This is a genomic window from Methylotenera oryzisoli, assembly GCF_004661485.1.
Lineage (GTDB): Bacteria > Pseudomonadota > Gammaproteobacteria > Burkholderiales > Methylophilaceae > Methylotenera > Methylotenera oryzisoli.
Genome location: NZ_PQVH01000012.1, coordinates 57,672 through 115,342, shown reverse-complemented (window position 1 = coordinate 115,342; position 57,671 = coordinate 57,672). Strand labels below are relative to the sequence as shown.

52 protein-coding genes (2 of these 52 cut by a window edge) are annotated in these 57,671 nt (G+C 45.1%); 29 read left to right on the top strand and 23 right to left on the bottom strand.

Annotation, left to right across the window (positions count from 1 at the left end):
- Both C3Y98_RS09730 and recN read left to right on the top strand, forming a co-directional pair.
- On the top strand, positions 1-409 hold the final stretch of the coding sequence (locus tag C3Y98_RS09730; RefSeq protein ID WP_135278404.1) for an NAD(+) kinase. It extends 461 nt beyond the left edge of the window; only the last 409 of its 870 coding nucleotides appear in the window; its start codon lies beyond the left edge, outside the window; it ends in the stop codon at positions 407-409.
- A gap of 192 nt (positions 410-601) precedes the next feature.
- The gene (recN, locus tag C3Y98_RS09725) at positions 602-2,254 is read left to right on the top strand and encodes a DNA repair protein RecN (protein ID WP_135278403.1); all 1,653 of its coding nucleotides are present in this window, start codon (positions 602-604) and stop codon (positions 2,252-2,254) included.
- A 37-nt stretch (positions 2,255-2,291) separates the two neighbouring features.
- Here recN and fur read toward each other — a convergent pair whose 3' ends face one another.
- Positions 2,292-2,717: a ferric iron uptake transcriptional regulator gene (gene fur, locus C3Y98_RS09720; RefSeq protein WP_135278402.1), complete on the bottom strand. Its 426-nt coding sequence runs from the start codon at positions 2,715-2,717 to the stop codon at positions 2,292-2,294.
- Positions 2,718-2,807: 90 nt separating this feature from the next.
- On the opposite strand from fur, the gene C3Y98_RS09715 reads away from it, so the two are divergent.
- The 7 genes from C3Y98_RS09715 to C3Y98_RS09685 all read left to right on the top strand — a co-directional run bounded on the left by C3Y98_RS09715 (position 2,808) and on the right by C3Y98_RS09685 (position 10,908).
- Positions 2,808-3,791 carry an outer membrane protein assembly factor BamE gene (locus C3Y98_RS09715; protein WP_135278401.1) on the top strand — a complete coding sequence of 328 codons (984 nt, stop codon included), beginning with the start codon at positions 2,808-2,810 and terminating at the stop codon, positions 3,789-3,791.
- A gap of 40 nt (positions 3,792-3,831) precedes the next feature.
- Complete coding sequence (gene dapB, locus C3Y98_RS09710; protein ID WP_135278400.1) at positions 3,832-4,641, top strand: 4-hydroxy-tetrahydrodipicolinate reductase; 810 nt, start codon at positions 3,832-3,834, stop codon at positions 4,639-4,641.
- A 9-nt stretch (positions 4,642-4,650) separates the two neighbouring features.
- Positions 4,651-5,268, top strand: coding sequence for a DUF2238 domain-containing protein (locus C3Y98_RS09705; RefSeq protein ID WP_135278399.1), 618 nt, complete (start codon positions 4,651-4,653; stop codon positions 5,266-5,268).
- Positions 5,269-5,432: 164 nt separating this feature from the next.
- On the top strand, positions 5,433-6,572 hold the full coding sequence (gene carA / locus C3Y98_RS09700) for a glutamine-hydrolyzing carbamoyl-phosphate synthase small subunit (RefSeq protein ID WP_135278398.1): 1,140 nt from the start codon (positions 5,433-5,435) through the stop codon (positions 6,570-6,572).
- A gap of 107 nt (positions 6,573-6,679) precedes the next feature.
- Positions 6,680-9,883 carry a carbamoyl-phosphate synthase large subunit gene (gene carB, locus C3Y98_RS09695; RefSeq protein WP_135278397.1) on the top strand — a complete coding sequence of 1,068 codons (3,204 nt, stop codon included), beginning with the start codon at positions 6,680-6,682 and terminating at the stop codon, positions 9,881-9,883.
- 90 nt (positions 9,884-9,973) lie between these two features.
- Entirely contained in the window at positions 9,974-10,456 is a 483-nt protein-coding gene (gene greA / locus C3Y98_RS09690) for a transcription elongation factor GreA (protein ID WP_135278396.1), read from the top strand.
- A 14-nt stretch (positions 10,457-10,470) separates the two neighbouring features.
- Entirely contained in the window at positions 10,471-10,908 is a 438-nt protein-coding gene (locus tag C3Y98_RS09685; protein WP_135278395.1) for a DUF4149 domain-containing protein, read from the top strand.
- A 63-nt stretch (positions 10,909-10,971) separates the two neighbouring features.
- Here the strand turns inward: C3Y98_RS09685 and yhbY are convergent, their stop codons facing one another.
- Positions 10,972-11,280, bottom strand: coding sequence for a ribosome assembly RNA-binding protein YhbY (gene yhbY / locus C3Y98_RS09680; RefSeq protein WP_135278394.1), 309 nt, complete (start codon positions 11,278-11,280; stop codon positions 10,972-10,974).
- Between the two features lie 72 nt (positions 11,281-11,352).
- On the opposite strand from yhbY, the gene rlmE reads away from it, so the two are divergent.
- From rlmE to C3Y98_RS09655, 5 genes are all read left to right on the top strand, one after another.
- Complete coding sequence (rlmE, locus tag C3Y98_RS09675) at positions 11,353-11,973, top strand: 23S rRNA (uridine(2552)-2'-O)-methyltransferase RlmE (protein WP_135278393.1); 621 nt, start codon at positions 11,353-11,355, stop codon at positions 11,971-11,973.
- Positions 11,974-12,055: 82 nt separating this feature from the next.
- Entirely contained in the window at positions 12,056-13,954 is a 1,899-nt protein-coding gene (ftsH, locus tag C3Y98_RS09670) for an ATP-dependent zinc metalloprotease FtsH (protein ID WP_135278392.1), read from the top strand.
- A gap of 162 nt (positions 13,955-14,116) precedes the next feature.
- Positions 14,117-14,953, top strand: a complete 837-nt coding sequence (gene folP, locus C3Y98_RS09665; protein ID WP_135278391.1) for a dihydropteroate synthase — start codon at positions 14,117-14,119, stop codon at positions 14,951-14,953.
- Positions 14,954-15,016: 63 nt separating this feature from the next.
- Positions 15,017-16,372 (top strand): phosphoglucosamine mutase, encoded by a 1,356-nt coding sequence (gene glmM / locus C3Y98_RS09660; protein WP_135278390.1) that lies wholly within the window; start codon positions 15,017-15,019, stop codon positions 16,370-16,372.
- Positions 16,373-16,590: 218 nt separating this feature from the next.
- Positions 16,591-17,127 (top strand): phosphatase PAP2 family protein, encoded by a 537-nt coding sequence (locus tag C3Y98_RS09655; protein ID WP_135278493.1) that lies wholly within the window; start codon positions 16,591-16,593, stop codon positions 17,125-17,127.
- A gap of 70 nt (positions 17,128-17,197) precedes the next feature.
- On the opposite strand, the gene C3Y98_RS09650 is transcribed toward C3Y98_RS09655, so the two are convergent.
- On the bottom strand, positions 17,198-17,959 hold the full coding sequence (locus C3Y98_RS09650) for a zinc dependent phospholipase C family protein (protein ID WP_245234357.1): 762 nt from the start codon (positions 17,957-17,959) through the stop codon (positions 17,198-17,200).
- Between the two features lie 284 nt (positions 17,960-18,243).
- Here C3Y98_RS09650 and C3Y98_RS09645 point away from each other — a divergent pair, with 284 nt between their 5' ends.
- Both C3Y98_RS09645 and pepN read left to right on the top strand, forming a co-directional pair.
- Positions 18,244-19,434, top strand: coding sequence for a glycosyltransferase (locus tag C3Y98_RS09645; RefSeq protein ID WP_135278388.1), 1,191 nt, complete (start codon positions 18,244-18,246; stop codon positions 19,432-19,434).
- A 149-nt stretch (positions 19,435-19,583) separates the two neighbouring features.
- Entirely contained in the window at positions 19,584-22,190 is a 2,607-nt protein-coding gene (pepN, locus tag C3Y98_RS09640) for an aminopeptidase N (protein WP_135278387.1), read from the top strand.
- A gap of 208 nt (positions 22,191-22,398) precedes the next feature.
- Here the strand turns inward: pepN and pstB are convergent, their stop codons facing one another.
- The 6 genes from pstB to C3Y98_RS09610 form a co-directional block, all read right to left on the bottom strand.
- Positions 22,399-23,178: a phosphate ABC transporter ATP-binding protein PstB gene (gene pstB, locus C3Y98_RS09635; protein WP_135278386.1), complete on the bottom strand. Its 780-nt coding sequence runs from the start codon at positions 23,176-23,178 to the stop codon at positions 22,399-22,401.
- A gap of 46 nt (positions 23,179-23,224) precedes the next feature.
- Complete coding sequence (pstA, locus tag C3Y98_RS09630; RefSeq protein WP_135278385.1) at positions 23,225-24,172, bottom strand: phosphate ABC transporter permease PstA; 948 nt, start codon at positions 24,170-24,172, stop codon at positions 23,225-23,227.
- Between the two features lies 1 nt (position 24,173).
- Positions 24,174-25,121: a phosphate ABC transporter permease subunit PstC gene (gene pstC / locus C3Y98_RS09625; protein WP_135278384.1), complete on the bottom strand. Its 948-nt coding sequence runs from the start codon at positions 25,119-25,121 to the stop codon at positions 24,174-24,176.
- Between the two features lie 94 nt (positions 25,122-25,215).
- Positions 25,216-26,217 (bottom strand): PstS family phosphate ABC transporter substrate-binding protein, encoded by a 1,002-nt coding sequence (locus tag C3Y98_RS09620; protein WP_135278383.1) that lies wholly within the window; start codon positions 26,215-26,217, stop codon positions 25,216-25,218.
- A 144-nt stretch (positions 26,218-26,361) separates the two neighbouring features.
- The gene (locus tag C3Y98_RS09615) at positions 26,362-27,363 is read right to left on the bottom strand and encodes an inorganic phosphate transporter (protein WP_135278382.1); all 1,002 of its coding nucleotides are present in this window, start codon (positions 27,361-27,363) and stop codon (positions 26,362-26,364) included.
- Between the two features lie 10 nt (positions 27,364-27,373).
- Entirely contained in the window at positions 27,374-28,030 is a 657-nt protein-coding gene (locus C3Y98_RS09610) for a DUF47 domain-containing protein (RefSeq protein ID WP_135278381.1), read from the bottom strand.
- A 387-nt stretch (positions 28,031-28,417) separates the two neighbouring features.
- Here C3Y98_RS09610 and prfB point away from each other — a divergent pair.
- The 3 genes from prfB (at position 28,418) to C3Y98_RS09595 (ending at position 32,791) form a co-directional block, all read left to right on the top strand.
- Positions 28,418-29,522 (top strand): peptide chain release factor 2 gene (prfB, locus tag C3Y98_RS09605; RefSeq protein WP_135278380.1). Its coding sequence is split into 2 segments (ribosomal slippage): positions 28,418-28,498 and positions 28,500-29,522, totalling 1,104 coding nucleotides; the frame shifts between segments, so codons are not numbered across the junction.
- A 1-nt stretch (position 29,523) separates the two neighbouring features.
- The gene (gene lysS / locus C3Y98_RS09600) at positions 29,524-31,074 is read left to right on the top strand and encodes a lysine--tRNA ligase (protein WP_209308782.1); all 1,551 of its coding nucleotides are present in this window, start codon (positions 29,524-29,526) and stop codon (positions 31,072-31,074) included.
- Positions 31,075-31,273: 199 nt separating this feature from the next.
- A complete protein-coding gene (locus C3Y98_RS09595; protein WP_135278379.1) occupies positions 31,274-32,791 on the top strand; it encodes an OprO/OprP family phosphate-selective porin in 1,518 nt (505 codons plus the stop codon).
- 78 nt (positions 32,792-32,869) lie between these two features.
- Here the strand turns inward: C3Y98_RS09595 and C3Y98_RS09590 are convergent, their stop codons facing one another.
- From C3Y98_RS09590 to C3Y98_RS09580, 3 genes are read right to left on the bottom strand one after another with little or no spacing between them, the layout of a single operon-like run.
- Positions 32,870-33,328: a response regulator gene (locus tag C3Y98_RS09590; RefSeq protein ID WP_135278378.1), complete on the bottom strand. Its 459-nt coding sequence runs from the start codon at positions 33,326-33,328 to the stop codon at positions 32,870-32,872.
- Entirely contained in the window at positions 33,325-35,298 is a 1,974-nt protein-coding gene (locus C3Y98_RS09585) for a hybrid sensor histidine kinase/response regulator (RefSeq protein WP_135278377.1), read from the bottom strand. The genes C3Y98_RS09590 and C3Y98_RS09585 overlap by 4 nt, the downstream gene beginning before the upstream one ends.
- A gap of 13 nt (positions 35,299-35,311) precedes the next feature.
- Entirely contained in the window at positions 35,312-36,043 is a 732-nt protein-coding gene (locus C3Y98_RS09580; protein WP_135278376.1) for a response regulator transcription factor, read from the bottom strand.
- Between the two features lie 165 nt (positions 36,044-36,208).
- Here C3Y98_RS09580 and C3Y98_RS09575 point away from each other — a divergent pair, with 165 nt between their 5' ends.
- The 3 genes from C3Y98_RS09575 to C3Y98_RS09565 all read left to right on the top strand — a co-directional run bounded on the left by C3Y98_RS09575 (position 36,209) and on the right by C3Y98_RS09565 (position 38,746).
- On the top strand, positions 36,209-36,415 hold the full coding sequence (locus C3Y98_RS09575; protein ID WP_135278375.1) for a hypothetical protein: 207 nt from the start codon (positions 36,209-36,211) through the stop codon (positions 36,413-36,415).
- 84 nt (positions 36,416-36,499) lie between these two features.
- Positions 36,500-38,053 carry a SulP family inorganic anion transporter gene (locus C3Y98_RS09570; RefSeq protein WP_135278374.1) on the top strand — a complete coding sequence of 518 codons (1,554 nt, stop codon included), beginning with the start codon at positions 36,500-36,502 and terminating at the stop codon, positions 38,051-38,053.
- Between the two features lie 48 nt (positions 38,054-38,101).
- The gene (locus tag C3Y98_RS09565) at positions 38,102-38,746 is read left to right on the top strand and encodes a carbonic anhydrase (RefSeq protein ID WP_135278373.1); all 645 of its coding nucleotides are present in this window, start codon (positions 38,102-38,104) and stop codon (positions 38,744-38,746) included.
- A 100-nt stretch (positions 38,747-38,846) separates the two neighbouring features.
- Here C3Y98_RS09565 and fdx read toward each other — a convergent pair whose 3' ends face one another.
- The 11 genes from fdx to C3Y98_RS09510 all read right to left on the bottom strand — a co-directional run bounded on the left by fdx (position 38,847) and on the right by C3Y98_RS09510 (position 48,832).
- On the bottom strand, positions 38,847-39,188 hold the full coding sequence (gene fdx, locus C3Y98_RS09560; RefSeq protein ID WP_135278372.1) for an ISC system 2Fe-2S type ferredoxin: 342 nt from the start codon (positions 39,186-39,188) through the stop codon (positions 38,847-38,849).
- 125 nt (positions 39,189-39,313) lie between these two features.
- Positions 39,314-41,209 carry a Fe-S protein assembly chaperone HscA gene (gene hscA / locus C3Y98_RS09555; RefSeq protein WP_135278371.1) on the bottom strand — a complete coding sequence of 632 codons (1,896 nt, stop codon included), beginning with the start codon at positions 41,207-41,209 and terminating at the stop codon, positions 39,314-39,316.
- Positions 41,210-41,243: 34 nt separating this feature from the next.
- Positions 41,244-41,774, bottom strand: a complete 531-nt coding sequence (hscB, locus tag C3Y98_RS09550) for a Fe-S protein assembly co-chaperone HscB (RefSeq protein ID WP_135278370.1) — start codon at positions 41,772-41,774, stop codon at positions 41,244-41,246.
- An 11-nt stretch (positions 41,775-41,785) separates the two neighbouring features.
- Entirely contained in the window at positions 41,786-42,109 is a 324-nt protein-coding gene (gene iscA, locus C3Y98_RS09545) for an iron-sulfur cluster assembly protein IscA (protein WP_135278369.1), read from the bottom strand.
- 173 nt (positions 42,110-42,282) lie between these two features.
- The gene (gene iscU, locus C3Y98_RS09540; protein ID WP_019897763.1) at positions 42,283-42,678 is read right to left on the bottom strand and encodes a Fe-S cluster assembly scaffold IscU; all 396 of its coding nucleotides are present in this window, start codon (positions 42,676-42,678) and stop codon (positions 42,283-42,285) included.
- Between the two features lie 190 nt (positions 42,679-42,868).
- Positions 42,869-44,122 carry an IscS subfamily cysteine desulfurase gene (locus C3Y98_RS09535; protein ID WP_135278368.1) on the bottom strand — a complete coding sequence of 418 codons (1,254 nt, stop codon included), beginning with the start codon at positions 44,120-44,122 and terminating at the stop codon, positions 42,869-42,871.
- A gap of 55 nt (positions 44,123-44,177) precedes the next feature.
- Positions 44,178-45,323, bottom strand: a complete 1,146-nt coding sequence (locus C3Y98_RS09530; RefSeq protein WP_135278367.1) for a cysteine desulfurase family protein — start codon at positions 45,321-45,323, stop codon at positions 44,178-44,180.
- 22 nt (positions 45,324-45,345) lie between these two features.
- Entirely contained in the window at positions 45,346-45,852 is a 507-nt protein-coding gene (locus C3Y98_RS09525) for an Rrf2 family transcriptional regulator (protein ID WP_135278366.1), read from the bottom strand.
- 150 nt (positions 45,853-46,002) lie between these two features.
- Complete coding sequence (gene cysE / locus C3Y98_RS09520; protein ID WP_135278365.1) at positions 46,003-46,752, bottom strand: serine O-acetyltransferase; 750 nt, start codon at positions 46,750-46,752, stop codon at positions 46,003-46,005.
- Between the two features lie 157 nt (positions 46,753-46,909).
- Positions 46,910-47,962, bottom strand: coding sequence for a trypsin-like peptidase domain-containing protein (locus C3Y98_RS09515; protein WP_135278364.1), 1,053 nt, complete (start codon positions 47,960-47,962; stop codon positions 46,910-46,912).
- Positions 47,963-48,088: 126 nt separating this feature from the next.
- On the bottom strand, positions 48,089-48,832 hold the full coding sequence (locus tag C3Y98_RS09510; RefSeq protein WP_135278363.1) for an RNA methyltransferase: 744 nt from the start codon (positions 48,830-48,832) through the stop codon (positions 48,089-48,091).
- 132 nt (positions 48,833-48,964) lie between these two features.
- Between C3Y98_RS09510 and C3Y98_RS09505 the strand changes: the two genes are divergently transcribed.
- From C3Y98_RS09505 to C3Y98_RS09475, 7 genes are all read left to right on the top strand, one after another.
- On the top strand, positions 48,965-49,777 hold the full coding sequence (locus C3Y98_RS09505) for an inositol monophosphatase family protein (RefSeq protein WP_135278362.1): 813 nt from the start codon (positions 48,965-48,967) through the stop codon (positions 49,775-49,777).
- Between the two features lie 365 nt (positions 49,778-50,142).
- Complete coding sequence (locus C3Y98_RS09500; protein ID WP_209308781.1) at positions 50,143-52,176, top strand: site-specific recombinase; 2,034 nt, start codon at positions 50,143-50,145, stop codon at positions 52,174-52,176.
- 299 nt (positions 52,177-52,475) lie between these two features.
- Positions 52,476-52,979, top strand: a complete 504-nt coding sequence (locus tag C3Y98_RS09495) for a MarR family winged helix-turn-helix transcriptional regulator (protein ID WP_135278361.1) — start codon at positions 52,476-52,478, stop codon at positions 52,977-52,979.
- Positions 52,980-53,064: 85 nt separating this feature from the next.
- Positions 53,065-54,585, top strand: a complete 1,521-nt coding sequence (locus tag C3Y98_RS09490; RefSeq protein WP_135278360.1) for an efflux transporter outer membrane subunit — start codon at positions 53,065-53,067, stop codon at positions 54,583-54,585.
- Between the two features lie 2 nt (positions 54,586-54,587).
- Positions 54,588-56,762 (top strand): FUSC family protein, encoded by a 2,175-nt coding sequence (locus C3Y98_RS09485; RefSeq protein WP_135278359.1) that lies wholly within the window; start codon positions 54,588-54,590, stop codon positions 56,760-56,762.
- Between the two features lie 2 nt (positions 56,763-56,764).
- Positions 56,765-56,980, top strand: coding sequence for a DUF1656 domain-containing protein (locus tag C3Y98_RS09480; RefSeq protein ID WP_245234356.1), 216 nt, complete (start codon positions 56,765-56,767; stop codon positions 56,978-56,980).
- Between the two features lie 11 nt (positions 56,981-56,991).
- A protein-coding gene (locus C3Y98_RS09475; protein WP_135278358.1) for an efflux RND transporter periplasmic adaptor subunit crosses the window boundary here: on the top strand, positions 56,992-57,671 show its 5' portion. The gene runs 199 nt beyond the window's last position; only the first 680 of its 879 coding nucleotides appear in the window; the start codon lies at positions 56,992-56,994; its stop codon lies off the right edge, out of view.

The following is a 57,671-nucleotide window of genomic DNA, read 5'->3' as shown; positions in this document are numbered from 1 at the left end:
GATTAAAAGTGGCTTGCGCTTGATTGAGCTGGAAATCGAAATCGATGGCAAGTTTGTTTACAAGCAGCGCAGTGATGGCCTGATTGTCAGCACACCAACTGGCGCCACCGCTTATGCCTTGTCTGCAGGCGGCCCGATTTTACACCCTAATTTAGAAGCAATCTCACTGGTGCCAATCTGTCCGCATACGCTGAGTAACCGCCCAATCGCGGTGAATAGTGCAAGCAATATCGTGGTTACCGTGGTGCATTTTGATGAGGCGCAATTAAGCTTTGATGGTCAGTTCCAACTAGGTTTGGAAGTGGGCGATAAAATTGTAGTACGCCGTGCAGAGAAAACAATCTCACTGTTACATCCTGTAGAGTACTGCTACTTTGATATGCTCAGAAATAAACTCAACTGGGGTTGATGACTACTTAGTTTCCATAGACTTGCTGGTGTCATGTCTCTCAGACAAATGTCATGCAATAGCGGTGTGCGATGGACTACAGCAACAGTTGAATGATCTTGTTGTATTCGTGATATATGCGCTGTTCTCAATCTACTGCACTGCTCTAAGCCTTGTCATTTTGATATGGCAATAAAATGGACTAATTGAATTATGCTACAAACACTTTCAATTCGCGATTTCGTCATTGTTGATCAGCTTGACTTGGATTTTCAGTCTGGGTTTACGGTGTTGACGGGCGAAACTGGCGCAGGTAAATCTATTCTGATTGACGCATTGTCTCTGGCCCTGGGCGCGCGTGGCGAAGGCGGTATTACGCGTGCCGGCTGCGATAAAGCCGAGATTAGTGCATGTTTTTCATTGGCCAATAATGTTGAGGCGCTAAGCTGGCTGGCTGAGCAGGAAATTGCACAGGATGAGCCTGAACTGCTGCTGCGTCGTGTTATCTACGCAGATGGTCGCTCACGCGCCTTTATTAATGGCAGCCCAGCAACCATGCAGCAGCTTAAAGATCTGGGCGAGTTTTTGGTAGATATTTATAGTCAGAATGCACATCACTCATTGCTTAAGTCAGCTACACAGCGTCAAGTTTTAGATGAATTTGGCGGCTTATTAGAAGTGGCAAAAAATGTGTCCGAACATTACAAGCGCTGGTATCACTTGCATGGCTTGCGCTTGGAGTTGGAAAAAAATGCTGAAGCCTATGCCGATGAGTTGGCAATATTGCGAGATAACGTACGTGAGCTCTCGGCACTAGCGTTTGATTCGCAAGAGTGGGAAGCGCTACAGCATGAGCATTTGCTGCTGTCAAATGGAGCCAGTTTAATTACCAGCGGAGAAACTTGCTTGGATCTGCTGAGCGAGGGGGAGTTATCTGCGCTGAATTTATTAGCACAAGTGCAGCATCACCTGCAAAACATGCAGACATACGATGCCAGTTTAGCCGAAGTTTCTGAGTCGCTTGATTCTGGCGTAATTCAACTGCAAGAAGCGAGCCGCTCTTTAAATCGCTACATTCAGCGTATGGAGCTGGATCCCGCACGTTTGAGTGAGGTGGATGCAAGAATACAGTCTATACATGCTGCTGCTCGTAAGTACAGGTCGCGGGTAGAGGATTTACCCGCATTGCTTCAGGGTTGGCAGTCGAGAATGGCTGAGCTGTCTAATTTTGCGGACGATGGTGCGCTTGCTGAGCAAGAGCGTTTGGCATTTAGTGAATATACAAAGTTAGCTGAAAGTTTAAGTGCAGGCAGGACTGCCGCTGCTGCGATATTGCATCAAAAGATCACTGCTGAAATGCAGCGCTTATCTTTAAGTGGCGGTCAGTTCTCTGTAGCGTTAACGCCTGTTGCGCCGAGTGTTAACGGGTTGGAGCAAGTTGAGTTTTTGGTGGCCGGACACGCTGGCGTTGCACCACGCGCTTTAAGTAAGGTGGCTTCTGGCGGTGAGTTGTCTCGCATCAGTTTGGCGATTCGCGTCGTTACCGCACAGCAGGGCAGTATTCCAACTATGATTTTTGATGAAGTTGATGTTGGTATTGGTGGTGGCGTAGCGGAAGTCGTGGGTAACTTGCTGAAGCAGCTGGGTGAGCAGCGACAAGTGTTAGTAATTACACACTTGCCGCAGGTGGCTGCACTTGGTAAGCATCATTTGCGGGTAAGTAAGTCGCAAGTGAATGGCCAAACCTTAAGTACTATTGCAGCATTAAGTGCTACCAGTCGTATTGAGGAGGTTGCGCGCATGTTGGGCGGTATAGAACTTACCGAAACGACAAGGCAACATGCGAAAGAAATGTTGTTAGGGTAAGTTTAACTTGCAGGTTGGCTGTAATAAAGGCGTCTTTTTAGTCTTTGCTCTCACAGGGTTGTTTAGTGCAAACGCCGTAAATGGTCAGTGAGTGGTCTTGCATGGTAAAGCCTAATTTTGCCGCAGCGCTTTCTTGCCTTTTTTCGATTTCCGGATCATAAAACTCCTCAACGCGACCACATTTAATACAGACAATGTGATCGTGGTGTCCGCCGCTGTTAAGCTCAAATACTGCTTTGCCACTTTCAAAGTGGTGTCTGATCAATAGTCCGGCTTGCTCAAATTGTGTGAGTACGCGATATACCGTAGCCAAGCCGACATCCTCACCAGCATTAATCATAATCTTGTAGATATCTTCGGCAGATAAGTGTCGGTCTTTGCTGTTTTCAAACAGGTTTAACACCTTAAGTCGTGGTAAGGTGGCTTTTAGCCCGGCATTTTTTAAATCTTTTTGATCTTGCATGATTTTGGAATATTCACAATTAATAAGGTGGATGTTTTGGCTTCAGTCGCTACGTGGTATATTAACGCCAATTCAAATTAAAGTCATGATATGCGTTATTTTTCTACTTTACGTTATCTAGTTGTTTTGCTGGTTTTGCTCTGTTCCGCATGCGGCACGGCAGTTCCCAGCATTAAACCATACAAGCTAGATGTCCAGCAGGGTAATGTGGTCACTTCTAAAATGCTATTACAGCTGCGCCCTGGTATGACCAAATCCCAAGTGCGCTTTATTATGGGCACGCCCCTGATTCAAGATAGTTTCCATGGCAATCGTTGGGACTACGTGTATCAAATGCGTGAGGCTGGCAAAGTAACTGAACAGCGCCGTGTGATTCTAGATTTTGAAAAGGATCTATTGAAAACGGTACGTGGTGACGTGATTCCTGCAGGAACTGCCGCGCCTGAAGATGAGCGTGCAAATACCGGAACCCGCTTGGTTGAGCCTTATAAAAAGCCAGAAGAAAAAAGCTTAATGAATAAGTTGAAGTTCTGGGAAAAAGACGAGGCTACCCCGGCTAAAGAATCTCCTGTAAAAACTGACGTTAAAAAAATACCGGAAACTAAAGTTGTTGAGCCTAAGGCTGATGTTGTCGTTGCTGAGCCACATGCAGCATCAGATGTAGATGCTGCGCCATCTATGCTGGCAGTGCCACTTGAAGTGCCTGCTGCTTCAGCAGTAGATGCTGCCGCCCCAGTTGCCATTGTTGCGCCCGCTGCTGCGGTTACGGAAGTTAGCCCTCCACCAGCGGCGGTTCCGGTTGAGCCTGAGGTGATCAAGGCGCCTGTGGCTGAAGTTGCAGCTCCAGTTGTTATGCCTAGTGACCAGCCGGTGAATGCTACGCTTTATGAATCGGCATCGGGTATGGTGTTTGATCGCAAGCTGCGCTCATTGCCTGAAGAGGTTGAGCCTGAAGCAGTAACTGCTGTTGCTGCGCCGCGTGTCGGTAACAAGGTTGCGCCGATACCTCAAGACTTGCCGCCAGAGAGTGAGCCTAGCTTTTTTGATCGTATGTTAGAAAAGATTGGTTTTTAATCTCTTAAAAGTAATTAGTAGAAATTGATAGGTTTTTGATATGGTGAATCCATTAAAAGTTGTAATTGCTGGTTGTTCAGGCCGTATGGGGCATGCTTTGTTGGAAGGTGTGTTTGCGGACGTTGAGTTGGTGTTGCATAGTGCGCTAGACCGTGCTGATAATATTCATTTAGGCCGTGATGCGGGTGAGCAATTTGGCCGCGTGTCTGGTGTGAAAGTGGTTTCAGATATTGATGTTGCACTCAAGGGTGCTGACGTACTGGTTGACTTTACAAGGCCAGAGGCGAGCATGACTTATTTAGCGGCATGCCAAAAGCATCAGGTGAAAATGATTATTGGCACTACCGGTTTCTCTGTAGAAGAAAAGCAAGCTATTGAAGCTGCTGCAAAGAATATAGCAATTGTATTTGCGCCGAACATGAGTGTTGGTGTGACGTTGCTGATTAATCTGGTTGAGCAGGCAGCCCGCGTGTTAAATGAAGGTTACGATATTGAAGTGGTGGAGATGCATCATCGACATAAAGTGGATGCGCCATCTGGCACCGCTTTGCGCTTGGGTGAGGCTGCAGCGCACGGTTTAGGCCAAGACTTAAAGGATTGTGCAGTCTACGCGCGTGAGGGTGTGACCGGAGAGCGTGAAGCCGGTAAGATCGGTTTTGCAACAATGCGTGGCGGTGATGTGGTGGGTGACCATACCGTGGTGCTTGCTGGTATTGGTGAGCGTGTGGAGCTTACGCATAAAGCGAGCAGTCGAGCTACTTTTGCGCTTGGTGCATTGCGTGCTGCGAAGTATTTGGCAGATAAAACATCTGGCTTGTATGATATGCGAGATGTATTGGGTTTGCGTTAGTCATTGTCAATGGTGCGAGCTCACCGTCACTTCTATATAGTTCTACTCAGCATACTCAGTGCTGTGTTTGTTTGGTCTGCAATAGACCCGGTTGATAGATTAACCTGGGCACTAGAAGTGGCGCCCGTAGTGATTGTGTTGCCTATACTGGTTGTTACTTACCGTTATTTTGTTTTCACTCCGCTAGTGTATGTGCTGATATTAATTCACGCACTCATTTTGATGGTCGGCGGGCATTACACTTATGCCGAAGTGCCTTGGTTTAATTGGTTGCGTGATGCTTATGAGCTATCTCGCAATTATTACGATAGGCTTGGGCACTTTGCGCAGGGATTTGTACCTGCGATGGTGGCGCGTGAAATCTTGTTAAAAAAATCCCCTTTAGTGCCGGGTCGTTGGCTGTTCTTTATTGTGAGTTGTATTTGTCTCAGCATTAGTGCGGTTTATGAGTTTATCGAATGGTGGGTGGCGGCCTATGAGGGCGGCGCTGCAGACGCTTTTTTAGGCACACAAGGCGATATATGGGATACGCAGTGGGATATGTTGATGGCGTTGGTGGGTGCGGTGACTGCGCAAGCATTTTTATCCACATTTCATGATCGGCAGATAATCAATGTGTCACGTTGACATTGATTAGTCGGTTTTTTTTCGCTATAATTCGTTAATTCTGAAACGGGAAGAGTATATACAGCTCCTCCCGTTTTGCACATCTGCCATCTGTTCATGATGGACTAAAGATTAGAAGTTTTTAATGTCGTAAATTTTAATTATCGTAAAACCGAGGAGTTATTGTGTCACAAAACCTGCCCGCCATACTTGTACTAGCAGATGGAACCGTGTTTCGTGGCATGTCAATCGGAGCTTCTGGGCATGCTGTAGCTGAAGTCGTGTTTAACACTTCGATGACAGGCTACCAAGAAATATTGACAGACCCATCTTATACCAAACAAATTGTAACGTTGACTTATCCGCACATCGGCAACTACGGTGTTAATAATGAAGATGTAGAGTCTGGCAAAGTATATGCCAGCGGTTTGGTGATTAGGGATTTGCCGCTAACACATAGTAACTTTAGAAACACCCAATCTTTGTCTGAGTACTTAGTCGCTAACAATGTAGTAGCGATTGCTGATATCGATACACGTAAATTAACAAGAATCTTGCGTGAAAAAGGCGCGCAAACCGGTGTCATCGTTGCTGGTGAAGTTGATGAAGCAACGGCACTGTCATTAGCAACGCATGCAATCGCTGGTTTCCCAGGTTTGGCTGGCATGGATTTAGCCAAAGTGGTGAGTTGTGAAAAACCTTACCAGTTCACAGAAGGTGAGTGGGCGTTGGGCCAAGGTTTTACTCAAGCGCCAAAAGAACAATTTCATGTGGTTGCGTTTGACTACGGTGTAAAACGTAACATTCTGCGTATGCTGGTTTCACGCGGCTGTAAAGTGACTGTGCTGCCTGCACAGGCAACAGCAGAAGAGGCGTTAGCGCTTAATCCAGATGGTGTGTTTTTATCAAACGGCCCAGGTGACCCGGAGCCGTGTGATTATGCAGTTTCTGCAATTAAAACCATTGTAGATAAAGGTATCCCTACTTTTGGTATCTGTTTGGGGCATCAGTTGTTGGCGCTTGCTTCTGGTGCTAAGACGCTTAAAATGAAATTTGGTCATCATGGGGCAAACCATCCTGTGCAAGATGTTGAAACAAAACGTGTTTACATTACCAGCCAAAACCATGGCTTTGCAGCAGATGCCGCTACTTTACCTGCAAATGTCAAAGTGACGCATGTGTCGTTATTTGATGGTAGCTTGCAAGGAATGGCGCGTACAGATAAGCCTGCATTTAGTTTCCAAGGTCACCCAGAGGCGAGCCCTGGTCCAACTGAAATGAGTTATCTGTTCGATAAGTTTATAGACTTAATGCGGGCACAGTAAATGGAATTCATCCGGCTATCTGTTTTTGTTGAAGATGGCTTGGATATGAATCATCACGCAGATTTGCGTGTATAGATGCAAGATAAATTCGTTAAAAAGTAAATCTAATGGCAAAACGTACAGACATAAAATCAATTCTTATCATCGGTGCAGGTCCAATTGTAATTGGCCAGGCTTGTGAGTTCGACTATTCAGGTGCGCAGGCATGTAAAGCGCTGCGTGAAGAGGGTTATCGTGTTATTTTGGTTAACTCTAATCCCGCAACGATTATGACTGACCCGGAAATGGCCGATGCGACCTATATCGAGCCAGTTACTTGGCAAGTGGTTGAAAAGATTATTGAAAAAGAGCGTCCAGATGCCTTGCTGCCTACCATGGGTGGACAGACTGCATTAAATTGCGCTTTAGATCTAGATAAGCACGGTGTACTTGCCAAATTTAACGTTGAGTTAATTGGTGCGTCAAAAGAAGCGATTGATAAAGCAGAGGATCGCCAAAAATTTAAAGAAGCCATGACCAAAATCGGTTTGGGTTCAGCACGCTCTGCCATTGCACATAGCATGGAAGAAGCCTTGCAGGTGCAAGCTAGCATTGGTTACCCAGCGATTATTCGTCCATCATTTACCATGGGCGGTAGCGGTGGCGGTATTGCTTATAATCGTGAAGAGTTCATCACTATTTGTGAGCGTGGTTTAGATGCATCACCGACTAATGAATTGTTGATTGAAGAATCGCTACTCGGCTGGAAAGAGTACGAGATGGAAGTGGTGCGTGACTCAGCTGATAACTGCATCATTATCTGTTCAATTGAAAACTTAGACCCGATGGGCGTGCATACCGGTGACTCTATCACTGTGGCGCCAGCACAAACGCTGACCGATAAAGAATACCAAATTATGCGTAACGCCTCATTGGCGGTACTGCGTGAAATCGGTGTTGATACTGGTGGTTCAAACGTACAGTTTGCAATTAACCCAGATGATGGCCGTATGATTGTGATTGAGATGAATCCGCGCGTATCACGTTCATCTGCGCTGGCTTCAAAAGCGACAGGTTTCCCGATTGCTAAGGTAGCCGCTAAATTGGCGGTAGGCTTTACATTAGATGAGCTACGTAACGAAATTACCGGTGGTGCAACACCAGCATCATTTGAGCCAAGTATTGATTACGTTGTGACCAAGATTCCTCGCTTTGCCTTCGAGAAGTTCCCGCAGGCGGACTCTCGTTTAACTACGCAAATGAAATCTGTTGGTGAGGTGATGGCGATTGGCCGCACATTCCAAGAGTCATTCCAAAAAGCATTGCGTGGCCTTGAAGTCGGCGTAGACGGTTTGGACGAAAAAACCACAGATCTAGACACCATCACCAAAGAAATTGGTGTGCCGGGCCCTGAGCGTATTTGGTACGTAGGTGATGCATTCAGAATGGGCTTGAGTGTTGATGAAGTATTTAATATTTCCAAAATCGACCCATGGTTCTTAGTGCAGTTAAAAGATATTATCGACCGTGAGCAGGCGTTAAAAGGCAAGCATATTGCAGATTTAGATAAAGCCGCCTTGTTGCAACTAAAACGTCGTGGTTTTTCTGACAGACGTCTGGCTAAACTGCTAGATACTGATCAGCACGCTGTGCGTGCTTATCGTCAGGCGCTAAGCGTACGCCCTGTGTACAAGCGTGTAGATACTTGTGCTGCGGAGTTTTCAACTAATACTGCCTATATGTACTCAACTTATGAAGAAGAGTGCGAGGCAGCGCCAACCAACAAAAAGAAAATCATGGTATTGGGTGGCGGGCCGAATCGTATTGGCCAAGGTATTGAGTTTGATTACTGCTGTGTGCACGCTGCGTTTGCAATGCGTGAAGATGGTTACGAAACCATTATGGTGAACTGTAACCCTGAAACAGTTTCTACCGATTACGATACATCAGATCGTTTGTATTTTGAACCGGTAACGCTGGAAGATGTATTGGAAATCGTTGCATTGGAAAAACCAGTAGGGGTGATTGTGCAATACGGTGGCCAAACGCCGCTTAAATTAGCGCGTGATTTAGAAAAAGCCGGTGTGCCAATTATCGGCACGACACCAGACGCGATTGACAAAGCAGAAGACCGCGAACGTTTCCAGAAAATGTTGCAAGAGCTAGGCTTGAAACAACCACCAAACCGCACTGCAAGAACGCCGGAAGAGGCTATTCGCTTGGCATTGGAAATTGGTTACCCATTAGTGGTACGTCCTAGTTATGTATTGGGCGGTCGTGCGATGGAAATCGTACAAGAGCAAAGCCAGCTTGAGCGCTATATGCGTGAAGCTGTTAAAGTTTCTAATGAATCACCAGTATTGCTGGACCGTTTCTTGAATGATGCGCTGGAAGTCGATGTAGACGCATTATCTGATGGTGAAGAAGTCATTATTGGCGGCATCATGGAGCACGTTGAACAGGCTGGTGTACACTCTGGTGACTCAGCATGTTCACTGCCGCCATATAGCTTATCGACTGCACTACAAGATGAGTTGCGCGTACAAACCAAACAAATGGCAAAAGCCTTGGGTGTGGTTGGTTTAATGAATGTACAGTTTGCGATTCAGGGCGAAACTGTTTATGTGTTGGAGGTGAATCCACGTGCATCACGTACTGTGCCTTTCGTGTCTAAAGCTTGCGGTTTGCAGCTAGCTAAAGTTGCTGCACGCTGTATGGCGGGACAAACGCTTGCATCACAAAATGTAACGCGCGAAATCATTCCGCCGTTCTACTCAGTAAAAGAAGCGGTATTCCCATTTATCAAGTTCCCAGGTGTGGATACCATTTTAGGTCCTGAAATGAAATCAACTGGTGAGGTGATGGGCGTAGGTAGTACTTTTGCAGAGGCGTTCTTAAAATCACAACTAGGTGCTTCTACCAAGCTGCCTGCAGGTGGCCGTGCTTTTATTAGTGTACGTAAAGAAGACTATTTGAAAGTAGTGGAAATCGGGCAGCAACTGCATCAACTTGGGTTCGAGTTGGTTGCAACTAAAGGCACTGCAGCAGCATTAACTGAGCATGGCTTGAAAGTACAGGCTGTGAATAAAGTGGCTGAAGGCCGTCCGCATATCGTTGATATGATTAAAAATGATGACATTAGCTTTATTGTGAATGTGACTGAAGATAAGCGTGCGGTGGCAGACTCCTACGAGATTCGCCGCTCAGCATTGCAAAATAAAGTGACTTACTACACAACCATTGCAGGTGCTAAAGCTGCATGTATTGGTATGGCGCATATGCAAGAGATTCAAGTAGAGTCACTGCAGAACTTGCATAAACAATTAAGCTAAAATAAACTAAAGCTAGTTTACTTAATATTAATTTTACTTCCGAAACCACGCTCGTGTGAGTGTGGTTTCTTTTTTATTTGAGGGTGTAGTATGGCATTGAGTCAATTTCCAGTAACTGTTCGTGGTGCAGAATTGTTAAAAGAGGAATTACAGCGTTTGCGTGGTGTTGATCGTCCTAATATTATTCAGGCAATTGCTGAAGCGCGTGCGCAAGGTGATTTATCTGAAAATGCCGAGTACGAATCAGCAAAAGAGCGTCAAAGTTTTATTGAAGGCCGCATTGCTGAGCTAGAGGCCAAACTGTCGAACTTGCAAATTATTGACCCGCAAACATTAAATGCAGAAGGTCGTGTGGTATTTGGTGCCACTGTGAATATTGAGGATTTGGATTCTGGTGACAATAAAACCTATCAGATCGTGGGTGAAGATGAAGCCGATATTAAAAATGGCAAGATTTCTGTAAGCTCACCAATTGCGCGTGGCTTGATTGGTAAGTCTGCTGGCGATATTGCTGAAGTTTCAGCACCAGGTGGCGTTAAAGAGTATGAAGTGCTTGATGTGCTGTATATCTAATTAAGGTGATGACAATGGCTTCCCGACTATCTTTGATTTTGATTGCGTTGTGGGCCGGTGCATTGTGGAGCACTGGGGTAAGTGCGTATGTACTGTTTGATGCGTTACAAGATAAGCAGTTAGCGGGTAGCCTTGCCGGTAAGCTATTTAACGTAGTGACTTACATTGGCTTTGCCAGTGCATTTTATCTATTGATTCATCGTTTAGCGCAGTTTGGTACTGCAGCCTTAAAGCAAGCGTTCTTTTGGGCTGTTTTTGTCATGCTGCTATTAGTGTTGGCTGGTCATTTTGGCATTCAGCCAATTTTAGAAGGGTTGAAGTCACAAGCCTTTCCTGCTGATGTGATGCAAAGTGTATTTGCAGACAGGTTTAGAAACTGGCATGGGGTTGCCAGTTTAGCTTATGTGTTTGAATGCGCGCTCGCAGTGGTAATGGTGCTAAAAGCGCGTTAGTTTTAAATCACCAAGTAAATATTAATAATTCGGCCTGGTGGTTAAACGCAGGCCGAATGTTTTTTAAAGTTTAGGAATGATTACCTTGGCACTTTCTTTTACGGTGCTGCTCGCTCTGTAAAACACCAATTGTTTTCCAATGTGATGTACTGCAATAGCATTAGTAAGTTTGCAGATTTCTTCAAACATGGCTTTGCGTGCCACGCGGTTATCACCTGCTACCTGTACTTTAATGAGTTCATGGACGTTTAAGTTAAGCTCGATTTCTTTAACTACATTTTCCGTTAAACCATTGTTGCCTATCATGACAACTGGGTTTAAGCTATGAGCAAGGCCTCGTAGGTGTGCGATTTGTTTAGTACTTAGTTTCATATTTTTTAACAGAATTAATTAGTTAACTATTTTAACACGAAGCAATGTTTATTTGATGGCAAAGTATCAACGATGAAACCTACACGTACTAGTAAAGCTTGGATGCAAGAGCATTTAAACGACCCTTATGTAAAACTCGCACAAAAAGATGGTTATCGTGCGCGTGCCGCATATAAGTTAATGGAAATTGACGATAAAGATAAGCTCATCAAGCCCGGCATGACTGTCGTCGACTTAGGCTCGGCACCAGGTAGTTGGTCGCAAGTGGCGGTGCAACGTTTAAAAGGCCAAGGTAAAGTCATTGCACTTGATATTTTAGAGATGGCGCCTATTGGAGGAGTCACTTTTCTACAAGGCGACTTTCGTGAAGATTCAGTACTTAAGTTACTGGAACAAACATTAAATAATGTGCAAGTAGACCTTGTAATTGCAGATATGGCCCCCAATATCAGTGGAGTAAAAGATGTTGACCAAGCCGGTGCTGCTTATTTAACAGAGCTAGCGCTGGATTTTAGTAAAGAATGGTTGAAACCAAGTGGAAACTTTCTGGTCAAGGTATTTATCGGAGCTGGCTTCGAGGAGATCTTGCAAAATATGCGTCAGATGTTTGATAAAGTAGTGACGCGTAAGCCTAAGGCGTCACGCGATAGAAGCAGTGAAGTTTATTTGCTAGGAATAGGTCGTAAACCTTAAAAAATTGGGTTAAACTGCTTTCGTAAGATCTAAAATGCTTAAGAAACTTTAAGCGTGATTGTTGTTGATAAAGGAAAAGATTTTGAACAACGTGTTTAAGAATGTCGCTATTTGGATAGCAATCGGCATGATACTTGTGGCGGTATTTAACTTGTCCGGCGTTAAGGGTAATGCGGACAACCAAATCGTATATTCGCAATTTATTCAAGATGTTAAGGGCGGTCGTATTGCCAAGGTGCAGATTGATGGTCGAGTGCTGCATGGTACAACTCAAGATGGTAAGAAGTTTAATACGTATGCACCTTCTGACCCATGGTTAGTGTCTGATTTACTTAAATATAACGTAGCTGTAGAGTCAAAACCAGAAGAAGAGCAATCATTGCTCATGAGTATCTTTGTCTCATGGTTCCCCATGATTTTATTGATCGGTGTGTGGATTTTCTTTATGCGTCAGATGCAAGGTGGCGGTAAAGGTGGCGGTCCATTCTCATTTGGTAAAAGTAAGGCGCGTCAGTTAGACGAAGGTAACAACCATACTACTTTTGCTGATGTGGCCGGTTGCGACGAAGCTAAAGAAGAAGTCTCTGAATTAGTAGAATTTTTGCGTGACCCATCTAAGTTCCAGAAATTGGGTGGACGTATTCCACGTGGTGTATTAATGGTGGGCCCGCCAGGCACAGGTAAAACTTTGTTGGCACGTGCAATCGCTGGTGAGGCTAAGGTTCCGTTTTTTACAATTTCAGGTTCTGACTTTGTAGAGATGTTTGTGGGGGTTGGTGCATCACGTGTACGCGATATGTTTGAAAACGCTAAAAAGAATGCACCTTGCATTATTTTTATCGATGAAATTGACGCGGTGGGTCGTAGCCGTGGTGCTGGTACTGGCGGCGGTAACGATGAGCGCGAACAAACACTTAACCAGATGTTAGTGGAGATGGATGGCTTTGAAGCTAACTCAGGTGTGATTGTGATTGCGGCGACTAACCGTGCAGATGTGTTAGATAAAGCGTTGTTACGTCCAGGTCGTTTCGATCGACAAGTGATGGTAGGTTTGCCTGATATTAAAGGTCGCGAGCAGATTTTATTAGTGCATATGCGTAAAGTGCCGATTGACCCGGATGTAAAAGCGGATATCTTGGCACGTGGTACGCCAGGTTTCAGTGGTGCAGATTTAGCAAACCTGGTGAACGAGTCGGCATTGTTTGCAGCACGCCGTAACAAGCGCACTGTGGATATGCAGGATTTTGAAGATGCTAAAGATAAGATTTTCATGGGTCCTGAGCGTAAATCCATGGTGATGCGTGAAGATGAGCGTCGTAATACTGCATACCATGAATCTGGCCATGCCGTAGTTGCGAAGTTGCTACCAAAAGCGGACCCTGTGCATAAAGTAACGATTATGCCGCGTGGCTGGGCATTAGGCTTAACCTGGCAGTTGCCTGAGTTTGATCGCATCAGTAACTACAAAGACAAGATGCTGGAAGAGATTTCTATTTTGTTCGGTGGCCGTATTGCGGAAGAAATCTTTATGCATCAGATGTCAACCGGTGCATCAAATGACTTTGAACGTGCGACAAAATTAGCGCGTGACATGGTGACACGTTATGGTATGAGTGATGCTATGGGTACGATGGTGTACACCGGTAATGAGCAGGACTCTTTCTTTGGCAGCATGAGCTCTAAAACGGTTTCGGAAGCAACCCAGCAAAAAGTAGATGCTGAAATTCGTCGCATTTTAGATGAGCAATATGCGATCGCTCGCCGTTTGCTGGAAAATAACCGCGACAAAGTTGAGGCAATGACAGCTGCTTTACTTGAGTACGAAACCATTGATGCTGAGCAGATTAATGACATCATGGCTGGTAAGCCTGTGCGTGAGCCTAAGCCTAGACAGGCGCAGGTGCCGCCAGCGTCTGGCTCATCAAGCTCAGGCTCAAGCCCAGCAGCAACGGGTGAGCCGCAGCACTCTGCCAATACTTAACTTGATTAGGTTGTTTTATTTTAAAAAGGCTAGCGCGAACTAGCCTTTTTTATTGCCAAAAATCATGCACGACCACAGGTGTTTTGATGAGTGCGCATGCGCAACCTTAAGAGAGGACTTTACTTCCTAACGACTTTTAGTCGGATTTAGTATAATTAACATATGCAAACTCAATATCAATTTAATTGCGGTAAATATCAACTTAACTTAAGTCGCCCCCATGTCATGGGTATCGTTAATGTGACGCCTGATTCATTTTCTGATGGTGGCAAGTACACTAGCACTGATTTAGCAGTAGCGCATGGCTTAGAACTGATTGCTCAAGGTGCCGATATTTTAGACATCGGTGGCGAGTCCACTAGACCCGGTGCTGAGCCTGTGAGTCTAGATGAAGAGTTAAGACGCGTGATCCCTGTGATTGAGGCTTTAAGTGCTGTGTCCACAGTGCCGCTTTCTATCGATACCTATAAGCCTGAAGTCATGCGCCAAGCGATTTTTGCAGGTGTCGATATTGTGAATGATATACGTGCGTTGCAAGAAAAGCACGCCGTTGAAATTGTTGCGAATAGCAATGCTGGTGTTTGTTTGATGCATATGCAGGGCATGCCGCAAACGATGCAGCTTGCACCTAGTTATCAAGATGTAGTCGCCGAAGTAAAGCAGTTTTTAATCGAGCGTATGCAAGTCGTAATGTCGGCTGGTATTGCAAAAGAACGCATCGTATTAGACCCCGGCTTTGGTTTTGGTAAAACAACAGCGCATAATATTGCGTTAATACAGCATTTGGGTGAGATTGGTGAACTTGGGCCTTTATTGGTTGGTTTATCTCGCAAATCTGTATTGGGTAAGATTGCTGGGGGTGATGAACAGCAGCGCTTGCACGCAGGATTGGCGGCATCGGTTATATCAGCCATGAAGGGTGCAAAAATTGTGCGTGTGCATGACGTTAAAGCTACGGTAGATGCGCTAAAGGTCGTGACCGCTGTACTGCCCGCCTAACTTGCTACTGGGCGAGTTATCAGCCAACATAAAATTGTAATTCAACGCTTGAAAGAAATATGAATGAGTAAAAAATACTTTGGTACAGATGGAATTCGCGGACGCGTAGGGGATGCACCAATTACCCCTGAGTTTGTAATGCGTTTAGGTTATGCGGCAGGGCGAGTGCTGACCAGTATTGATAGTCACTTAGCGAAAGGCGCACACCCAGCGGTATTGATTGGTAAAGATACACGTATTTCTGGCTATATGTTAGAAGCGGCGTTAGAAGCTGGCTTGTCAGCTGCGGGGGTGGATGTTTTGCTGACAGGCCCGATGCCAACACCTGCAGTTGCTTATTTGACGCGTGCATTGCGGGCACAGGCAGGTATTGTGATTTCTGCGTCTCATAACCCTTATTATGATAACGGCATTAAATTCTTCTCCAGCTTAGGCACTAAATTGCCAGATGAAGTTGAACATGCGATTGAAGCTGCACTTGATGAGCCGATGCAGGTAATGGAGTCTGCAAAGTTAGGTAAAGCGCGCCGTATTGATGATGCAGCAGGGCGTTATGTTGAGTTCTGTAAAAGTACTTTCCCTAATCATTTAGATTTGCGTGGGTTGAAAATTGTGTTGGATTGCGCACACGGTGCCACCTATCATGTAGCGCCACCAGTGTTTCATGAGTTAGGCGCTGAGATTGTGGTGATTGGTAACCATCCGGATGGTTTAAACATCAATGAACAAGTTGGCTCTACACATCCGCAAGCATTACAAAAAGCGGTGGTGGAGCATCAGGCAGATTTAGGCATCGCTTTCGATGGGGATGGCGACCGTGTGATGATGGTTGATCATACCGGCCGATTGCTAGACGGTGACCAACTGCTTTATATTATCGCAGCTGCCCGTCAGCAGACGGGTGTTTTACACGGCGGTGTCGCGGGGACACTGATGACCAATTTAGCGTTAGAACATAAGCTTGCTGCGATGAATATTCCTTTTGCTCGTGCCAAGGTAGGTGATCGCTATGTGCTGGAGTTATTGAATCAAAATAATTGGCAATTGGGCGGAGAAAACTCTGGTCATATTTTAACGCTGGACAAGCATAGTAGTGGTGATGGCATTATTGCTGCTTTGCAAGTGTTGCATGCAGTGATACAGACTGGTAAAACTTTAAGTGAGCTAGGAGCGGACTTAACACTTTACCCGCAGGTGTTAATTAACGTCACCACCAAGCATAAGATTGATTTGAGCAATACCTTGATTCAGGCAGCGGTTGCAACGGCTGAAGCCGAGCTTAAAGACTCGGGACGTGTGTTGCTGAGAGCCTCTGGTACTGAGCCAAAAATCCGTGTGATGGTTGAAGGTGAAAATCAATCACAGGTCACCGCGTTAGCACAAAACATTGCAGATGTAGTCAAGCAGGTTGCATCTTAGTAGCACTTAAAAGTTAGGGTAATGTGGTGTAGCACTGCATTACCCTACTAAAGACATTTGCAGCAACTCGGATTGCCTGCATGTTTCAATAAATTTGCTGCGTTGAACACTCAATTGCCTAGCGTGTTCAATTCAACAAAGCTTCATCTCTTTTTCATCAATTGTTCACATTGCAGTGACAAGCTAGCTCCACTTTAAGTAAATATTGGAGGTGGATGATGACATCTAGAACACGTTTATATTTGCACCGTATGCATCAGTTTGATAGCAATGTTTGCGTTGCGGTGAACCACACCAGCCGCTATCGCTTGGTACGTGATAGCTTTAGGTTAGCGAGTAGGCTGGGTGATGGCGTATTTTGGTATGTGCTAATGGCTACGGTGCTGCTAGTGAATGGCAGTGATGGTATGTTGCCGGTATTACATATGGGGTTAGCTGGACTGTCTGGTACTTTGTTTTATAAATGGTTAAAAGGTAAAACCCTGCGACCACGCCCTTACGAAGTGAGGCAAGATATATGGTTAACAGGTAAACCTCTCGATAAATTTAGCTTTCCGTCTGGACACACTTTGCATGCAGTGGTGTTTAGCATGGTAGCTTTGAGTTATTACCCGCAGCTGGCGTTTGTACTCGTGCCGTTTACCGTGATGGTAGCGCTGTCGCGTGTGGTACTGGGTTTGCACTACCCAAGTGATGTGCTGGCAGGTGCGCTGATTGGTGCGTCGATAGCAGCTTTGTCTTTTTTAATTGTATAAATAACGATGGAGCGGTGTTAGGCATACGTTATGCTAACTCACTGACTCTAAATCTTTAGCTGTGCAGTCATTAGTGTTTGGGGTGGGTGAAATACTGCACAGGCTGTGGGTGCATGTGCTGCAAATGGTTTAGGCACTGTTCACGCCATTGTTCTAGTTGCTCCATACTGATATTCTTTAATTCAGCATCAAATACGGGTTGATTCCCGTCCAATACTTTACCGATATCCGCTAGCGCAAGTTGCGTTTTTGAGATGTAATACACAAAGTTCTGGCCTAGGCCACGATCAAGCACACGTGCAAATCTGTGAATCAGCTGCGGTATTCTCATCCGTCTTAATAGGGCGTCTCCCAATGCTAGGCGTTTAATCGCAGCGCTCGTGATGTCTTCAGCACAATTAAAATGAGTACTGACGAATCGGGTGATAGCAAAGTGATGTTCGCTCAACAGCTGATGTGGCGAGGTTTTAATGAGTGGCATTAGATAAGCATCCATTGCCCACTCTGAAGTGATATGGGTAAACATTGTGCTTTTAAACCACATGGCCTCATGCGCAGGCACGAAATGATGATGCGCAATCACATCAATATATAAGTGGCTAGCGTAACCAATAGCAATCGCCATTTCCTCATCAGACTTTGCTACATCAAGTAGCTGATGTGCACTTTTCCATGCGTGGGTATTGTTAAACGGTTGGCTCACTAGCGCCAGATCAGGAATGCATGCACCAGCCATCACTAAGTCTGGAAACTTCTTAATCGCAGTTTGTAGCTTAGGGTCTAGTAACGGCATAGCCCATAACAGTGATTGTGCAAAGTAGAGGTGAGTCATCAGCCCCCACGCATTTGCATCAGCTGAGTATATGCAGCATGGCAACCACCAGTAATACTGTTTGATTATCTTAGGTACTTGCATGCGAGCCACTGTGCCAGTGTGATATTAAATAAAAATGACAATACGATGATGTTTTATGGAAAAAGCTTACCGTCAGTGCCGATAGTGACTTGAGTTGTTGTGTTGGTGTTATGAGGTTTTTCTTTCATTAAACTGTCATATAGCGTGTTTATATTGTTAATAACGGATTGAATTTATTAACAGATGGGTGAACAGCGCGCATGAAAATACTATTTATATCTGATGTATATTTCCCACGTATTAATGGCGTTTCAACTTCGATTAGAACTTTTGTCGAGCAGATGCAAGGCTTAGGGCATGAAGTGCATTTAATTGCACCAGATTATGGTGTCGCTACCGAAGACGAGTCATGGATTAAGCGTATTCCGGCGCGTAGCATTTATTTTGACCCAGAAGATAAACTCATGAAGTATGGAGAGGTGCTGCAGCGCTTGCCGGATCTACGCCGAGAAGGGTATGACTTAGTACATATCCACACCCCGTTTGTTGCACATTATGTAGGGTTGAAATTGGCGCGCGAGTTAAATGTCCCTTGTGTAGAAACTTACCATACGTTTTTTGAAGATTACTTACATCATTATTTACCGTGGATTCCTAAGCCAATGGCGCGTGGTGTTGCCAGAATGATCTCCAAACGCCAATGCAATGCCGTTGATGGCATCGTGGCACCATCACAGCCCATGCTGGATGTTTTGCGCGGATACGGCGTTAATGTGAATGCAGAAGTGGTGCCTACTGGTTTGCAAATGCAGAGCTTTAAAGGCGCTGATGGTAAAGCGTTCAGACAAAAGTATGAGATACCTTTAGAGCGCCCAATGCTACTGTATGTGGGCCGTGTTGCATTTGAGAAGAATATTGCCTTCTTACTGGAAATGCTAAAAGTATTGGTGCAAGATGTGCCGGATGTGCTGCTGGTGATCACTGGCGAAGGTCCTGCTGAAGCCAGCCTGCATCGCTTAACTCAGGCGTTGGGGCTTGCACATAATGTACAGTTTATTGGATATCTTGATCGTGAGCTGGAACTTAATGCCTGCTATCAGGCAGCTGATGTGTTTGTGTTCGCCTCAAAAAGTGAAACACAGGGTTTGGTGTTGCTCGAGGCGATGGCACAAGGCACACCAGTGGTTGCGATAGCCGAGCTTGGTACAGCTTCAATATTGGTAGATGGGCAAGGTGCCTTGATTGCACCAGATCATGTTGATGGGTTTTCTGACAAGGTTAAACATTTGTTAATGTACCCAGAAGAGCGCTTTGAACTTGGGCTGCGGGCTAGGTCTTACGTGCTTGCTAAATGGACGGCATCTATACAGGCTGAGCGCATGGTGCAATTTTATGCGGCGTTAATTAATGCGCGGCCAGCTGTTAATGGCGCGTATGTGTCAATTGCCTGATTGCTACGGTACCCATTGTGGCGGAACTGGCTACAGCTATGTGTGGAAATATGCGTTATTTTCTATCAAGAATTGATGAAAGCGGATGCTAAGAACGCAATCTCTTTTATACTGTTAAGCAATACAGTTAATAAAGTCATTGCTTAATTATGGAAATAGAATCTAACGTAACCCCCAAGACCATCTATCTAAAAGACTATACGCCTGCACCTTATCGGGTGGGGCATGTAAACCTCTCATTTACATTGTTTGAAGATAAAACAATTGTGAAATCAGAAGTGCAATATATTAAAACAGCAGACGCTACTTCAGGCGACCTGGTGTTAAACGGGCAAGACCAAGTCGTGACTGCCGTAGAGATGGATGGTATTCGCTTTGATGGCTATACCATTACTGCGCATGAAATGACCATCAAGGATGCCGGTGAAAAATTCACTCTGACCATTACCTCAGAGATTGATCCTGCATCCAACACCGCGCTAGAGGGTTTGTATAAGTCCCAAGGCAGTTATTGCACCCAATGTGAGGCAGAAGGCTTCCGTCGTATTACTTACTTCCAAGACAGGCCAGACGTGTTGAGTACCTTCTCAGTACGTATTGAGGCAGATAAACACAAGTACCCTGTGCTCCTATCTAACGGCAATCTAGTAGATACTGGTGATCTTGCTCATGGGCGTCATTTTACCGCCTGGAATGACCCATTTCCTAAGCCTTGTTACCTGTTTGCACTGGTGGCTGGTAATTTGGTTCGCATAGAAGACTCGTTCCAAACCATGTCTGGACGTCAGGTAGCTTTGCATATTTACGTGCGTGCCGGTGATGAGCAGCAGTGCGATCATGCCATGCAGTCACTTAAAAAAGCCATGAAGTGGGATGAAGAAAAATACGGCCGTGAATATCAACTCGATTTGTTTAATATTGTCGCTGTGAGTGATTTTAATATGGGGGCGATGGAAAACACATCACTCAATATTTTTAACACGAAGTTAGTACTAGCTCACCAGGAAACTGCGACTGATACGGACTTTGACAGTGTTGAGGCTGTTATCGGCCATGAGTACTTCCATAACTGGACAGGCAATCGTGTTACCTGCCGCGATTGGTTTCAACTATCGCTTAAAGAAGGCTTAACCGTATTCAGGGACCAAGAGTTTAGCGCAGATATGAGCTCGCGCGCGGTGAAGCGGATTGATGATGTGGATCAGTTGCGACGTCTGCAGTTCTCAGAAGATGCGAGTCCTTTAGCACATGCCGTGCAGCCTGATAACTTTATCGAGATCAGTAACTTCTATACTACGACTGTGTATGAAAAAGGCGCCGAGCTAATTCGTATGCAGCATACTTTGCTGGGCCAAGAAACTTATCGTAAAGCAGCTGACTTATATTTTGAGCGTTACGACGGGCATGCCGTTACTTGCAATGATTTTGTACAGTGCATGGCAGATGCCTCTGGGCGGGATATGTCACAATTTTTCTTGTGGTATAAACAGGCAGGGACTCCTACATTAAAAGCTTCTGGTCAATATAATGCAGCGCAACAGCAATACACTTTAAGCTTAACGCAATCGCAACCTGATACCGCTGGCCAAGCCGATAAAAAACCGTTGCATATCCCGGTTGCGGTCGGGCTGCTAGATGCGTTGGGTAATGAAACACATGCAACCCAGATACTTGAAATGACCGCGCGTGAACAAAGCTTCACTTTTGATCATGTGCCGTCACGCCCGGTGCCTTCTATCTTGCGTGGTTTTTCTGCACCTGTAAAACTAACAACAGACTTGAGTGATGATGATCTGCGTCTACTGCAGTTGAAGGACACAGATGGCTTCAATAAATGGGAGTCTGGCCAGACCCTTGCACTACGCAATATTGAGCGAGTGATGGCTGACGCCACCGCTGATATCTCGCAATTTGTGGATGATTTTGGCATCATCATTGAACAAGCGATCGCGGGCGTAGGCGATAAAGCGCTGTTAGCAAGAGCGCTCACCTTGCCGACAATCGCAGTGATTGCACAAACCCAAACCGTGATCGACCCGGCAGCGATAGATCAAGCGCGTACGCATATTCTTAAAAGTATTAAACGTGCACATAAAGATGCCTTAGCACGCTTATATGATGATAATGCAAACACGGGTACGTTCTCAGTGTCACCAGCAGCCATGGGGCGTAGGGCATTGCAAAATGTTGCGCTTGAACTACTTACAGTGACCAATGGTAAGGGCTGTGCCGCTAGAGCCAAAGCGCACTATGATGGCGCTAATAATATGACTGACCGTGTTGCGGCGCTGGCTTGCTTGTCAGACAGCACGCAGCCTGAACGTGAGTTAGTGTTTGCTGACTTCTATGAGCGTTTTAAAGCGTATCAGTTAGTGGTCGATAAATGGTTTACGTTACAAGCGATGGCGAATAGGCCAGCTATTTTTGATGACTTTGCAAAACTGCGTCAGCATCATGAGTTTAATATTAAAAACCCAAATCGCGTGCGTTCACTTTACTCAGCCTTTGCGCTTAATAACCCTGTGCAGTTCCACCATCCTAGCGGGCAAGGTTATGCTATTTTAAGAGATGCCATTATTGAGTTAAATGCGATTAATCCGCAAATTGCGTCACGCTTGGTAACGCCTTTGCGTGAATGGAAGCGCTATACACCAGTACTGCAAACGCAGATGCAAGATGCTTTGCAAGCAATTATGAATACGCCAAACCTATCGAATGATGTGTTCGAGTTAGTAAGTAAAAGCTTAAAAGGCTAGGGTAATTTGCTATGTTGATTTTCGCCTAGTGTTTTATCATTAGCCGCGCTATCAACATAGCTTTCTGAAGGATGCTTGGTGCTATTTAGCACTGCAGCCACCATGGTTGCATCAGCATAATTTAGCCTATCAGCTCCTCCAAACAATAAAAGCCAACAGTGTTGGCTTTTATTGTTTGGATCAAGTAGCTAACAGCTAAGGCTAAGTATTAACCAAACTTACCTGTAATGTAATCTTCAGTTTCTTTACGTGAAGGGCGGGTGAAAATACGATCAGTCTCACCATGCTCAATCAGCTCACCTAAGTACATATAAGCTGTGTAGTCAGAAACCCGGGCTGCTTGCTGCATGTTATGAGTCACTACCAGAATCGTGAGCTTATTGCGTAACTCACTCATCAGTTCTTCAATATTTGCTGTGGCAATTGGGTCAAGCGCTGATGTAGGCTCGTCAAACAGCATGATTTCAGGGTCGGTTGCCAAGGCACGTGCGATACATAAACGTTGTTGCTGACCGCCAGATAAATTAAAAGCCAAGTCTTGCAGACGGTCTTTTACCTCATTCCAAAGCGCAGCACCTTTTAATGCTTCTTCTACCTTATCATCTACAACGCGACGGTTTTTTTCGCCACGTACACGTAAACCGTAAGCTACGTTTTCGTAAATTGATTTTGGAAATGGATTCGGTTTCTGAAATACCATGCTAATACGCATGCGTACTTCAATCGGGTCTACATTTTTTTCTAAAATGTTTGTGTCATCCGGATGCATAATAATCTGCCCGTCGTATTTGTTACCTGGGTACAAATCATGCATGCGATTAAAGCAGCGTAAAAATGTAGATTTACCGCAGCCAGAAGGCCCGATCAATGCCGTGATTTTATTTTCATACAAAGGCATTGAAACATTCTTAACTGCGTTGTGGCCACCGTTATAAAAAAAACTGAGATTACGTGCTTCAGCTTTTACTGGTGTAGTTGTCGTCATCATGAGAATTTAGATTCCTGTTGATAGATATATAGAGATAAGCCGTGAATTACCATTTAATGTTTTTACGCATTTTGTAACGCATTCTGATGGCAAAACCGTTCATGATCAGGGTTACTAAAATGATGATCACGCCAGCTGCTGCAGCGTTCACATGGAATGCCTCGCTTGGGCGAGATAACCAGCTAAACATTTGAATCGGTAATACCGTGAAGCCAGATGATAGCCATTCAAAGTTAAGGAATGGTGCGCTGGTCGTCACTGGAGATGGCGGTAAGAATGCGATGAAGGTCAATGCGCCAATGGTAATGATAGGTGCAGTTTCACCGATGGCACGTGCCATGCCGATAATTACGCCGGTGAGAATGCCACCGAAAGAGTATTTAATCACATGGTCATACACTACTTGCCATTTGGTTGCGCCAACAGCATAAGCCGCCTCGCGAATCGCAATCGGGATGCTGCGGATTGATTCACGTGTTGCAACAATCACCACCGGCAGTATCAACAAGCCTAATGTCAGACCTGCAGTCACGATGCTTTGACCAAGATCTAAAATGTAAACAAATAAGCCCAGTGCTAACAAACCGTAAATAATAGAAGGTACAGCGGCTAAGTTAGAAACGTTAATCTCGATAAGGTCTGAAAACCAGTTTTTAGGGGCGTACTCTTCTAGATAAATGGCTGCCATGACGCCCACCGGTACTGCTGAGATAAACGTGACCAACATCACCAGCGATGAGCCTACTAGCGCTGAGAGTAAGCCTGCACTAGCAGCGCGACGTGATGGAAAGTCGGTATAAAAGCTTAAAGACAATAACTTAGGATAGCCTTGAATGATTAAGTCAATAAACAGGGTTAATAACGTCACCAGACCAACCATCAGGCACAGTAAGCCAATGATGGAAAATATATAGTCATTGAGTTTGTGCCGATGAATCATGGCACGCACTTCGTCTAAATTTTTATTGATGTGATTTGCAGATGGGTTGTTCATTTTAGTATCTCTCGCTATATTTCTTGCGTGTGATGTGGCCGATAATGTTGAGCGTTAGTGTCATCAACATCAGCACCAGGCCTGCAGCAAAGATGCTTTGATAACCGATGCTGCCATGTGGTAAATCACCCATCGCAACTTGCACAATGTAAGCAGTAATCGTAGCCGCGGCATCCATTGGGTTAAATGTCAGGTTAGGCTGCTGACCTGCTGCGATCGCTACTACCATGGTTTCACCGATGGCGCGAGATATCCCTAAAATATAAGCAGCCACAATGCCTGAAACGGCGGCTGGCGTTACTACTCTAATCGCAGTTTGAAAACGTGTTGCACCCATTGCATAAGAGCCTTCGCGCATGCTCATAGGCACTGCGCGCATTGCATCCTCTGACAGGGAGGCAATGTAAGGGATAATCATAATGCCAATTACAATGCCTGAGCTCAGCATGTTAAAGGTTGGTAACTCTGGCATGATTTTTTGTAATAGCGGGGTAATAAACAGTAACGCAAAAAAACCAAACACAATGGTTGGTACGCCAGCGAGCAACTCTAGTACTGGTTTTACTGTTTCACGTACACGGTGCGATGCAAACTCAGACAGGTAAATGGCGCTAATTGTGCCAATCGGCACCGCAATCAGCAATGCCACGCCTGTCACGGTTAATGTGCCGGAAACTAAAGGCAAGATACCATAACGTGGATTTTCAAATAGTGGCGTCCAGACCGTATCGGTTAAAAAGTCTGACAAAGAGACATATTCAAAGAAACCGTAAGACTCATAGAGCAAAATGCCAATAATGGCAGCTGTTGTTAATACTGCAGACAAAGCAGCCAGCATCAAAATAAACTCAATCACACGCTCTTTTAGGTGGCGAGTGAAGTTTTTTGATAAGCGAGCACTAATTTGAGGGGTCAATGATTTATTTAACACTTGGGTTGCCGTATTCACGTTATATATACCAGCTTGTTATCATGATTGGTAAAAGACACTTGTAAGAAAAGCAGCGATTTATGTGCTTTCAAACAAGTGTCAGTTAAACATACTACTTAATACGCGTTAGCAATTCTTCAATTTTTACACCAACTTCAGGTTTACCACCAAAGCCAGTACCTGGTTTAAGTGCTTTCCAGTGAGTAATCACTGCTTTTTGCTCTTTAGCAGGTAACGCAACGTATTTTACTTCTTCAATCAGCGGTTTGCTATTTTCAAGGTAGTAGTTAACAAAGGCTTTAACTTCTGGCTTGAACGCTGCTGCTGTTGCATTAACGTAGATGAAGATAGGGCGTGCTAATGGTTGATAAGTACCGTCTTCAATTGTTGCTTTTGAAGGCAATACACCTGGTTTGCCTGGTTTATCAACAATTGAAACCGCTGTTAATTTGTCTTGATTCTCTTCATAGTAAGCATAACCGAAGTAAGCAAGGCCACCTTTGTCACCAACAACACCTTTAACTAAGACGTTATCATCTTCTGATGCAGTAAAGTCACCGCGGCTTGATTTTGCTTTACCAACAATTGCTTCAGTAAAATAGTCAAAAGTACCTGAGTCAGCACCTGGACCAAACAGTTTAACTGGTGTGTTTGGCCATGCTGGGTTTACTTGATTCCAAGTTTTTACTTTACCTTGTGCAGCTGGTTCCCACAACTTTTTAAGTTCTGCCGTAGTCATTTTTTTAGCAAAATCGTTACTTGGGTTAATTACCACAGTTAACGCGTCATAAGCGACTGGCAACTCAATAAACTGCACACCAGCTTCTTTACATGCATCGATTTCTTTTTGCAGAATAGGACGTGAAGCATTTTGCACATCGGTTTCACCGCGGCAGAACTTTTTAAAGCCGCCACCTGTGCCTGAAATGCCCACGGTTACTTTGGTTTTTGTTGATTTTTGAAATTCTTCCGCAACCGCTTCAGTAATTGGGTATACCGTGCTTGAGCCGTCAATCTTAATGATTTTATCGGCTGCTACAGCAAAGTTTGGTAATGCAAATAATGATGTAACCAAACTAGCTATTGTTGAATATTTAGTAAACTGGTATTGCATTTGTTGCTCCTTAGAGTAGTCAGTTGTTGAACTGTACGTATCATATGAAGCTAATGTGACAATATAATGACAAAAAATAAATTAGTAAAACTGATTAAATAAAAAAGGGCTCTAAGTGAGCCCTTTTTTACGATTTGCTAATAATTACATAAAGCTGCGGCCTAAATGGTAGCCAATTGCTGCCATTAAACCAGCGCATGGAATGGTGAGTACCCATGCCCAGACGATCCTTGATGCAAGGCCCCAACGCACTGCAGAAGCACGGCGAGATACGCCTACGCCTACAATTGCACCCGTGATGGTATGTGTGGTTGAAACCGGAATACCAAATGATGTGGCTAAGAACAATGCGATAGAACCAGAGGTTTGTGCACAGAATGCGCCGGTTGGGCGTACTTTAGTGATGCCCATGCCCATGGTGCGCACAATACGCCATCCACCCATCAATGTACCTAAGCCCATCGCTAGCTGGCATGAAATCACTACCCAAAATGGCACATGAAAATCGCCGTGTAGGTAGCCGTTTGCAAATAGCAGCACGGTGATAATACCCATGGTTTTTTGTGCATCGTTAGCGCCGTGACCTAAGCTAAATAGAGAAGATGAAATAAATTGCATCTTATTAAAACGGTTCTCTGTTTTGTATGGTGACGACCTTTGAAACAGCCATAGCACAGCAACTGAGAGCAGCATGGCCAGCAGCATACCAAATAGTGGCGACAGCACAATGGCAACACCAGTAGTAATGAGTTTGGTCCCGAGAATGATGCCTTGAGTCCCTGCATGCGCTACGCCTGCACCGAGTAAGCCGCCAATGAGTGCATGTGATGATGATGACGGAATGCCGAACCACCAAGTGATGATGTTCCATGCAATTGCACCAATCAGTGCACCAAATATCACCGCATTGTTGACGATGTTGGGATCAATAATGCCTTTGCCCACGGTGTCAGCGACATGTAGACCAAAGAACAGGAATGCAATGAAGTTAAAAAATGCTGCCCATACTACCGCGGCCTGTGGTGTGAGTAAGCGCGTTGAAACCATGAGTGCAATAGAGTTAGCTGCGTCATGGAAACCGTTCATAAAGTCAAATATGAGGGCAACCACCACGAGAAACGCCATGATGAGAATTGCGTGATCCATTGTTTACCCCTTAGATGCGCTCAAGTACAACGCCATGGATTACATCTGCAACGTCTTCACAGCTATCAACTGCTTCTTCAAATAAATCGTAGAGTTCTTTTGAGCGGATTAAGGTGCGGGCATCGCCTTCTTCAGCAAATAAGCGATGCATGCCTGATCGCATCACGTGATCAGCTTCGCCTTCGATGCTGCTAATTTCTTCACAAGTTTGTAGGATGCGGCTAGAGTTTTTCATGTCTGACAGCATGCTTACCGCTTCACGTACTTTTTCAGATGCGCGTAGCAGAATTTGGCCTAGCGCTACCATTTCAGGTGTAAACGCGGTGTGACCGTATATTTTTGCACTTTGTGGAATGGCTTCCATGTAGTCGATGATGTCATCTAATGCCATTGCTAGTTCACGAATTTCACGACGGTCAAATGGTGTAATAAATGTTTTATGTAGGGAGAGTAAAATTTCTTTTGTATATTCATCTGCTTCAGATTCGATTTTTCTAATCTCAGCAAAATGTTCATCGAACTTTTCGCTATCTCTTACTGCAGCCATCATGGCAAGTACTTTTGAGCCTTTGACAGCACAGTCTGCTAGGCTGTTGAAAAGTACGAAGTAATTGTCATTACGAGGTGAAATTGCAGCCATTAATCGACCAAGTGCAGCATTTGCCATAGTTTTTTAACTCCCTTATTTATTACTGTTTTGTTACTTTTAGATTAAAAATTCTTGAATATCGCAAGTTTAACCGTCTAGGCCAAAATCTGCGAGTATTTATATGGTTTTAATGGAACTTTTTTCAATCACGGAAATTGATTACTTTACGTGATGAAATGCTTTCATCTGGCATTTAATCTATATATGCAGGGTAAAAAGCTCGGGTAGCTAATGAGTACCGTGTGTTTAAGCAGGATTTTAACGCGCAGGTTGTGAGTATTTTCTGCGGCATAGGATATTAGTTAATTAGACATGAATGTTGTTGGTTGACGCGACTTAAATCCGGCAATATGGCGGGATAAGCCTTTGCTGTATAATGGCGTTTTTTAGCAACACGTAAGCATTATGGAAGCAGAACAACTCAATATTATTGCTAATCGCTTAGGCGATTTAGGCGAGCGTAACCTAGCTCTTCGGGGGTATCTTTGACTTTGAGTCTAAGAGTCAGCGTTTAGAAGAGGTTAATGGCTTACTGGAAGACCCCAAGATTTGGGATGACAACGCTAAAAGCCAGGCCCTAGGCAAAGAAAAGCGTGCGCTTGAATTGGTAGTAAACACGCTCACCCATGTGCAGGCAGGGCTAAAAGATGCGCAAGAGTTGTTTGAGATGGCGCGAGAAGAAAATGATGACGATACTTTAGTGAGTGTTGAGCATGACTCTTTGGCGCTAGAAAAAGAAATCGCCGAGATGGAGTTCAGGCGTATGTTCTCTGGCGAACTGGATTCTGCGAACTGTTTTATCGAGTTTCAATCAGGTAGCGGTGGTACCGAAGCGCAGGACTGGGCGAATATGCTGCTTCGTATGTATTTACGTTATTGCGAGCGTAAGGGCTTTAAGGTTGAGGTGCTAGAAGAGTCTGAAGGCGATGTTGCCGGTATTAAAGGTGCATCAATTAAAGTGTCTGGCGATTATGCCTACGGTACTTTACGCACAGAAAATGGCGTGCATCGTTTAGTGCGTAAGTCTCCATTCGATTCCAACGCCAAGCGCCATACCAGTTTTGCCAGTGTGCAGATATTCCCTGAGGTGGATGACTCGATTCAAATCGACATTAACCCTGCGGATTTACGTGTTGATACTTATCGTGCAAGCGGTGCGGGTGGGCAGCATATTAATAAGACCGACTCTGCGGTACGTATTACGCATATTCCAACCAATACCGTGGTGCAGTGTCAAAACGATCGTTCGCAACATCGCAATCGAGAAGAAGCGATGAATATGCTGAAGGGTGCACTTTATAATTTAGAGTTGAATAAGCGTAATCAAGAAAAACAAGCACTTGAAGATGCCAAAACAGATATTGGTTGGGGTCATCAAATCAGGTCTTATGTGTTAGACCAGTCACGTATTAAAGATTTACGTACTGGTGTGGAAATTGGCAATACGCAAGGCGTGCTTGACGGCGATCTTGACCCATTTATTACCGAAAGTTTGAAGCAGGGAGTGTAGTGTGAGTAACGTGCAAAATAATGAACAAAATAATGAAGTGATTGCAGTGGATGAAAATCATGTGATTGCTGAGCGCCGCGAAAAATTAAAGTTGATTCGTGAAAACGCCAAGCAAACTGGCTCAGTTGCTTTCCCGAATGACTTTAAACCAGAGCATCAGGCTGTAGCGCTACATGCTGAGTTTGGTGGGTTTGATAATGAAATACTGCAACCTCGCGCCGTGCACGTCAGTATTGCAGGCCGCATGATGTTAAAACGTGTCATGGGTAAGGCCAGTTTTGCCACGGTGCAAGACAGTACGGGTCGTATTCAACTATTTGTTTCTAAAGATAATTTCACTGATGAAAACAGTGAGGCTGTTTACGAGGCGTTTAAACACTGGGACTTGGGCGACATTATTGCGGCTAAAGGGGTGTTGTTTAAAACCAAAACGGGCGAGCTTTCAGTCAAGGTGTCTGAGCTGCGTTTGTTGACTAAATCATTGCGCCCATTGCCTGAAAAGTTTCATGGCTTGCAAGACCAAGAGGTTAAGTATCGTCAACGCTATGTAGATTTGATGGTGTCTGAAGAAACCCGTGCTACCTTTATTGCGCGTAGTAAGGTTGTATCAGCGATTCGCAGTTTTATGCTGGAGAATCAGTTTTTAGAAGTAGAAACACCAATGCTGCACCCGATTCCGGGTGGTGCGTCAGCTAAGCCGTTTATTACGCATCACAACGCGCTCGATATGCAAATGTATATGCGTATTGCTCCTGAGTTGTATTTGAAGCGCTTAGTTGTTGGTGGTTTTGAGCGTGTGTTTGAGGTGAATCGTAATTTCCGTAACGAGGGTTTGAGCGTACGCCATAACCCAGAATTTACCATGATGGAGTTTTATGCGGCTTATACCGACTACCTATGGTTGATGGACTTTACCGAGCGCTGTATTCGCACTGCGGCGATTGCGGCGACAGGTTCAGCCGTGTTGCAATATCAAGGCCGTGAGTTAGATTTAAGCAAGCCATTCCAACGCTTGACCATTGTAGGTGCGATTCAAAAATATGCACCGCAATATACGTTGGAGCAGTTGAACGATGCTGCCTTCTTGCGTGCAGAGATACTGAAATTTGGTACTAAACCATTTGACCATGCAGGCTTAGGTGCATTGCAATTGGCCTTGTTTGAAGAAACTGCAGAGAGCCAATTGTGGGAACCTACCTACATTATTGATTACCCAGTAGAAGTTTCACCGTTAGCGCGTGCATCAGACGCTAACCCTGAAATCACTGAGCGTTTTGAATTGTTTGTGACAGGACGTGAGATTGCGAACGGCTTTAGCGAATTAAACGATGCTGAAGATCAAGCGGCGCGCTTCCATGCACAAATGAAAGCAAAAGAAGCGGGTGACGCTGAAGCGATGTACTACGATGCAGACTTTATCCGTGCACTAGAGTACGGCATGCCACCGACTGGCGGTTGTGGGATTGGTATTGACCGCTTGGTGATGATGATTACGGACAGTGCAAGTATCCGCGATGTGATTTTGTTCCCGCATATGCGTCCAGAAGCTTAAGCCTTAATCAGCATTGCTTGCGATAGAAAAGCCGTTGCTAGTGAATACTAGTGACGGCTTTTTTGTTGTAAAAATACAACGGAAATAAAATTAATTTTTATAAAGTTTGATCTGTCATGAAACTGTAATACAGCTACCGCAAAATCCCCTCTGTCGAAAAACGCAGTAAATAATTATTAAATTAATAGAGGGAATGTAAATGAACTACAAATTACGTAGCTTGGTAGCTGCGAGTATCACAGGTGCATTAATGTTAGGTGTTGCGCAACAGGCATCTGCAGATTCTACTATCGATATTGTGAATGCGTTAGTTGCAAAAGGCGTGTTAACTGAAGAAGAAGGCGCATTGCTAACTAAAGGCCGCAGTGGTGAACGTGATGCGGCTGAAGCAAAGTCAAAAAAACAAATTAATGTAGTGAATAAAGACGGTCTGCGTTTTGAGAACGAAGATAAATCAGTCAGCGTTGCTTTGGGTGGCCGCATTCACGCTGACTACCGCAACTTTGATCACAGTGGCAATGATAAGTTGGCATCTAATAGCTCTGCTAATGAATCTGATACATTCGATATTCGCCGCGCTCGCTTAGTTTTAAGCGGTCAGATTATGGATCATTACACATTCCAGTTATCAGGCGACTTTGCTGGTCAAACTGCTGGTAATACTGGCGCAACGCTTGATCAGGCGTGGGTGAATGTAAACTACTGGCGTCCATTGCAAGTGACTGTAGGTCAATTTAAAGCGCCAATTAGCATGGAGCGTAAAATGAGCTCTAATACTTTGGACTTTTTAGAGCGTAGCTTACATGATAGTTTAGGTAGTTATGAAGACCGCGGTTTAATGGTTTGGGGTATTCCAAAAGACGGCTTGACTTATGCTGTCTCCGTTATTAACGGTGAAGGTAACAAAAATAGTAATGATGTTGATAGCCGAGTAAGCAAACCTGAGGTTCAATTAAATGCAACGGTAAACTTTGCAGAACTGATGGGTAATAAAGATGCTGTATACCATTTAGGTGTTGGATACGCAGATACCGAGTTCTCAAAGGCTAACTCAGCTTCAAGCAGTGCTTCAACATGGTGGGTAGCGGGTAGTAACCAGTTTAGAACAGAAGCACGTGGTGTGAACTTTTTAGCATTACCAAATGTTGGCTCAGTGGCAAATACTAGCAACGCTATTGAGCGTCAGCGTTTTGCTCTTGAGGGCGCTGTTGCGTTAGGTCCAGTCAAGGTCGTGAGTGAGTGGATGCGTAATAGTTTCAAAGGTGATTTAAGTCCGACAGCTGATTTTAATAACAATATAGATGCATGGTATGTATCAACTTTATGGAACATTACTGGCGAGAAGTTTGCTGACTTTTACAAAGATGGTGTTTTCAAAGGTGTTAAACCAACTAATAACTTTGATTTGGGTAAAGGTGGCGGCACTTGGCAGTTAGGTTTACGTTATGCACATATTGATGCCAGCGATTTTAATAACTCAAACTTTGCTGCTGCTGGTGGCGGTACACAAAACGGCGTCTCGCGAATCAATACAACGAGTAAAACTAATACGTTTGAGGCAGGTGCTTGGACTGTTGGTTTGAACTTTGTACCTAACCCAAATACACGTTTTATGCTTAACTTTGTTCAGACCAACTTTGATACGCCAATCATGATTGAGAGTAAATTGAAGGATAATGAGAAAGCAATTACAGCCCGTGCTCAATTTAACTTCTAATTGATACTTCACTGTATTTATATAAAAAAACCCGCTTACGCGGGTTTTTTTATGGGAGTGTGATTTGTGCTTTTATTGTTATTTAATAGAGTGCTTAGGCATTGTGAGTTGTGGATTGTGTGCTTTTAACGCGCGAAACAGCATGCGCGTTTCTAGTAAGTTCCATACCCTTAGCATGGCTTCAATGGAGTCAAACGGCTTAGTGAGGAAGTCTTTAGCGCCCAGTGATAGCGCTTTCCTTCTGGCGGTAATCGTGCTGTCTGCCGTGAGTACCAATACAGGAAGATATTCATCCGGCGTGATGCGCTTGGATAGCTGCTCTAGTACTGCGTAACCATCTAGCTCTGGCATCATGAGGTCTAACAAAATAATATCGGGCTGCAGGGCGTTAAATAAATCCATAGAACGTGTTGGATCTGTCGTGCTGAGCACTTGGGTGAAGCCCTCTCTTGCCAGTAGCTCTTCGAGTAGGCGTAAATTAGCATCAGAGTCATCAATGATGAGAATCTTAGCGTTAAGAATTAGCTTTTCGTTCATTTCTTTTCAATCGAGTTGAGTAGTTTATTGAGTGTTTGGTTAAATGCTGCAATATCCAAGGGTTTAGTAAAGTACTCATATACCCCCATACGCTTTAGTCTACCAATACTTGCGGGCGTTGCATCTGCTGACAGAATCAGGATAGGGATATGTGCATGATGGGCGTTGTTTTGGATATGCTCGACTAAGTTCACACCGGAGCCATCCGGCAGATTCAAGTCAATTAAGGCAATATCTGGGGTCGATTTTACCAAGAAACTCCTAGCCTCTTGAATGGTACTAACGGCATATAAGTGGAAGTTGGCATTTCTGGCAATAATTGCTTCGATAAGCGCTCGGTTACTAGGGTTGTCTTCTACATATAGAATTTTGGCCTGATGCCGCAATGAGATGCTATTTAAGGTAGACGGCGCATCAATCGCGGGTTCTGGCGTTTCTGCAAGCTGCTTGTAGGGCAGGGTGAGTTGGAATAAGCTCTTATCACTCGCGATATGAATTTCACCACCAAGTGCTGCCATCATTTGGTTGCTGAGTGCCAAACCTAGACCAACGCCCTCTACCTTTGTATTTTCTGCGCCTAAGCGTTCAAACGGTGTGAAAACGCGATGATGCATAGATTTTGGGATGCCTTTGCCTTCATCTGCCACTTCGATGATGACTTTGTCATCTTTTATGTAAGCCTGAACATACACTTTGGCATGAGCTGGGCCATATTTCAGTGCGTTAGAAATCAAGTTAAGCACGATTTGCAGCAGCCTTTGCCTATCTGTGGCAATGGTGAGGTGCGGCGGATAGTAGGTTTTAATCTGAATGTCCCGTGCCTTGGCAAGCGGATGCATAAAATGTGTGGCTTCATCTAGCAGTGCAGAGATATCACATGCCTGAATATCAATCTGCATATCTCCAGATTCAATCCTGGCAATATCCAATACCTGATCAATCAGTTTGAGCAGATGCTTACCGGCGGCAGAAATCATAGACAGACTTTCCTTTTGCTTAATGTCGGTTAAGTCTGTTTCCAGCAGGTGTGCAAAACCTAAAATTGCATTTAGCGGGGTTCTTAGCTCGTGGCTAGTTCTTGATAAGAAAATGCTTTTTTCTGCATTGGCTTCCTGTGCCTGCAGTTTTGCCAAGTTTGCTTCATACATACTGTTGGTGAGTAGCTGAGCGGCTTGGTCAAGCTCATGCGCCAATTGGCCAAGTTCATCTTGGCTGATGGAGGGGAGTGCAAGCGCTTCACCCCTAGCTAAGTGTGCGGCGCTGTCACGGATTAACTGCACTCGCTTGACGATGGTTCTGGAAAAAACCCACGCGCTGGCTAGCGTACCTAAAATACCTGCCAATGCCGAAATAATGGTGAGGTTGATATTGCGTTGCCTTTCATAGTTCACTTGCTTTTGGTCATCTGCGACCAATTTTGCCTCACGCGTACTCATTTCTTCTATTAGCGTGCGCAAGTTGTTTAAGGTCTTACCCTGCACACTAAATTGCTTTACCAGTGCAGTGCTATCAATTTCTAGGTTGCTACTGACTAGCTCTGCTAAGTCTGCCAGATTTTGGTTGACCAGCGGCTTGATACGGCTGAGTCTTGCTATTTGTTCTTCATCTTCCAACTCATCTTCCAGCTTGCTAAGGGTGGAGGCTAGTTTTTTATTGGCTTGAAAATAAATGGTGAGAAAAGACTTTTCACCAGTTAGTAAGTAGTCACGTACGCCAGTAGAGGCCTCTACCAACTGGGTATGCACCGCTTGAATATCCCGCTGGTTTTGCAGGGCGACTCTTAGTTTATTCTCGAGTATAGCCGCTTGTTTTTCGTGCAAATATAGGGAGAGTAGGGATAGCAGCAAAATGGTGAGCGGCAATGCAATCACGATTGGCCCCTTGATCCGTAATGGCAGATCTTGCCAAATAGATGACGGTGCTCGTAACTGCTGTATGTATGCGTTTAGTTTTATCTGAATATTCATCATGCTAATCTGTTCATTAGGCTCTATAACCAAGCTCGTAAGCCTTAACCGCGGCTTGGGTTCTATCGCGTAAATTGAGTTTGCTTAAAACCCTTTCCACATGAATTTTAACGGTCCCGGCTGAAATTCCCAGTTTTGCAGCTAATTCCCGATTGCTCAACCCTGATGGTAGTAAGGCGAATACTTCGCGCTCTCTGGGGGTGAGTCGCTCAATGACGGTGAGGTCTTTATCTTCTGTGCTCATAGTCGATGCTTGCTTAAGTGCTAAGCCTAGAATGCCACTGATTGATTGCAGCGTGATAAGTTCATGTGGGGTGAGTTGTAAATTCTGACCCGATAGTGCGATTAGACCTGCAGACTGTTGGCCGATAGCAATAGGGATGAGGTATTCCTGATCAATGTCGCTAGGTGTGTAAGTCCAGAACATGCTGCCCTGGTAATGGTGCGCCTTAAACTTAACCGGATATTTTAACAGTGTGGCAAAAATACCCAACATTGGCACACGCGTACCTTGCGGTAACGTTTGCCCTTTAGTTGCAACGATATTGAGCTTTCCTGCTGACTCCGTTGCGATAATGCCATGTTCTGCCGCAATGTATGCTGCAATTAAATCTAAAAAATATTGTGGTGAATCTGTTTTCCAGCCATCTTCAAACAGCGCGGCACCCAAGCCATTAAATAGCCTGACTTGGGCTTCTTTTGCCTGCGATTCGCGGTTACTTAATCGAAACTCTCTAGCGCTTTCCATTGTATAGGTACGTGAAGGTTGTATATGCCGTTCAGTATATACTGATATACCTATATCGGTAGACTTTTGTTGCAATCTCTCTCTATACAATGGCTTTCGTTGTTAATGAATCAATGTTGTCCAGTTTCAGATACAACACTTAGAAAGATAGATTAGGAGAAAAGAATGAAAGTATTGTCAGTATGGTTGCTCGGTTTGATGTTTGCACTCAGTGCGTATGCCAGTGAAAAACAGGACGTGGAGAAAGAAAAGGCCGAGCCAGCCAAAGACACTAAAGCAGAGGTGGCTAAAGAGAATAAGTCAGATAAGCATGACGTACTCAAAACTAAGTTTCTAGGTTCTAGACCTTACATGGAAAGCAAGGTCAGATAGCGTTAACTAAATTAAGGCTATGTCACTAGTCAGTGACATAGCCTTCATCCTCGGCTCAGAAATAATATTGTAGAGATAGTAATAATGAAAATAGCTACATGGTTTAGTGAAGTTAAAAATGATTTGCCTGCAAGTATTGTGGTGTTTTTTGTCGCGCTGCCTTTATGTTTAGGTATTGCACTTGCATCAGGTGCCCCCTTATTTTCTGGCGTGATTGCCGGTATCGTTGGCGGCATAGTGGTCGGGATGTTTAGCGGTTCTCAGCTAGGTGTGAGTGGTCCGGCAGCCGGGCTGGCGGTCATCGTGCTAACTGCAATCGGCACCCTAGGCTCATTTCAGGCATTTTTACTCGCTGTTGTGATGGCTGGGGTGATTCAGTTCTTGTTAGGCTATTTTAAGGCTGGGTTTATTGCGTACTTTGTGCCATCGTCTGTCATCAAGGGTATGTTAACTGGTATTGGTTTGTTAATTGTGCTGAAGCAAATACCGCATGCGCTGGGTTATGACTTTGATTATCAAGGTAGCGAATCTTTTGTACAGGCAGACGGAAGCAATACCTTCTCAGCGCTAGCTGATGCTTGGGCTTTGTTAACACCGGGGGCGCTATTAATTGCAGCAGTGTCTATGCTGATATTGGTATTGTGGGATACAACACTATCGAAGAAACACCGCGCATTTGAGTTGCTACAAGGGCCGATTGTGGTGGTGTTGGTTGGTATTTTGTTTAACTGGCTGTTCCAAAACGGTATTCTCAATTTCTCTTTAGCAGATAATCAGATTGTGCAACTGCCGGTAGCACATAGTGTGGGCGACTTAATAGGGCAGTTTACAACGCCTGACTTTTCACAAATCAGCAATATTGAAGTTTATAAGGTCGCAGTGGTCATGGCGATTGTGGCAAGCTTGGAAACGCTATTATGCGTGGAGGCTACGGATAAGCTAGACCCACTAAAACGTGTTACCCCTACGAATCAGGAGCTTAAAGCACAAGGTATTGGTAATTTGCTGTCGGGGCTGATTGGCGGCCTACCGATTACGCAGGTGATTGTGCGTAGCTCTGCTAATATCACGTTTGGTGCTAAAACTAAATTGTCAGCGATTTTGCACGGTATTTGGTTATTGTTGAGTGCGGTGACCATTGCAGGCCTTCTAAATATGATACCTTTAGCCAGCTTGGCTGCTATCTTGATTATGGTCGGTTATAAGTTAGCAAAGCCATCGTTGTTTGCACATATGTATAAGCTAGGCTGGGAGCAATTTGCGCCATTTATTGCGACGGTAGTAGCTATTTTGTTGACGGATTTATTAACAGGTATTGCGATTGGGTTGGTGGTGGGTGTGTTTTATACCTTGCACCATAGTTACCGTAACTCGCACTATATGAAAGAAACCACAACAACAGAGGACGGCCGTGAGGTACATCATATTGTGTTGGCTGAAGAGATTTCATTCTTTAATAAAGCGAGTATCTTAAAGGTGCTGGAAGTGATTCCTGGCAATGCAAAGGTGATTATCGATTGTTCTAATTGCAAATCAATTGCATACGATGTTGTAGAATATATCCGTGATTACCCGCTTCATGCAAAATTAAAGAATATTGAAGTGGAAACGATTAAATTTATTCAACCTAAATATTAATCAACTGAATTAGAAGTTTGCTCATTATTATTAAAATAGGAATTAAGCATGTATAAACATCCATTACTTAACCGCGATCAAATGTCACCGAGAGAGGCTTTAGATATTTTAGTGGAAGGTAATCTTCGTTTTACGAATAACTACTCACACGATAAAGACTTTCAAAGCTTGCTGAATATTACTAGAGACAAACAGCATCCTTTCGCATCTTTTCTGAGCTGTAGTGATTCACGCGCGCCAGTAGAGTTGTTATTTGATCAGGCGTTGGGCGATATTTTTAGTGTGCGCTTAGCTGGTAATATTGCGTCAGATAAAGCGATTGGCAGCTTGGAGTTTAGCTCTAAATACTTAGGTAGTAAGCTAATTGTGGTGATGGGGCATAGCAGCTGTGGCGCAGTAAAAGCAGCGTGCGATGACTTTAAAGATGGCCATATCGGTGAAATTATCAACTTTATTAAGCCATCAATTCGCCATGAAAAAACGGTGTTAAATAAAGAAGAGAGAACTTCTAAAAACCCGGACTTTGTTGAGAAAATCAATGTGCTGAATGTAAAGCACCAGATTGATACCATTATCCGCCAAAGTGATATCGTGAACGATATGATTGAAGCGCGGCAGATTGCGATAGTAGGTTCTATTTATGACCTGACAACAGGCAAAGTGAACTTCCTAGAAGAAACTTACATTGGTTAATAACCATTTGTAAGCCCGCAGTAAAAAAGCCACCTGCTAAAGGTGGCTTTTTTACTGGTGGAGCATTTGTTTGTGACGCAATGCTACCTTTGTATTTTTCTTAGCGATGGCCTTCTTTTGCCATGTTGATACTGTATTTTGGAATTTCTACGACTAAGTCTTCTGTACCCACAACGGCTTGGCATGAGAGTCTGGAGTTTGGTTCTAAGCCCCAGGCTTTATCCAGTAAATCATCTTCTTGCTCGGTTGAGTCACTCAGTGATTTAAAGCCTTCACGCACAATCACATGGCACGTGGTACATGCACAGGCTTTGTCGCAAGCATGATCAATATCAATATCGTTATTCAACAAGACATCGCAAATAGACTCACCAGTTTGTGCTTCAATAGCTGCGCCATCCGGGCAAAGTTCTACGTGAGGCAGGATAATAATTTGTGGCATATCGGTTTCTCAATAATACTGTAGTGCCAACTTCAGCCTTAAAGCCATCTCGCTACCTGTATTGGTCGCGCATGCGCTTAATGGTTTGTTAGTACCACACTGTTTTTAAAGTTATAAATCCCAGATTATAAATCTAGGTTTTCTAAATGTTTACCAGCTAAAGCACGGCTTACGCTTGCGTCCATACGCGCTGCGGCAAATGCCTCAGTTGCATGGTTAAGTGCATCTACCGCTTGATGAATTGCCGTTGCGTCTTCGGCTGCAGCCAGTTGCTGCAGTTTCTGAATTTCGGCTTCAATCGCTTTCACTTCTTCTGGGCTAATCAGGTTGCCGTCAGCAGCTAACGCTGCGCTAATGGAGCCGATAATGGCGCCGGCATCTACCCTTGCTTCTGCCAGCATACGTGCTTTTTTATCTTCCTCTGCACTGTTGAAAGAGGCTTTCAGCATGTTAGTGATTTCGTCTTCGGTGAGGCCGTAAGATGGTTTCACTGCGATGTGCGCTTCAATACCTGTGCTTTGTTCGCGTGCTGATACTGAGAGTAAGCCGTCGGCATCTACTGTGAATGTCACGCGAATTCTAGCTGCACCAGCAGCCATTGGTGGTATGCCGCGTAGCTCAAAGCGGGCGAGGGAGCGGCAGTCACTCACTAAGTCACGTTCACCCTGTACTACGTGCACGCTCATGGCGGTTTGCCCATCTTTGTAAGTGGTGAACTCCTGTGCACGTGCGATGGGTAATGTGCTGTTGCGGTGGATGACTTTTTCTACCAAGCCGCCCATGGTTTCCAGACCTAGCGATAGCGGGGTAACATCCAGCAATAATAGGTCGTCATCGCTCTTATTGCCAGCAAGGATATTGGCTTGAATCGCGGCGCCGAGTGCTACCACTTTGTCCGGGTCTAAGTTAGTGAGGGGTTCTTGTTGAAAGTATTCTTGTACTGCATGCCGAATGTGTGGCATACGGGTAGCGCCACCTACTAACACCACACCATTAATATCTTCAATGCTGAGTTTGGCATCGCGCATGGCTTTACGTGTTGGTGATAAGGTTTTGCTGACCAAATGTTCGGTGACCTCGACAAGCTGCGGTGCAGTCAAGGTAACATCGACCAAGATGCCATTACCTAATCGACAGACAATTTGAGCCTCAAAATTATCGGTGAGCCATTCTTTTGCCTGACGTGCCTTGGTGAGCAGTAGTCTGGTGTCTTCTTCTGTCAGTGGGGCGAAGTTGTCGGTCGCGGCACGCACTTGATCTAGCACCCAGCAGTAAATGCGGTGGTCGAAGTCGTCGCCGCCTAATGCTGCGTCACCATTGGTGGCAAGTACCTCAAACACGCCTTTAGATAATCGTAGGATAGACACATCAAATGTGCCGCCACCTAAGTCATAAATAACAAAGGTACCTTCTGCTGCGTTATCTAAGCCATAAGCTACTGCGGCGGCTGTGGGCTCATTGAGTAAGCGTAATACATTTAAACCAGCTAAACGCGCTGCATCTTTTGTTGCTTGGCGTTGAGCATCATCAAAATAGGCCGGCACTGTAATGACCGCACCCACTAGCTCACCCCCCAGTGATTTTTCAGCACGGGCTTTTAGTGTTTTAAGAATCTCAGCGGAGATTTCAACCGGTGTTTTAAGGCCAGCACGGGTTTGCAGCTGCAAGCTGCGTGTTGTAGCCGCATCTGCGCCTTCAACAAATCGATACGGGATATGCGCCTTATTAGTGATGTCGTTTAAATTACGGCCCATAAAGCGTTTGACTGAAATAACAGTGTTAACCGGGTCTTCACTTTGGTGTGCTTGCGCCTCATGGCCAACCACGATGTCGCCATTAGGCATATAGCGTACCACTGAGGGCAATAATGCATGGCCAAAGTCATCTTGCAGTACGGTGCTCATACCGCTGCGCACAGTTGCAATTAGTGAGTTGGTGGTACCTAAGTCTATGCCTACAGCAAGTCTGTGCTGATGAGGTGCGGCACTCATGCCTGGTTCTGAAATTTGGAGTAATGCCATAAGTTTACGAGTTGCTTATCTGTTAATTGCTACGCTAATGATCTAACTGTTCAATGACTTGGTCGATGTCTGCACAAACTTTATCGATAAAAATGAGTTTGCGTGTAATTTCGGTTGCCGCGGCTAGGTCTTGTTTAATATCGAATAACTCACATAGGTCACCAATCAATGCTTTAGCTTCGGTCGCTAATTCATCAGCAATATTATCTAGCTCAGGGATATCGCGTGCCATTTTTGCATCTTCAATGCGTTCACGCCACTCCATCTGCTGCATTAAAAAATCCATCGGCATAGCAGTGTTGGTATCGGCAATGGCATTGATGCCATGTTGCTCCAACATGTACTTAGCGCGCTTGACCGGACTTTTTAATACGGAATATGCTTCATTGGCAGAGGTTGCCAGATGCATGGCAGATAGTCTTTCTGCGGCGGTTGCGGTGATAAATCGATCCGGATGGGCCGCAGACTGAATTTTGCGATAGTTACTTTCTAGCGTACTTAAATCGAGATTAAACTGTTCTGCAATAGAGAATAGTTCAAAGTGATTGGGTGGCGTGCTCTGCATGTGTATCAAAATTAAACAGTGAAGCTTTCACCGCAACCGCATTCATCTTTAACGTTAGGGTTGTTAAATTTAAAGCCTTCGTTCAGACCTTCTTTGGTGAAGTCTAACTCAGTACCATCAAGGTAAACCAAGCTTTTAGGGTCAATAATCACTTTAACGCCATGGCTCTCAAACGCAACATCTTCTGGCTGCATCTCATCGACAAACTCTAGGGTATAAGCCATGCCTGAACAGCCTGTGGTTTTAACGCCCAAGCGCAGACCTACGCCTTTACCGCGATTCGCAAGAAATTTTTCAACGCGGCTGGCCGCAGTTTCTGTGAGTGTAATTGCCATAGTTCTTTGTTTAATCCTTTTAGACTGCTATTTTATACTACAAAGCAGCGCTAGCTTTCTTAGCGCGCTTTTGGCGGCGTCATGAGCAGAAGTAACGCTTGGCTAAGCTTAACCTAGTTGTCCAGAACAATAATCAGATTAATGCTCCGGATTCGCTTCTCGTGTATGTGAGCTTAAGCGGCTTCTTTTGCAGCTTGTTTGGCTTTAATATCCGCCACAGCTGCTTTAATTGCATCTTCAGCCAATACTGAGCAGTGAATTTTTACTGGCGGTAATGCAAGCTCTTCTGCAATTTCAGAGTTCTTAATTGCGTACGCTTCTTCAATGGTTCTGCCTTTTAGCCATTCAGTCACTAATGAACTAGAGGCAATTGCAGAGCCGCAGCCATAAGTTTTGAACTTAGCATCTTCAATAATGCCGCTGTCATTTACTTTGATCATCAGCTTCATCACATCGCCACAAGCTGGTGCACCCACCATGCCAGTCCCCACTTGTGGATCATTTTTATCTAAAGAACCAACATTACGCGGGTTCTCGTAGTGATCTAATACTTTGTCTGAATATGCCATTTTCGTTCTCCTGTTATGTACTAGAAAGCCTTTTACGTAATTGTTAGCAAGTATTGCTACGCTTTCCAGTACATCTAATAATGCAACTAAGTTAAATGCCTATCTGTAATTTTGACCATGCGAGAGTGTATTCGTTTGTTATTGATAGGTGAATACACTAATCGCATCATCAAGATGCAAATATCAATGTTTAATGTGCTGCCCATTCTACTTTTGATAAATCTACACCATCTTTAAACATTTCCCAAAGAGGTGAGAGCTCTCTTAATTTATCAATTTTCCCCTTCATTAAACTGATGGTGTAATCAACATCTGCATCAGTAGTGAAGCGGCCAATTGAGAAGCGGATTGAGCTGTGTGCTAATTCGTCGCTACGGCCAAGTGCGCGCAATACATAGCTAGGCTCCAAGCTGGCTGATGTACACGCTGAGCCGCTTGATACCGCAATGCCTTTTACTGCCATGATGAGTGATTCGCCCTCAACATAATTAAAGCTGATGTTCAGATTGTGCGGTACACGTTGCTCTAAATCACCATTAACGTACACTTCTTCAATGTCTTGCAAGCCATGCAGTAACTTGTCGCGTAAGCGGCGGATGCGTACGTTTTCTTCATCCATCTCTTCACGTGCGATGCGGAACGCTTCACCCATGCCAACAATTTGGTGTGTAGCCAATGTGCCTGAGCGCATGCCGCGCTCATGACCGCCACCGTGCATTTGCGCCTCAATGCGGATACGTGGTTTACGACGTACGTACAATGCGCCAACACCTTTAGGGCCGTAGGTTTTATGTGCACTAAAGCTCATTAAATCTACAGGTAGCTTTTCTAGATCAATATGCACTTTACCGGTGGCTTGTGCCGCATCCACATGGAAAATCACGCCATTTTCGCGGCAGATATTGCCAATCGCAGTAATGTCCTGAATCACACCGATTTCGTTGTTCACAAACATCACAGAAGCCAACACTGTGTCAGGGCGGATAGCCGCCTTGAATTTTTCTAAATCCAATAAGCCGCTTGGCTCTGGGTCTAGGTAAGTTGCTTCAAAACCTTGACGCTCAAGCTCACGCACGGTATCAATCACTGCTTTGTGTTCAGTGGTCACGGTAATAATATGTTTACCTTTGGCTGAGTAAAAATTAGCAGCACCTTTAATGGCAAGGTTGTTAGATTCAGTGGCGCCTGAGGTCCATACGATTTCACGTGGGTCTGCGCCTACTAATTTGGCCACTTCTTCACGTGCGTTTTCTACTGCTTTTTCTGCTGTCCAGCCGTAGGGGTGGCTACGTGAAGCAGGGTTGCCAAAATGCTCTGTAATGTACGGAATCATTTTTGCGGCAACGCGAGGATCTACAGGCGTAGTGGCTGAGTAATCCAAATAAATTGGATGAAGGTCATCTCCTGAGCCTTTCAATACTTGCATTTCAATTGATGCTGACATTTCTTAATTATCCTTACCAGTTACGTTATATATATTCAGTGTTGATGTTGGCGGCTTAAGCTGCCACACCAGTGAGCTGTTTTAATCTCAAAATTTCATTCTTAAGCGCAGTTAAAAAGTCGGCTACCTGCAATAAAGTATTGTGAGCACCAAAGCTGACACGTACTGCACCACGCGCTAAGTCTGGCTTAATGCCCATTGCCAGTAATACATGGCTAGGTTCTGTACTGTCACTTGAGCATGCCGAACCGCTCGCTACGGCAAACCCTTTACGGTCTAATGCTGTCACCAAAGTCTCGCCTTCAATGCCATCTAATGCAAAGAAGCTAGTATTGGGTATACGTGTCGTGTGCTGGCTAAATATCGTTACATTCAGCGATTTTAAGCCTAGCTCAAACGTGTCGCGTAGCATTTGCGTATGGCTTGCAAAATGCGCCAAATTGGCGACTGCCAGCTCACATGCAGCACCAAAGCCAACAATGGCTGCCACATTTTCTGTACCGCTACGTAAACCACGCTCTTGGCCTCCGCCATGTAACAGCGGCTGAATATCCACGCGCTTATCTAAAATTAGCGCTGCTGCGCCTTGTGGCCCATGAATTTTATGGCTTGAGACCGTCATGGCATGCACGTTTAAATCTGTAAAGCTCACCGGCATTTTGCCTAAGCCCTGCACTGCATCTGTATGCATAAAAGCACCAGCTTTACGCGTAAGTTCAGCAATCTCGGCAATATTTTGAATGACGCCAGTTTCATTGTTGGCGAGCATCACCGAGACGACACTGGTCTGTGTTTGCAAGTGTTGCTGTAGTTGTGCAACTGACAGTACGCCATGTTCATCCACCCCGATGGCATTGCTTAACCATCCTGTTTGCTGCATTGCTTTAGCTGGGCGAGATACACAAGGGTGTTCAATCGCACTATGTAAAATCTGGCTGCCCGCTTGGCTGCCTGCTATGCCCTTGACTGCAAAGTTATTCGCTTCCGTGCCAGATGCGGTAAAAATCACTTGTGAGGCATATGCACCACAAGCTTCAGCTACTTGCGTTCTGGCATGCTCAATGGCGTCACGCGAGGATCTGCCAAACACATGGCGGCTTGTAGGATTGCCGCTTTGCCTCTGCATCCAAGGCAACATGCTTTCTAACACGCGCTGGTCTAGCGCTGTAGTCGCGTTATGATCTAGATAAATGCTGGACATCGCTTAAACTTAATCAGATCGTCTAGTTAGCAATCGCTGCAGTATTAATGGCAACGGCTTTGTCATGTGCTGCTGTGCAGTTGCGAGGAGTGATTAATACTTTTTGACCACTTTTTTGCGACGCTACCATGTCAGCAAGGGTGATGCCTGCTAAATACTCTAAAATTTTGGTGTTTAATGCCGACCATAAGTCATGTGTCATGCATCGACCTTCATCACGGCAGTTTTCATGGCCACCGCATTGTGTTGCATCAATTTGTTCATCCACAGCATTGATAATCTCAGCCACTGAAATTTCAGTGTGGCTTTTTGCTAAGTTATAGCCGCCGCCCGGTCCACGAATACTTTTGACTAAACCTTGTCTGCGCAAGCGGCTAAATAACTGCTCTAAGTATGAAAGTGATATGTCTTGTCGCTCACTGATGCCAGCTAGCGTGACTGGCTTGGCTTCGAGTGCGTCTTTTGTTTCATTGATCGCTAGATCCAACATTGCCGTAACAGCAAATCGACCTTTAGTGGTTAATCGCATAGTGTTCTAAATATGTTTAAGTATCATGGATGCGTGAATTGTATAATTCCTTACAATTTTAGTCAACTATTATGCGCGTTGGTTTAGCCTTGCCTGGCTTGGTTAAAACTTGGAATAGTTGCTTGTAGTCTCTGGTTTGCTAGTTTCAAGCTATGGTTTCTGGTTTGTTGTCGGCACCTTAAACGCTTCAGCCACTTCAGTATCGCTACGTTCATCGGTATTTAGGCGTGCTAATTGCGCTTGCAACTCAGTAATTGCGTGGTCTTGTTTTGCCGCATGGTCTAGTAATGAATGTATCGCCTTAATCATTGGGTCATTTTCGTCATTACCCACCGCATAGGCGGCAAATCCAATCTTTTGTGCAGTTTCTTCGCGCTTCTTGGATTTTTCTTCTTCCAGAATACGTGCAGGAATGCCTACCGCTGTTGCATTAGCAGGCACATCTTTTACCACAACCGCATTCGAGCCGATTTTTGCGCCTTCACCAATGGTGATAGGCCCTAATACTTTGGCCCCAGCACCAATCACTACACCAGACTCTAGGGTGGGGTGGCGTTTGCCTTTATTCCATGAGGTGCCGCCTAGCGTCACACCATGGTACAGGGTGCAGTCGTTACCAATAATAGCGGTTTCCCCAATCACGACACCCATGCCGTGGTCAATAAAAACACGGCGGCCTATCGTGGCCCCCGGGTGGATTTCAATACCGGTAAACCAGCGCCCAATGTGCGAACAGAAGCGACCTAGCCAGAAAAAGTTGGCTTTCCATAACCAGTGGCTTAAACGATGCATCAATAATGCATGTACGCCAGGGTAGGTGGTTAAAATTTCCCAATGTGTGCGCGCAGCAGGGTCGCGCTCGAAAACAATAGAAATATCTTCTTTTATGTGGTCAAACATGTGGTTGGGCGTTGGTTTTAGATAGGGCGTAATTATGCCATAAACAACAATGGTTGACTAATTTACTAGGGCACTGGGTGCAGGCATGGATAGATGGAGATGCGCATGAGCAAACTGTGCACCTTAGTACTCAGAGCACACTATTAAGATTAGCCAATTAGCACTGGCTGACTGAGCAGTCGCCACTGGTTTTAATGCCAAGCTTCTCATTTAATTGCATTGCTGCGTCTTTGTCCAATTGATCAAGCAGTGTTGCTGTTTTGATCGCTTCATCTTTATTGCCGGATTCTGCGGCAATCATGCCTAAATAGAGTAATGCACTGGAATGATGTTTGTTTTGTGCGTATAGCTGAGTGAAATGCTGCTCGGCATTTTTTGTTTCTTTCAGGTTGTACTCAGCAATGGCTAAATAGTTTATCGCTTCGCTGGTGGATGGTTCTGCTAGCACCCATTCTGTAGACAGTTTTTTTAATGTTGCCCAGTCTTGAGTTTGGTACGGTTGAATCACACGCATGAAATATGGGCGCTTTTCTTCAGGTGCGTCCCAAAAAGGTGATTCGCCTTTAGTATTAAGGCTGATTTCGGGTTGTTTTAGTAGGTTTTTTATCCACTCTACTGGCATGTTGTAGTAAAACGCATTGCGCCCCGGGGACTTTAGGGTAATGATACCCACCAGTTTGCCGTCGTCGCTAAACATTGCCCCACCGCTGGCGCCTAGCCTAAAGTCGTTGGATGAGCGAATGATGACGCTATCATCCATGGGGTATAGCGCTTTCACCGCGCCGTAGGTGGTAAGCGGTCTGGGTGAGTTATTGGGGAAGCTGATGGTGAAAACAGATTGTTCGTATTGCAGGTTAGTGCTTTCCCCCAGCGTTGCAACTGTGGTGTCTAGGCCATCAAACCCGGCAATGCAAAGATCGTGTTCCCAATCTGCTTTGAGGCTGGTGGCACGATGACTTTCGCCAAACTTAATAATGTTAATTGCATAGGCATTTGCGATGACATGGCAATTAGTTACTACCTGATCTTTCGCTACCACTACGCCTGAGCCTACGCCATAGCGGCCATCAGGCAAGACGACACGAATTTTTACCACTGTAGATTTGAGCGCATACACCAAGCTATCCGGCGGTGCAGCAACGGCGAAGTGATGGCCAAAAACACAACCCAGTGTGAGAATGAGGCCAAGGCTAAGTATCGGTTTGCGCATCAAAGATTCTCCAGATGAAGGATAAAACTTGATAGAACTATTTTGATAAGAAAATAGTGATGAAGAAAAGTTCTATAAATTCAATATAAAGCCTTTGTTAACAACTAATTATTAGCACTGTTTTGTTTAATATTTTTGATGCTTTTTGGGCGTAACCGATAAGGTAAGTATGCCCCTGAGCAAGTTGACCTCTTCTTTTTCTAGCTTTGCACGCGCATAGATGCGGCGTATGCGTTCGCTAAGTTTTTTAGGTGCAGTGGGGTTGAGGTAGCCAATTTTAATCAGTGTATCTTCCAAGTGTGCATAAAAACCTTCGAGCGCTTCGTTGGTGGCTAGCTCTGGCTGGTTGTCGGCAGCGTCCAGCTTGCCTTCCAATATCGCCATGCGAACCTCATAAGTCATGACTTGTACTGCGGCAGCAAGGTTGAGTGATGAGTATTCTGGGTTGGCAGGAATCATTGCGAGCAGTTGGCAGCAATCTAGCTCTGCATTGGAGAGACCGCTCATTTCTGTGCCAAATACCAGGGCAATCGGTTGGTTTTGTGCGAGAGAGGCCGCACGATGCGCGGCTTCGCGTACGTTTACCAACTCATGCGAGATTTGTCTTTTACGTGCGCTCATGCCAATCGCCAATGCGCAGCCGGTGAGGGCTTCTTGCAGGCTGCTGCAAACGGTGGCTGACTCTAGTAAATCAGCTGCACCGGTAGCGAGTGAGGTGGCTTGTGGGTCAGGGAAGTGCAATGGATTCACCAAGTATAGGTCACTTAGGCCCATGGTTTTCATGGCGCGTGCGGTTGACCCAATATTGCCAGGATGACTGGTTTGGCATAAAACGACACGGATGTTATTGAAAATGTTTTGTTTATCCACTTGACTGACCTAATTTGTTAAAAATTATTTACTTAGCGAACCTTAATTGCCCTTAATTGATATTAACAATTTGGTATTAAGGTCGATAAAAGTTAAAATAGCATTTTATCAGCTCTTTAAGAAAATCTAGTCATGCATCCAATGCTATCTATTGCAGTAAAAGCCGCCCGTGAAGCGGGACGTATTATTAACCGAGCCTCACAAGATGTGGGTGCGATTGCCATTCAAACTAAAACTTACAATGACTTTGTCAGTGACGTAGACAGGTCAGCCGAGCAGGCAATTATTGATATTTTGAAAGATGCTTATCCAGACCATGGTTTTTGGGGCGAGGAAAGTGGTCATGATAACCACGAAGCCGATAATATCTGGATTATTGATCCATTAGATGGCACGACTAACTTCTTGCATGGCTTCCCGCAATATTGTATCTCGATTGCTTTGCAGCAAAAGGGTGTGCTGACGCAAGCTGTGATTTACGACCCCGTGCGTAATGATTTGTTTACCGCAACCAAAGGTCGCGGCGCATTTTTAAACGACAAGCGTATTCGTGTGACTAACCGTAGCAAGTTGCAAGACTCATTGATTGCCACTGGCTTCCCATACCGCGACTTTACGCACTTGGATAGCTATTTAGGCATGTTTAAAGACATGATTAAAAAGACAACCGGGATTCGCCGCCCAGGTTCAGCTGCGTTGGATTTAGCTTATGTAGCAGTGGGTTGGGTAGATGGTTTCTTTGAAATCAATTTATCTGCTTGGGATATTGCTGCAGGTGGCTTAATTGTGCAGGAAGCTGGCGGTATCGTAGGTGATTTTGAAGGTAATGAAAGCTGGTTAGAAACCGGTAATATTGTCGCGGCTAATCCAAAAGTGTTTGCACAAATGTTGCAGGTTTTAAATCCGCATCTAACCCCGGCGCTTAAAACGCCTAAAAACGCTTAAGTTTATTTGTTGTGGTCAATTACGTCTGCCAAGCTGGCAGACGTTTCTAAAGCTTGAGTCGTATTGCTTAGCCTCTCTCTCCGCTAGTCATTCTGTTTGTTGCTTTGTGCGCCCTAGTGCACACTCACATTACATTTACGCACTAAAATTTGGATAGTATTGAATTTTATGCTGAGGCGTTTGTCTCCTAAACCATACTTTTTAGATAAATTCTCTGCATTAGGTTATGCTGAATTAAGTGATGCTAGAAGCGCATTTTAGATAATGCATGCATATGGCTTAACTTTATAATGTGTACACTAAACCTTACTTGCACATTTCTGATTGAATAGCACTGTCTTGTTTTACATGGAGCCATTTTAAATATGAGTCATCCGGTGATTAGCCATACCAATTTGATGGAGCAGGCATTTGAGCAGCATGCACGTCATGCCGATGCCCCCAAATTGATTGCAGATTTATTGGCGCAGATTCGCCCGCTAAAGCCTGAGCAAACGGATGGTGCGATTAAATCCATACAGGCACTTTGTTATTTGGTGAGTACCGATGGAGTAAAAGCCAGTCAGCTGAGAGATGCCATTTTACAGTTGTTAAGTGCTTACAATCCCTTGTCATTGTTTTTGATTGCACGTCACTCAGTATTTACCGGTTTCTTTGCTGAAATGCGTAGACGCATCTCGCACAAAATTTTGCCTGAGGCGGTTGATGGTGCTTATCTGCTTGATTTGTTTTCAATATTCTTTACAAAAACAACCGATGAAATATGGGTCAATGCTGTACCTGATAGTGTTTGGGCGCAGCTGATAGGCGTCATGCGCTTTGATTTGGCCGATGAGGCGCTTAGTTTGTCTTGTCAGCAAAACTTGTTTGCTGCTGCGCAGGTGCTTTCTTACCGCACGGCGGCATTAGGACTAGAGCCAGAGTTGCTGAAAAACTACCCTGAGCTTGAGCAGCATAGTTCCCCCTTTATTATGCAACAGGCTGAGCTCGCAGAGTTTATGGGGGCGCAGGATGTAGATGAGTCGCATGTTGATATCAAGCATATATTGGTGATGCTGGATCAATGTAAGGCGATTGTGGCAAAGGTACGTAGGAATAGTGCACTCACCGGCACCAGCATACATTTAACCCAGTTGCTCCAACGTATTTTGAAGCAAATTGCGCGGTTAGAAGAGTTGTTGACGATTTTGCATTGCTTTCAGCATAAGCAATCTGCAGATACGGTAATCGTGCCCTTGTTCAAGGATTTGGTATACAGCGAGTGCCATAAGAATGATTTACATGAGTACTGGCAGGAGAGCGTAGAGGTGATGGCGGTTCGTGTCACCGAAAATGCAAGTCGTGCCGGCGAGCATTACATCACAGAAAACCGCAGTGAGTATTTTGCACTTATGCGTTCGGCTATGGGTGCGGGCGTCATTATTGCGCTAATGGCAATGTTTAAGCTGGTGTTAGCCAAGCAGCATTTTGCACCATTGGCAGAGGCTATTTTCTTTAGTTTGAATTATGGTATCGGCTTTATGTTGATTCACATCTTTCACTTCACGGTGGCGACTAAGCAGCCTGCAATGACTGCCGCCGCGATTGCTGCCACGATTGATAATGCCTCGGATGGCAAAACCAAAGACATGCATAATTTAGTGACTACTGTGACCAATACCATGCGTAGTCAGGCCGTAGCTATATTTGGTAATGTAGTGGTGGCGATCCCGATGGCAATGCTGCTGTCTTGGGCTGTGTTTTATTTATCCGGGCAGCACTTTGTAACGCCTGAGAAAGCGCATCAATTGCTGCGTGACATTCATCCTGTGACCAGCGGCGCATTCTTTTATGCGGGAATCGCCGGTGTCTGCTTGTTTTTAGCTGGTTTAATTTCAGGTTATCACGATAACTTGGCTATTTATAACAAGATTCCACAGCGCCTGAAGGCAGTGCGCTGGTTGCAGCGGCTTTTGGGAGTAGAGCGTTTAGCGCGGGTAGCGCATTATGTAGAGCATAACCTAGGTGCGTTGGCCGGTAATTTTTACTTCGGCTGCTTGTTGGGCGGCATGGGCTCAGTCGGAGTGCTGTTGGGGTTGCCGATTGATATCCGGCATATTTCGTTTTCTTCTGCGTTTGTGGGCTTTGCCAGCTTTAGTTTAGACTTTATGCTGACTTGGCAAGTGGTTGCTTGTGCTGCACTAGGGCTTGCGCTGATTGGCCTAGGTAACTTGATGGTGAGCTTTAGTTTGGCACTGTATGTCGCTATGAAGTCGAGAAAGGTGCGTTTTAATGACTGGCGTTTATTGCTAAAAAATCTAGCTAGCCGCTTAAATCAGCACCCGATAGAATTTATTTTGCCACCTAAAGATTTGCCGCCTGAGAATTTGCCACCAAAAGAGCCGACGCAGGCAGGTTAAGCCAGCCCTGATTTTTATGCTGTGGTATGGCGTCAGCCATTTTTGTAACGGTAAGTACTCACTTGCCAGAGGTTGTTGATAGTAATGCTAAAGTGCTAAGCGTATGCCTGCCTCATGTTCGGCATTTATGGCTAAGTCAAGCTTGTTTTAGCCTTTGTCTAGCCTTATCGAGCTCATTCTTCATCTCTCCTCTCATCTTGTCCGTTTTCTGCGCTGGCAATTTAGATGATTCAGCACTTTTTGATTTTTTAAATTATGCTTGACATGTAGTATGGTTCCTTAATATCATTGTCCGTACTATGTTGCTACTTAAAGATTTACCGACAATCAAAAGTTTGGAAAAATTTGCGGAACGCTATCCAGATGCGGATACGCACGCCATTTCTGACTTTGCCAACTTGTTGCGTGCATGTTCGGATATTTCTGATGCTTTGGATAAGTTGCTTGGCCAGCACGGTTTGCTGCAAGGGCGTTGGTGGATACTAGTATTGCTAATGCGGCAGGATGATTTAACTTCTTCGCCATCCGAGCTTGCTGAAAAGGTGGGGGTGACCAAAGCCACAATGACAGGATTTATTGATAATCTGGAGCGCGAAGGGCTAATTTCGCGCTTTATGGATAGCGTAGACCGCCGCAAATTTTTAATTAAACTTACACCAGCAGGGCAGCAAAAACTGGATGATGTGATGCCGGATTACCATCAAAAGGTGCATGCCTTAATGACGGTGCTAGGCGATACCGAACGAGCGGCAATGCTTAATAGCTTAAAATCATTGGCAGCCAATGTAGATCTAATGAAGTAGCGATATTTTTTTTGCCTAATTAGTTAGGAACCAAACAAAATTGAAATTTACATTTCTAATATCTAATAGCACAATCAACAAAGTGATGACCACACCAAAGCTTGCGGTTGTATCTAAATCTCTGTCTAAATTAGGCTTAGGCTTTAGCCTGATTTTGTTAGCTGGATGTGTAAGTATGTCCGGTATCTCGCCGCAAGCTGAGCTAGTAAAGCCAGAAAGTCTGAACACAGGCAAGGCGATTACTGCTGCTGCACATATTGCCTGGCCTAAAGAGGATTGGTGGAAAATCTATCATGACCCACAGTTAGATAGCCTGATTGCAAAAGCAGTAGAAGGTAGTCCTACGCTCAATGCGGCAAAAGCCAGAGTAGCGCTTACCCAGGCCATTGCCGATAGTATGCACGCAGAAACACTACCTAACATTAGCGGAAATGTTTCTGTGATACGTGAGCGTTTTACTGAGTTGCAGTTTATACCTCCTCCATGGGGCGGGCATACTGATTGGAACAACAAGGCGGCAATTTCGCTTGCTCACGATTTAGATTTATGGGGGCGCCAAGAAAGTATTTGGCGAGGTTCACTTGATGAATCCAAGGCGGTAGCGGCTGAAATGCAACAGGTGAAATTGGGGCTGGAGTCTGCAATTATCCGTAGCTATGTGCAGTTAGCCATGGAGTTTGAGGCACGCGACATTGCCGAAGAGCATCAAGCGCAGTTGAAGGAGCGAACTGCAATTGCGCGTCGTGCATTAGCTGCCGGCATTGGCACGCAGATGGAAGTCATCGAAACCGAGACCCCATTGCCAACCGCCCACGCCCACATAGAGGCCATTAACACACGTATTGATTTATTACGTCATCAGCTGGCCGCGCTATCTGGTCAAGGCCCTGGTGCGGGTGAAATGATACAGCGCCCCAAAATGTCACTTGATCATTTAGTTGGCCTGCCAGACCAATTACCTGCGAATTTAATCGGACGCCGCCCAGATGTATTGGCCTACAGGTGGCGCGTAGAGGCGGCATCACACAATATTGAGGGTGCAAAAGCTGCGTTCTATCCAAACATTAACCTGCTAGCTTTTGTTGGATTTCAGGCGCTTGGATTCAGCCAGCTCTTGTCCAGTGCGGCTGGCATTGCTGGTGTAGGGCCGGCAGTTTCTCTACCAATATTTGACGGCGGGCGTCGCCGCGGTAATTTATCTGCAAAAACAGCGGCCTATGATCTTGCCGTTGAAAATTATAACGAAGCGGTGATTCGTGCTTTACAGGATGTGTCTGATCAGTTGGTGATATTGCAATCCAATATTAAACAGCGCAAGGACGTAGCACTTGCGCTCGCAACCGCATATAAGGCCCATACGCTGGCGGAGAAAAGCTATCACGCTGGTTTGACTAACTATCAACATGTGCTCGATACCCATGCAATCGTGTTAAGGCAGCAGGAAATCGCGACTCAATTAGAGGCGGTATGGCTGGATGGTTATGCTAACCTGATGCGCGCACTTGGCGGCGGCACTATTGTAAATGGCACTGATGGCTATCACTTCGATGAGCAAGGCGTAGAGCAAAGCTTGCCTGCTAACTCCACAGTGACGGAGCATAAATAGCTGTGAGATTGATCCCGAATTTCATCATTAATCGCAAAGCGAACGACCTGATTTTATTACAGGCTGCGTGGCGTGAATGGCTGGCAGAAGATGCGCCGATGATTGCCTACATCTTTAAGGTACTGCTGGCATGCCTGCTGGCAATGTGGCTGTCATTACGTTTTGAGTTAGACCAGCCACGCACGGCTATGATGACGGTGGCGATTGTGATGCAGTTTCGCTCTGGCATGGTGTTTGCCAAAAGCTATTATCGTTTTTTAGGCACCAGTGTCGGTATTTTGGTGTCATTTCTACTGGTAGCGCTATTTGCGCAGGAGCGCATACTGTTCTTGGTATGTATGGGCGTGTGGATAGGTCTATGTACGGCAGGGTCCATGATATTTCGTAACTACCAGTCCTATGCCTTTGTGCTGGCAGGATATACGCTATGTATTGTTGGTTTGCCTTCTACGCTTACCCCGGAACTGACCTTTAATATAGGCGTAACCCGTATCTCTGAAATATTGATAGGCCTGATTTGTGCAACACTAGTCAGTGATTTGATTTTTCCACAACGCATGTGGGATGTCATGCTGGCGGCTATACGGAGGAGATTTAAAGATTTTTCAGATTTGATGCAAACTGCCGCAGTGAAACCCGTTGCCTCGACTACCTCAACGCCCACTTTGCTACGTTTTCTGGGTGATATTTTCAGTTTAGAGTCGTTTCAAGCTTCAGCCGGCATGGAGAACGACAAGTCACGCCTGCATAGACAAAAACTAAGCCGGATGAACAATGAGTTTATGGAGGTCTCAACCAGTTTCCATGCTTTTGAGCAACTGCTACGGCGTCAGCACAATATTACGCAACCGCAGGTCAGTGATGCATTGCAAAGGGTTTACCAGTCTTTAAGCGCCGCCATCATGGTAGAGGGCCGCAGTGCACAAACAGAGCAAGAAGCGATGATAGTGAGCCGGCAGCTTTCGGCTTTCCGCAATCAATTTTCTGCCAATATTCATACTGAGCGTACACGGTTAAGGGCTGATGTCGGCGCAACTGAGCGTCTAGACTTTGAAACCGGCTGCGAATTACTGCAACGCCTAACAGATGAGCTTTATGTTTATACCAGTACTTATGCTTCACTCGCGGCGGCTCAGAATAGTAATGTTGCTGTCACCGAAATAGCACAGACGCCAAAACTGGAAATGCATTTTGACCCACTAGCAGTTAGTTTAGCGGGGGTACGTGGCACCTTGTCATTAGCAATTCTGTCCGCATTGTGGATATTGACAGATTGGCGCTCTGGCGTAGAAGCCATCACGCTTGGTGTTATTTCAAGTACGTTATTTGCAACCACTCCGTCACCAACGCGTACTATCAAGAACTTTATGATCGGCGCCATCATCGGCACATTATTGGCGTACTTCTGCAATTTTCACTTATTGACACAGGCACATGGTTTTTGGATGCTGGCTGTTGCTGTTGCCCCCGGGATTATCATTGCAGCATGGTTCACAACCAGACCGGCAACTGCCATTGTGGGGGCAGGGGTGTTTATGGTGTATCTGATGCATATTGGATTTAATAGCGCATATAACAGCAACCCGGTGACGTTTATCAATGATGCGATTGCGGATTTATTAGCCGTGCTAATCTCAGGCATCATGTATGGATTAATCGACCTGAGCAGTAGTCGCTGGTCACGTCAGCGTATTGCAAAATCCTTGCGTAATCTGGTGGTAGCGGCTTGCCGTGACCCGGTAACCTTGCGCCGCAGTCGTCTGGAAACTGGTGCACGTGAGCTGGTGCAACGCGCTGGCAGTGCACAGCGTATTGGAGATAAAGAAGACCGTGTTGTGATTGAGTGGCTGTTATCCACTTTAGAAATCGGCCATGCCGTGGTTGCACTGCGCGAATATCTGCAGATGGTGGAGCACCCTTACATCAGCAAGATGTTGTCGCTTGGTCTGGAGTCTGTTGCCCAATTATACGACGCGCCTTCTGAAGCCTCACGTATACAGGCGATTAGCACGATTGATCATGCCATGGCAGAAATTAGTCAGGCCAATATAGACTTTAATTTACCACAAGCTAACCAGCACAAAATCACGGTAATGCTGCATTTTATTCGCAGTGCACTACTGGATGAAGAATCTGTTCTTGTCGCTGGCGCGCAGGCAACATTGGAGAAACATTAACTATGCCCGTAGAAATTGCACTGCCAGTTGAAGTTGCATTGTTAGATGCGCTTGTTCCCAGCCTGCTATTTGCTTTTATCGCTGCGGGGATAGCTTCATTAATACTGGATTGGATATTTGTACGTTATGAAATTTACCGTTATCTATGGTACCCGGCCCTGTTTCGGCTCGCATTATTCATTTGCCTGTTTGCCGTACTTGGGCTTTGCATCTACTGAAAGGAATCACCATGAAAGGTCTGAATAAAACGCTCATTAGGGTCTCCATCACGTTGCTATTGGTGGTGGTTGCTATTGCGCTAGGACGTATGCTTTGGGTACGTTATATGGACTCGCCGTGGACACGTGATGGCAGAGTGCGGGCAGATGTCGTGAATATTGCACCAGACGTAGCAGGCTTGGTCACCGAGGTTGCCGTGCACGACAACCAGCTGGTGCATCGTGGAGACGTACTATTCCGCATTGATAGCGAACATTATCAACATGCCCTAAACCAAGCCAAGGCAATGGTGAGTCAGCGTAAAGCGATGCTGGATATGAAGCGTGGTCAGGCATCACGCCGTGCGGCGCTGGATGACCAAGTGATTTCGCGAGAAAACAGAGAAGATACCGATATGGTTGCCATCAGCGCCAAGGCTGAGTATGAAGCCGCATTGTCGCAACTTGACCAAGCTAAGCTGAACTTAGAACGTACTATCGTACGCTCTCCGGTGGATGGCTGGGTGTCTAATCTATTGGTACGTCCTGGTGATTTTGCACAGGTTGGTGTAGCTAAATTGGCAGTGATTGATCAGCACTCATTTTGGGTTTATGGCTACTTTGAAGAGCATAAATTAGCTCTTATCAAAATCGGTGACCCTGCAGAAGTTAAATTGCTTGGTTCCAATCGTGTGTTACATGGGCGTGTTGA

Bases quoted from the DNA above. Each gene is read 5' to 3' on its own strand.
- C3Y98_RS09505 (WP_135278362.1), top strand. From the start codon at position 48,965: ATGCATCCAATGCTATCTATTGCAGTAAAAGCCGCCCGTGAAGCGGGA.
- C3Y98_RS09590 (WP_135278378.1), bottom strand. From the start codon at position 33,328: ATGAACGAAAAGCTAATTCTTAACGCTAAGATTCTCATCATTGATGAC.
- C3Y98_RS09500 (WP_209308781.1), top strand. From the start codon at position 50,143: ATGAGTCATCCGGTGATTAGCCATACCAATTTGATGGAGCAGGCATTT.
- C3Y98_RS09620 (WP_135278383.1), bottom strand. From the start codon at position 26,217: ATGCAATACCAGTTTACTAAATATTCAACAATAGCTAGTTTGGTTACA.
- C3Y98_RS09595 (WP_135278379.1), top strand. From the start codon at position 31,274: ATGAACTACAAATTACGTAGCTTGGTAGCTGCGAGTATCACAGGTGCA.
- fdx (WP_135278372.1), bottom strand. From the start codon at position 39,188: ATGCCACAAATTATTATCCTGCCTCACGTAGAACTTTGCCCGGATGGC.
- C3Y98_RS09515 (WP_135278364.1), bottom strand. From the start codon at position 47,962: ATGCGCAAACCGATACTTAGCCTTGGCCTCATTCTCACACTGGGTTGT.
- C3Y98_RS09480 (WP_245234356.1), top strand. From the start codon at position 56,765: ATGCCCGTAGAAATTGCACTGCCAGTTGAAGTTGCATTGTTAGATGCG.
- C3Y98_RS09615 (WP_135278382.1), bottom strand. From the start codon at position 27,363: ATGGATCACGCAATTCTCATCATGGCGTTTCTCGTGGTGGTTGCCCTC.
- C3Y98_RS09705 (WP_135278399.1), top strand. From the start codon at position 4,651: ATGGTGCGAGCTCACCGTCACTTCTATATAGTTCTACTCAGCATACTC.
- C3Y98_RS09495 (WP_135278361.1), top strand. From the start codon at position 52,476: ATGTTGCTACTTAAAGATTTACCGACAATCAAAAGTTTGGAAAAATTT.
- glmM (WP_135278390.1), top strand. From the start codon at position 15,017: ATGAGTAAAAAATACTTTGGTACAGATGGAATTCGCGGACGCGTAGGG.
- pstB (WP_135278386.1), bottom strand. From the start codon at position 23,178: ATGATGACGACAACTACACCAGTAAAAGCTGAAGCACGTAATCTCAGT.
- C3Y98_RS09490 (WP_135278360.1), top strand. From the start codon at position 53,065: ATGACCACACCAAAGCTTGCGGTTGTATCTAAATCTCTGTCTAAATTA.
- fur (WP_135278402.1), bottom strand. From the start codon at position 2,717: ATGCAAGATCAAAAAGATTTAAAAAATGCCGGGCTAAAAGCCACCTTA.
- cysE (WP_135278365.1), bottom strand. From the start codon at position 46,752: ATGTTTGACCACATAAAAGAAGATATTTCTATTGTTTTCGAGCGCGAC.
- C3Y98_RS09610 (WP_135278381.1), bottom strand. From the start codon at position 28,030: ATGGCAAATGCTGCACTTGGTCGATTAATGGCTGCAATTTCACCTCGT.
- C3Y98_RS09650 (WP_245234357.1), bottom strand. From the start codon at position 17,959: ATGACTCACCTCTACTTTGCACAATCACTGTTATGGGCTATGCCGTTA.
- C3Y98_RS09530 (WP_135278367.1), bottom strand. From the start codon at position 45,323: ATGTCCAGCATTTATCTAGATCATAACGCGACTACAGCGCTAGACCAG.
- C3Y98_RS09685 (WP_135278395.1), top strand. From the start codon at position 10,471: ATGGCTTCCCGACTATCTTTGATTTTGATTGCGTTGTGGGCCGGTGCA.
- C3Y98_RS09565 (WP_135278373.1), top strand. From the start codon at position 38,102: ATGTATAAACATCCATTACTTAACCGCGATCAAATGTCACCGAGAGAG.
- dapB (WP_135278400.1), top strand. From the start codon at position 3,832: ATGGTGAATCCATTAAAAGTTGTAATTGCTGGTTGTTCAGGCCGTATG.
- C3Y98_RS09575 (WP_135278375.1), top strand. From the start codon at position 36,209: ATGAAAGTATTGTCAGTATGGTTGCTCGGTTTGATGTTTGCACTCAGT.
- recN (WP_135278403.1), top strand. From the start codon at position 602: ATGCTACAAACACTTTCAATTCGCGATTTCGTCATTGTTGATCAGCTT.
- C3Y98_RS09645 (WP_135278388.1), top strand. From the start codon at position 18,244: ATGAAAATACTATTTATATCTGATGTATATTTCCCACGTATTAATGGC.
- folP (WP_135278391.1), top strand. From the start codon at position 14,117: ATGCAAACTCAATATCAATTTAATTGCGGTAAATATCAACTTAACTTA.
- C3Y98_RS09655 (WP_135278493.1), top strand. From the start codon at position 16,591: ATGACATCTAGAACACGTTTATATTTGCACCGTATGCATCAGTTTGAT.
- C3Y98_RS09535 (WP_135278368.1), bottom strand. From the start codon at position 44,122: ATGTCAGCATCAATTGAAATGCAAGTATTGAAAGGCTCAGGAGATGAC.
- C3Y98_RS09570 (WP_135278374.1), top strand. From the start codon at position 36,500: ATGAAAATAGCTACATGGTTTAGTGAAGTTAAAAATGATTTGCCTGCA.
- yhbY (WP_135278394.1), bottom strand. From the start codon at position 11,280: ATGAAACTAAGTACTAAACAAATCGCACACCTACGAGGCCTTGCTCAT.
- C3Y98_RS09715 (WP_135278401.1), top strand. From the start codon at position 2,808: ATGCGTTATTTTTCTACTTTACGTTATCTAGTTGTTTTGCTGGTTTTG.
- C3Y98_RS09585 (WP_135278377.1), bottom strand. From the start codon at position 35,298: ATGATGAATATTCAGATAAAACTAAACGCATACATACAGCAGTTACGA.
- hscA (WP_135278371.1), bottom strand. From the start codon at position 41,209: ATGGCATTACTCCAAATTTCAGAACCAGGCATGAGTGCCGCACCTCAT.
- rlmE (WP_135278393.1), top strand. From the start codon at position 11,353: ATGAAACCTACACGTACTAGTAAAGCTTGGATGCAAGAGCATTTAAAC.
- pepN (WP_135278387.1), top strand. From the start codon at position 19,584: ATGGAAATAGAATCTAACGTAACCCCCAAGACCATCTATCTAAAAGAC.
- iscA (WP_135278369.1), bottom strand. From the start codon at position 42,109: ATGGCAATTACACTCACAGAAACTGCGGCCAGCCGCGTTGAAAAATTT.
- iscU (WP_019897763.1), bottom strand. From the start codon at position 42,678: ATGGCATATTCAGACAAAGTATTAGATCACTACGAGAACCCGCGTAAT.
- carB (WP_135278397.1), top strand. From the start codon at position 6,680: ATGGCAAAACGTACAGACATAAAATCAATTCTTATCATCGGTGCAGGT.
- hscB (WP_135278370.1), bottom strand. From the start codon at position 41,774: ATGCAGAGCACGCCACCCAATCACTTTGAACTATTCTCTATTGCAGAA.
- greA (WP_135278396.1), top strand. From the start codon at position 9,974: ATGGCATTGAGTCAATTTCCAGTAACTGTTCGTGGTGCAGAATTGTTA.
- pstA (WP_135278385.1), bottom strand. From the start codon at position 24,172: ATGAACAACCCATCTGCAAATCACATCAATAAAAATTTAGACGAAGTG.
- C3Y98_RS09525 (WP_135278366.1), bottom strand. From the start codon at position 45,852: ATGCGATTAACCACTAAAGGTCGATTTGCTGTTACGGCAATGTTGGAT.
- C3Y98_RS09580 (WP_135278376.1), bottom strand. From the start codon at position 36,043: ATGGAAAGCGCTAGAGAGTTTCGATTAAGTAACCGCGAATCGCAGGCA.